This is a genomic window from Ruegeria sp. D4, from assembly GCF_056534475.1.
Genome location: NZ_JBQFPJ010000012.1, coordinates 1 through 55,071, shown reverse-complemented (window position 1 = coordinate 55,071; position 55,071 = coordinate 1). Strand labels below are relative to the sequence as shown.

Here is a 55,071-nt window from a genome sequence, read left to right as displayed (position 1 = left end):
GCACCACTCTGCGTGTCCGTGTCACCGCCGCACCTGAAGACGGAAGGGCAAACAAGGCGGTTCGTAATCTTTTGGCACGCTCCATGGGGATTTCGGCGTCTGCCTTGATCCTGAAGCACGGTCAGACCGCTCGTGACAAAACCTTTGTCTATGATCCCTGAGGTGGCGTTTCGCGTATCTGATAGACCCCCTCAGGCAGGTCTAGCGCCGCCGCCAAGTCGCGCACCTGTTCGGGTGACAGGGTAATTTTCTGAACCTGGTCAGTGCGCGGATCCAATTGTTCAAGCGTCACACATTCTGCGAAACTGTTGATGACGACATCTTCGTTCAAAGGCTTTTCGCCTTCGTCCACCAGGGTAATGACCGTCGAGTCGAATTCATGCTCAATCGAAAACATAAAGGCAAAGTGCAGGGCCGACGCAGGTAATGCAACCCATTGACTGCCAATCAGACGTGGCCGTTCCCGGCATGGCACGCTATGGTTGCGATACGGTATGACCGGTCCAAAGGATTACTGATGCGCCGCCTGATATTTTTGCTGGTTTCTGTTCTGCTGGCGGCCTGCGAAGGCGGTACTTTGCGCGTTTTGCCTGCCGAGGATTGGGACAGCGAAAGCCCGGGTTCTCAGGTCTCGTCCGCAGAGTTCCGCGAAATCAGCCGAGCAGTCGGCAAAGCGGCGCGCACTGAATGCTTGCGACAGTCGGGCAACCGGAACTGCGACTTTACGATCATGGTTGATCTGAACCCACGGGCCCCAGAAAACGCGTTTCAGACATTGGATGATGACGGGCAACCGGTGATCATTTTCACACAGACCATGATCAATTCAGCAAAGAACGCCGACGAACTGGCGTTTGTCATGGGGCACGAGGCCGCGCATCACGTTTTGGGTCACCTTGCCAGGCAGTCGAACAATTCGCAGGAGAGCGCGGTGATTTTCGGTGACCTCGCGCGCCTCGACGGAGGAGATGACGCTGATGTTGAAGCTTGGCAGAAACTGGGGGCACAGGTCGGTGTGCAGGCCTATGTTAAGGATTTCGAGCTTGAGGCCGATCAACTGGGCACCGTCATTACCTATAGGGCGGGATACAACCCCTTGGTGGGGGCAGTGTATTTCAATCGCATTCCTGATCCGGGTGACAAGTTTCTTGGCACCCATCCACCTAACGCGCAGCGTGTGCAGATAGTTCAGGAAACCGCCCGGCAACTGGGGCTGACCCCATGACATCGCTTGTCCGGATGGGCGTTATCCTGACAGATCGCGGTTCGAAATATGCGGTATCCGGTGCGCCAGTTAAGACCCGGGATGAAATCGATGCGGTTTTGAGTGAGCTGAAATCTGACAAGAGCTATGCAAAAGCCACGCACAATACCTGGGCTGCGGTACTGCCGACCGGTGCGCTCAAAGCGGATGACGGCGAAAGCGGGGCCGGAATGGTGATACTGCGAATGATGGAGCGGGCAGGTCTGGACAGCCATCTGATCGTAGTAACGCGCTGGTACGGCGGGAAAAAACTGGGGGGCGACCGCTTCCGGCGCGTGCAGGATGCGACGCGCGCCTATCTGGATCATCAGGCGCCAGCACCTTGACCTGGGTCAAAGGCTGACGCGAACGGGTGCGATATCCTTTCTTGTAACGCGAACGGGAAAGGATGCGTAATGCTCAGCCGTAACACATTGCGACGCCATGCCGGTCTTCTGGACCAGATGGCCACAACTGTCGGAGTTGATCTGGAAGAAGCCGCCATCGCTGGCCAGGTTTCGATCGACGCGATTTCCGATGCCGTTCTGCGCTGCACCGATTGCCCCAATCCCGGCCATTGCGAGAACTTCCTGACCAAAGCGGTAGCCACAAGCCAGACGCCGGAATACTGCCGAAATCAGGAATTGCTGAACAAACTGAAACCCTGAGCGGCCGGATGTACCATGTCACCACTGGGACACATCATGACCCATCTTCGACTGGTCCTGCGCATGGGACAGGCGACCGGCGTAGACATCGCCGCAGCGCATAAGGGCGGGCACCTGACCCAGCGGGACTGGAGCAACATGGTGCAGCGATGCCGGGGCTGTAGCTGGGCCAGTGCCTGTCCTGAATGGCTGGACCGTTGCGAAGACGCGTCCAACGCCCCTGAAATCTGTATGAACAAGGCTCAGTTTGCGGTGCTGAAAGCCCGGCAAAAAGGATGCAAGTGATGGCTTCGGACAGACTTGGAGATATCGACAAGCACTTCTGGCTTACCCGATCGACCGCACGGATCATCGGGGTTTCGTTCTCGGATGCGATGGCCGAAGGGAAACTGTCGCCCCACGGATTTGCCGAAATCGTTACTCGGTGCCGGGCAGCGGATTGCAGCAGCAAATGTGAGTTATGGCTGGCAACGCAGCAGTCCACACCGGAAAAGGCGCCTGATTTCTGCGCAAACGCCTCTGCTCTTGAGGCGCTTAGAAAGTCTTCACAGACGCGAATGTGAGCCGTCGCACAATGGCGGTTTCGATGTCTGCTTGCAGCCGCAGAAGAAAACCTTCTTTGTTGCTTCGGCAGTGTATTTCACCGGCTCCAGCCCGGTTCCTTTGTGAGATCCGTCGCATAAAGGTTGTTTCTTGGACGTACCGCAGGCGCACCAGAAATAGCTTTTACCTTCGGTCACTTCGACCGGATAAGGGCCTTTCTGGGCAATGATCGGGCTGTCGGACATTTGGCTGCTCCGTTGTTGGCTGATGTCATTTCAATAGTTTAGAACATAGGCCTGAAAAGGGTAGCGGTTGTGGAATTTTCAGCGCTCGTGGTCGTCTTTACCAGCGTAACTCTGCCCGAAATAACGAATTTGTGATCTGTTTAGTTGCCAGAACGCCCGCCAACTCTTATTCTGAGATTGGCCCGAAAAACCGGGCAATATCAGAAAAGTAATAGAGGATTGACGGACATGAAACTGAAACTCGCAGCCGTAGGTGCGTTTGCCCTTATTCTGACCGCCTGCTCTCAGCAGGAAGAGCCGGCCCCGGTCTATATCCAGCCTGACTATGACAAATACGGTTCTCCGAGCTGTCCGGCAGGTTATGAACTGGCCACAACCGAAGCGGGTCAGACTGTCTGTAATCCAGTTTCCCAATAAGCCTTTCGCAGGCGGTCCTTTTCAGGGCCGCCTGCAAATCCGTGCCCTGATCTGAATGTACCATTTGCCGGTCGTCACGGCGATTGACGTCTTTTGGTCAGGCCAGTTTTCCCCACAAATCATACTCTCCGGCCTCGTCGACCTCGACAGAAACGATGTCGCCCGGTTTCAGGGTTTCGAAGTTTTCGTCAATGAACAGGTTGCCGTCGATCTCGGGCGCGTCTGCCTTCGTGCGGCATGTGGCGGCGTCTTCGTCGATTTCGTCGACGATGACCTCAATCGTCTGACCAACCTTGGCCGCCAGCTTGGCCTCTGAAATTGCCTGTGCCTTTTCCATGAATCGCTCCCAACGGTCCTGTTTGACGTCAGCAGGAACGTGATCCGGCAGGTCGTTGGACCGGGCACCGTCTACGTTTTCGTATTGAAAGCAGCCAACGCGATCCAGTTGGGCTTCGTCCATCCAGTCCAGCAGGGTCTGGAATTCGGCATCTGTCTCGCCCGGATAACCCACGATAAAGGTCGAACGCAGGGTGATGTCGGGGCAGGTCGCGCGCCATGCGGCGATTTCTTCCAGTGTTTTGGCCGCGGCGGCCGGGCGGGCCATGCGTTTCAGAACATCCGGATGGGCGTGCTGAAAGGGGATGTCCAGATAGGGCAATACATTGCAACCAGCATCCGCCATCAACGGGATCAGTTCGCGCACATGCGGGTAGGGATAGACGTAATGCAGCCGCACCCAGGCTTCCAGCTGTCCCAGCTCGCGCGCCAGATCGGTGATGTGGCTGCGTACCTCGCGGTCTTTCCACGGGTTGACGTCGTATTTGCGATCCAGCCCATAGGCCGAGGTGTCCTGCGAGATTACCAGCAACTCGCGCACACCGCTTTCAACCAGCTTTTCCGCCTCGCGCAGCACCGCATGGGCGGGGCGGCTGGCCAGTTTCCCGCGCATGTCAGGGATGATGCAGAATTTGCATTTGTGGTTACAGCCTTCCGAAATCTTCAGATAGCTGTAGTGGCGTGGTGTCAGTTTGACGCCCGAGGCGGGCATCAGGTCGACGAACGGGTCCGGATCGGGCGGAACAGCGGAATGCACGGCATCCAGCACCTGTTCGTATTGATGTGGGCCGGTGACGGCCATGATCCGCGGGTGATGCTCGCGGATGTAGTCCGGTTCCGCGCCTAGACAGCCCGTCACGATGACCTTGCCGTTTTCCACCAACGCTTCGCCGATTGCATCCAGCGATTCTGCCTTGGCGCTGTCCAGGAACCCGCATGTGTTCACGATGACGGCATCGGCCCCTGAATAGTCGGGCGAAATGCCGTACCCTTCGGCACGCAGACGGGTCAGGATACGCTCGCTATCGACCAAAGCCTTGGGGCAGCCCAAGGACACCATACCGATGGTCGGCTGGTTCGGACGGGGCGTATCGGTGATCCGGGCGGCAGGCGCCAGGTCGGGGCGGAGGTTTGGCGGGTTCGTGCTCATGGCGCGGCATATAGTGGGGAACGCTTCCCCTTGCAAATCCCGCTTTTGATTTGAATGATCCCAAGCAAAGAAAAGCCAAAAAGGCGGAGAGCAGAAAGATGAAGTGGTTGTTGCGGATCCTGTTCGTATTCGTTGCCGTAATCGGGCTGGTGATTGGCGCGTTGCTGCTGATGCCGGGCGAAAAACTGGGATCAATTCTGGCCGAGCAGGTTCGGGCGCAGACAGGTCGCGACCTGAACCTGTCCGGAGACGTGAACCTGTCCTTCTGGCCGGTTCTGGGAATGGAAACCGGGCCCGTCACGTTTGGTAACGCTGCATGGGCCGGGCCAGAACCAATGCTGAGCGCGGAACGTCTGATGGTCGGTGTCGACGCAGCGGCGTTGTTGTCCGGTGACATCAGGATCAAACGGGTCGTGGCAGAAAACCCGGTTCTTCGACTGGAAGTGTCGGATGGGCGCGCAAACTGGGAACTTGGCACTGAGACGGCTGCCACTTCGGGTGGCGATCCCGGGGGATCTGCGCCGGATGCCGAAGCTGGCGCGGTCACGCTGGAGTTTCTGGAACTGACCCGTGTGCGGCTGATTTTCGTCGAAAACGGTGTCACAACGATGGATTTCGCGAATGTCGATTTGTCGGCCAGTTGGCCCGAAATCACCGCCCCAATGGTGATGGAGGCCAGCATGGCGGTGCCCGGCGGCACCGTGAAGGTCGATCTGAAAATACCCGACCTACCCGCATTTTCGTCCGGAGACGTGACCGCGTTGGAATTGCTGCTTGCGGCGCCGGGTGGTCAGTTCGGGTTTGACGGACGGGTCAACCTGGCCGGGGAAATGGACGGCCAGCTTGAGGTCCAATCGTCAAGCACCGAGAAAATGCTGGCGGCCTTCGGGCAGGCCGGAACTTATGTGCCGCAGGGGCTGGGGCGCGTGGCGAATGTATCCGGTCAGATGACCTATACCAGCGACGGCCGGGTCGCCTTGCGGGATATGACCGCAATTCTGGACAACAACCGCCTGACTGGCGAGGCGGACATTGTCATTTCCGATCCGCCTCAGATCACGGCGCGGCTGAGCGCGGGTGATCTGGATCTGTCTCAGATTGCTGGCACCGATGCCTCCACCGGTGGTGGAGCAACCAGTGCATCTGCGCCTGACACGGGTTGGTCCAAAGACCCGATTGATGCATCAGCCCTGGCTTTGGCCAACGGCAATATCCGCCTGACGGCCACCTCGATTGCGGTTCCTGGAATGACATTCGGCCAAAGCGATCTGACCATGAGCCTTGATCGCGCGCGGGCTGTGTTTCAAATGCACCCGGCAACCTTGTTCTCAGGACAGTTGAACGGGCAGATGGTGGTCAACAACCGGAACGGGCTGTCGGTGGGCGGCAACCTTAGGGCTGACGGGATTGACCTGAAGCAGATGCTCTCAACGCTGGCCGGGATCGAACGGCTTTCGGGCACCGGATCGGGAACGCTCGAGTTTCTGGGCGTCGGGCAAACCGAAGACCAGATCATGCGATCCCTCAGCGGGAAAGGGGGCGTCAATGTTGGCAAAGGGGTAATCGCAGGTATCGATCTCGACCGTCTGATGGGGCGGGGGCAGGGTACGGGCGGCACAACGGTGTTCAACAGCCTGTCGGCCACGTTCACCATGGATCAAGGCACGCTAACCAATAACGATCTGCTGATGCTGTTGGATAACTACCGGGCGGATGGAAAAGGTCGCGTCGGGCTGGGTGCCCGGAACATCGATTACCTGTTCACCCCGGTCGCATTGCGGGCAAATTCGGGTCAGGGCATTGCCGTGCCGGTGCGGATACAGGGGCCATGGAGCAACCCCTCGATCCGGCCGGACCTGAGCAAGGTGATTGAGGCCGCGGCTGATGCAGAACTCAAAAAGCTTGAAGATGACGCCAAGCAGAAGGTCTTTGAAAAAGTCGGCGGCGAACTGGACACTACGATTACGGACAGTGACCAAATCGAAGATGCCATCAGGAACAAGCTTGAGGAAGAGGCCAAAAAAGGTCTGCTGAAACTGCTGGGCGCGGACTGAAATGACGGCCAGGTCAGAATAACCCGGGGCGCGATCCGCGCCCCGGTTGTTACATCAGATGGTCTGATCGTAATCGCCGACGCCCGGTTCAGTACGGATGACCGCGTCGATATCCGAAAATATGGCGCGCATCTCGCCTTCGCTCTCGCTGCTTTCGCAAACCACAACAAGGTTGGGCGTGTTCGAAGAGGCGCGTACCAGACCCCAGCTGCCGTTGTCCAGAATGACACGGGCACCGTTGACGGTAACCACCTCTTTGATCGCACGTCCGGCAAAACTTTCGCCAGCGTCGGCCTTGGCGACCAGTTTGTCGACCAGGCGGTTCAGGATATCGTACTTCTCGGTGTCTGCTGCATAGGGTGACATGGTCGGCGTCGACCACGTTTTTGGCAGCGCCTTGCGCAGGTCAGACATGCTCTGATCAGGATTGCGGTCCATTAGTTTACAGATCTCGACCGCCACGCGCATGCCGCAGTCGTAGCCGCGACCAATTGGTTCAGCCAGAAAGTAATGGCCCGATTTCTCGAACCCGGCCAGGGCGTTGATCTCTTTCACGCGGCGCTTCATGTGGCTGTGGCCGGTCTTCCAGTAATCCGCCTTTACGCCATGCGCTCGAAGCTCTGGATCACTGGCGAACAGGCCCGTGGACTTCACGTCGGCCACGAAGGTCGAATTGGGATATAGCTTGGCCAGATCGCGTGCCATGATGACGCCGACCTTATCGGCGAAAATCTCCTCACCCTCGTCATCGACCACACCGCATCGATCGCCATCCCCGTCAAACCCAAGCGCCAGATCGGCGCCGCTGGATTTCACAGTGTCGGACATGTCGTGCAACATCTCCATGGCTTCGGGATTGGGGTTGTAGTTCGGGAAGGTGTAATCCAGCCGGTTGTGGCTAGGTACGACCTCGACGCCCATCCGCTCGAATATTTCAGGGGCAAAGGCCGATGCCGTCCCGTTTCCTGTGGCGCACACAACTTTCAGCTGGCGGGACATTCTGAAATCGCCAACCAGATCGTCGATATACGCCTCTTTCACGCCATCGACGAATTCGTAGGATCCACCTTCATGCGGGACACCTTCGCCATTCAGGACGATATCGCGCAGCTCGGACATCTCATCCGGACCATGGGTCAGGGGGCGGTCAAAGCCCATCTTGACGCCGGTCCAGCCGTTCGGGTTGTGGCTGGCCGTGACCATCGCCACGGCAGGCACGTCAAGATGAAACTGCGCGAAATAGGCCATCGGGCTGAGAGCCGGGCCGATATCCTTGACCTGAATACCCGCCTGCATCAGCCCCAGGATCAGCGCGTTCTTGATCGCCAGAGAATAGTCGCGGTAATCGTTGCCCACTGCAATCACCGGTTCAATCCCGCGTCTGCGCATCTGCGTGCCTAGCCCCAGACCAAGCGCGGTCATGCCGGGCAGGTTGATTTCCTCGGGGTATTTCCAGCGGGCGTCATATTCGCGAAACCCGGTGGGTTTGATCATCGCATCGCGCAGAAAGCTCCAGGTGTTAGGGGTCACCTCAGGCGTGGGTTTGGTCATAACTCTTCTCAATCGTTAAATCTGAATCGGGTTTTCTTTGGCCAGCGCATCAAAACGCATCAATGTGGCAATCAGCTGTCCCATCTGGTCCAGCGGAATCATGTTGGGGCCGTCGGACGGCGCGGTATCCGGGTCCTGGTGGGTTTCGATGAACACGGCGCCGACGCCCAGCGAAACCGCCGCACGGGCCATCACCGGCGCGAATTCCCTTTGCCCGCCGGACGAGCCGCCCTTGCCGCCGGGTTGTTGAACCGAATGTGTGGCATCCATCACGACCGGATAGCCGGTTTTGGCCATTTGCGGCAGTGATCGCATGTCGGCCACCAATGTATTGTAGCCAAAGGATGTGCCGCGCTCGGTCAGCAGAATGTTCTGGTTGCCGGTGCTTTCGATCTTGTCGACTATATTACCCATCTCCCACGGCGCCAGGAACTGACCCTTTTTGACATTGACGGCCTTGCCGGTTTCACCAGCGGCCAGCAACATGTCGGTCTGTCGGCACAAGAAGGCGGGGATTTGCAGAATATCCACCGCCTCGGCCGCGACTGCGCACTGGGCCTCGGTGTGGACATCCGTCAGTACCGGTATGCCCATCGAGCTGCGGATGTCGTCCAGCACCTTCAGCCCGGCATCGATGCCCATGCCGCGCTTGCCAGACAATGAGGTGCGGTTCGCCTTGTCATAGGAGGCCTTGAAAATGTACTGCGCGCCTGCGGCATCGCAGGCTTCTTTCATGGTGCGTGCGATCATCTGGGCATGATCGGCGGTTTCAAGCTGGCAGGGGCCGGCGATGACGGTCAGCGGAAGATCGTTGCCAACCGTTAGGTCGGAGATTTTTACATGTTTCATATGTCTTACGAGGATACCTGTTCACGAAGGACCGACGCGGTAAGCGAGATCAACAGGTAGATACCAGCAAACAACAGGAAAGCCAAAATCGTATTTTCGAACTTGCGCGGATAGCTGGGTTCCTGGCTGGGGACGGGGTTGACCGAGACTGTCAGGTACCGAACTTTACGGTTGGCTTCGGTGCGCGTTGTTTCCACTTGCTGCATGGCTGTTTGAAGCATCATGTCCCGCGCCGCCAGATCGGCCTGCGCCATCTGAATTCTGACACTCAGCCGCGCCAGCGAGTTTTCGCCTGCCGAGGCGTCCAGCATCTCGGCATTCAGTTCCTCCAGCACGACCTCAAGCCGTTCGATATCGGCGGTAACGCCATCGACCTTAGCCTTGTTGGGCCGCAGGTTGTCCAGAAGGGCGGCCAACTGCAGCTCCTTGTCCTGCAACAAAATCTCGATCTCGTTGATCCGGCCGCGTAGTCCCGCCAGAACGTTTTCGGGATCAAGTACCGCGCCTTCCAGCTGCAGTTCGATCAGCTTTTCTTGCGCCTTGCGCCGCTCTTCCTGAGCGGTTTCAAACCCCTTCATGGCGTCCCGCATCTGGTCTTCGCGTTTCAGTTCGGTCAAGCCGTTGATTGTATCTTCGGCATAGGAAATCAGCCGGTTCGACAGATCAACGGCGATATCCGGATCCGGGGCCGCAACCTCCATCCGGACGATTCCATCCGTGGGGTCGTAGCCGATTGTCACCATGCGCTTGTACAGTTTGTACGTCTCTTCCAGGCTGGCGTCGGGGGAAAGCCGCTGCACCGGGTCGATCCAGTCCTGCTTAAAGATTTCAGCAAAGCCTGTATCGCGTTCAAGACGTTGCAGGGCATCCTTGGATTCCAGAAACTCCTGCGTCGCGACCGAGTCCTGTGCCGTTGCAAACTGCGTTCCTGAAAGCAGGCCGCCAATCGAACCGCCGCCGCCGTCGGCCTGCAGGATCGAAAACGCCGAGTCGCTGGCATACATCGGCGTCGCAACGCGGTAGAAGTAATACCCCACAACAAATGTGGGCAGCAGCACAAACGCGGCCAGACGGGCAAACAGGGTAAACAATTTCCGTTTGCGACGCCGGGCGACCTCTTTCTGGATCTGGCTGATCTCATAGTTGCGCCGTTCAGTCGGGCTCCACTCCGGGCCGGGCAGGGGATGGGATTTATCTCCGACAGTTTGCGGCAGGTGGACCGTTACCTTGTCCTCGACCTGAGCCGTGCCCTGTTCGTCCTTGTTACCCGCAGCCGCCAGATCCAGCAGGTTGTTGCCTTGAAAAGGGTCGATCCCCTTTTTGCGCAACAGGCGAACCGCGTCATAATCCGACGTGGCCGCCAGCCCGTTCTTCTGTGCCAGCCGTCGTGCCATACGCAACTGGCGCCCGGTCAGCCCCTCGCGCTTGATTTCGTCCAGTTCAGTTCCGGGCTGTTTACTGTTGGCCGCTTCGGGTGGTTGAGTCGCACTTCGAATACGCGAAATCGCATCTGCGCGCGCATCCGGTGTACCTTCGCCTTGGCGTTTTCGGCGCCAGTTGTATTTTCTAGCCTTGGGTTTGGTAGTCATATAACTGTTTTGCCTCTTCCAAGGTTTCGAACATGTAAAGCTGCCCGTCCACTAGAACCGCTGCCTGACGCGCAAATTTTTCCAGAGTGGTTGGAGAATGCGACACAATCACAAGCGTTGTGGTGCGCAATCTCTCTTTCAGGATCGAGCCCGCTTTCTTGTTGAATTCGACATCGGTTGTGGCGGGCATGCCCTCATCAATCAGGTACATGTCGAAATCAAGTGCCAGCATCAGCGCAAACGTGAACCGGGCCCGCATGCCTGATGAATAGGTCGCAAGCGGTTGGTTGAAGTATTCGCCCAGACCGCACAGCCATTGGCAATATGCCTCGATATAGTCGGGGTCCATGCCGTAGATCTTTGCGATATAGCGCGAGTTTTCCAGCGCCGACATCTTGCCGGAAACCCCTCCGGTAAACCCCATTGGGAAGGACACCTTACATTCGCGGCGGATCACCCCCTCGTCAGGTTTTTCCAGACCGGCCATCATGTTGATCAGCGTGGTTTTTCCGGTTCCGTTGGGTGCAAGTATCCCAACCGAGCGGCCAAGTTCGATCCGAAAGGAAACACGATCAAGGATCACCTTGCGCCGGGTGCCGGTCCAGAAGGACTTGCTGACATTTTCGAATTCAAGCATTGCTGGCCTGTTTCGCTTCGGAGTTGCGGTCTTTCCTCGATGAAAGAACGCATCGTTTACGAGTTCTTGTTGGCTACATTATGTCGAATTGTGAAACAAATGATCAATGCGCCCCACAAGGTGCTGTGGCTTTTGTGATATAACGGCAGTTGGCGCAGGCGCGCGCGGTCTCTATCTTTCAGCGAAGCCCGTTTGGAAACCTGTCTCAGGAAGTGCTGCCACCAGATGACCACTCTTGCCCAGGAAATCCGGTCCTGCCGGATCTGCGAAGCGCGTTTTGCCGCGACGCAGACCGCGCATGAGCCACGCCCGATAGTCTGGTTCCGTCCCGGAACGCCGATCCTTGTTGCAGGACAGGCACCGGGCGCGCGGGTGCATGACTCAGGTCGTCCCTTCACAGACCCTTCGGGCGACCGATTGCGCGACTGGTTGGGGATTGATGAGAGCGTGTTTTATGACCGATCCCGTGTTTCAATCGTTCCGATGGCTTTCTGTTTCCCCGGCTATGATGCGCGCAAGGCCGATCTGCCGCCGCCAGCAATCTGTGGCGAGACATGGCATGACAGAGTCATGCAGGCATTGGGAGCGGTTCCGCTGACTGTTCTGGTCGGTGCCCATGCCCATACCTACCATCTGGGTGCGCGTACGTCCGTGACAGAGACGGTCCGGAACTGGCGAGACCACGCGCCGCAGGTCTTTGCCTTGCCTCATCCGTCCTGGCGCAATACGGCATGGCTGAAAAAGAACCCCTGGTTCGAGGCAGACCTGCTGCCGGTTCTGCGCGCCAGGGTGCAAGAGGTTCTGAATGACTGAGACAACGGCCTTGGATGCCGCCCATTCCGCGATGGAGGCTGACCCGCAGGATGACGCAGCCCGGCTGAAGTTCTTTGAACGACTGGCAGACGCTGAACTGTTCCTGCTGCTGACGGAAGAAGCGCGGGACGATAACGTCTCGCCCGAGGTTTTCGATGTGGCGGACGGACGTTTTGTGCTGGCGTTTGATCGCGAAGACCGGCTTGCCCGGTTTGCAGATCGTCCCGTTCCTTATGTGGCCCTGTCCGGGCGGGTTCTGTCATCGCTGCTGGCAGGGCAGCGAATTGGTCTGGGGCTCAACCTTGAGGTCGCCCCGTCCTCGATGCTGATCCCGCCAGAGGCTTTGGGATGGCTGACGGAGACCCTTCAGCATTCCCCGCAAGAGGTTCAGGAACAACTCGCCGAGTTCCTTCCCCCGGCGGGTCTTCCGGATGAACTGCTGACTGCCCTTGATACCAAACTGGCGACGGCGGTGGGGTTGGCGCAGGCTGCTTTCCTGGCCGGAACCAGATCGGTCAGCGGAGCATCTGGTCATTTGCTGGGTTTTGTCGGGGCGGTCGAAGGCGCAGAACCGGCCCTTGCCAAAGCCGCGTCCGAAGCGCTGACATTTTCCGGAATCGAAGCTGGCGCGATGGATGTCGGCTTTTTCGCGCCCGGGGACCAAGTCACGTTAAGGTTGGAAAAAGTCGGGCTGCGGTTTGACCTGCCGCAGCCCGAAAAGCGTGATGTCGGGCGCTCTGCGCCCGGTAGTGATCCCGAACGGCCGCCAATTCTGAAGTAATTCGCTAGCCGGATGCTCCCTACCGTGACGGGCAGGGCGGCAAGACTATTCGGCGGCAGGTTCCAGTTTGTCCTGCGTCCGGGTTTCGAAATCGCTGGCGTCGTGACGCTCGTGCAACTGCGTGTGCGGCTCGCCAAAGGCCCGGTTGACCATACGGCCTCGCTGTACCGCGGGCCGCGCATCGACCGCCTTGGCCCAACGCATCAGGTTCTTGTAGGACTCAACGTCCAGGAACTCGGCTGCGCTGTAAAGGCGGCCCAGAACCAGTTGCCCGTACCACGGCCAGATTGCCATATCGGCAATGGTATAGTCTTCGCCCGCGATAAAGGTCTTGTTGGCCAGTTCCCGGTCCAACACGTCCAATTGCCGCTTGGTTTCCATTGCAAACCGATTGATCGGATATTCCCATTTCTCTGGCGCGTATGCATAGAAATGGCCGAACCCGCCGCCTAGATAGGGCGCGCTTCCCATCTGCCAGAACACCCAGCTCATGACTTCCGTGCGTTCAGGCCCTTCCTTGGGCAGAAACGCATCGAATTTCTCGGCCAGATGGAACAGGATCGAGGCACTTTCGAACACGCGCACCGGCTTGTCACCCGACCGGTCCCACAGGGCCGGGATCTTCGAGTTCGGGTTGGCCTCGACAAATCCTGAACTGAACTGATCCCCTTCACCGATATTGATCAGCCACGCATTGTATTCGGCACCCTTGTGCCCCAGCGCCAGCAGTTCTTCCAGCATGACAGTGACCTTGACCCCGTTGGGCGTGGCCAGCGAATAAAGCTGCAGGGGATGCTGTCCGACCGGAAGGTCCTTGTCATGGGTCGCGCCTGCGATCGGGCGATTGATATTGGCGAATTGTCCGCCGCTTTGGCTGTCCCATGTCCAGACCTTCGGGGGTTCATAGGTGGGTTGCTCGCTCATCTCTATCTTGCCTTTCTCAGCAAAGTGGGAGGAATTGTCCGACATCCCAACAGCTAATATTGCAGTCGGCAGAGTCCAACCCCGGTCAACAGGTCTGTTTTGTAACAATGGCTGCAAAACCCGTCACGAAATCTCATTCAACCTCACAGCGGCGCGAGCGGGGCTATGTTTTGACCGTGTATTGCCTATTCTCTGACCAGACCCGCAAAACGGGCGATCCTGCTAACCCCGGACCCAATAGGATTTATGACATGAAACGCTTTGCCTTGTCCCTTGCCACCGCGCTGACCCTGGCCGTGCCCGCCTTTGCCGGCGATCAGTATATTGACGGAACCGGATTTGCCGTCTCTGGCTATGACGTTGTCGCTTATCGCGGCCTGGATCAGGTTCCGGTCGGGCAGTCTCAGCCCGAAGCCGTTCGCGGCAATGCAAACTTCACGGCAGGTTACAATGGTGCCACGTGGGCCTTTTCAACCGCAGAAAACCGCGACAAGTTCCTTGAAAATCCTGCCTATTACGCTCCGCAATATGACGGACATTGCGCCTATGGCGTTTCCAAAGGCGGCAAGGTTCCGGGCAATCCGAACCTGTGGCGCATCGTGGATGACAAGCTGTACCTCAACATCACCGATGTTGTGGTCGGGTTCTGGGAAGAGGACGTGCCTGGCAACATCAATCTGGCCGAAGGCAATTGGCCGGGTATCGAACCCGACGCCGCCTCGACCAGTGTAATCCCAAAGTTCACTTCGGAAGGCCCTGTAACAAACTGAGCCTTACCTGTTTAAAACACCAAAGCCCGGCTCCCCATCGATGCCGGGCTTTGGCTTTGAGGCAAGGGCTCAACTTGCCATGCAATAGTCGTCGCGTGTGCGCTGATCGGATTCGAACCGGATCCTGACACTTTTGGCGCCGGGGAACTTGCGGGCCATGATTGCGTCAGGAACCACAACCTCTCCTGCGCCTGACTCTTTCGACTGAAAACTCAAAACCTCGGTTTCGGCGTGCCGGCAACCGGCCAGGACCGTTGTTGGCAGGGCCACGCGGTTTGCCCCTTCGCAAACTGAGGAGGTCACAAAATAAGTCAGATGCCGACCATTGCACCCGACAGCCTCGGGGATGTGGTCGGACAATGCAGATTGGGCACCTTTCCCGGAGGAAACCGGATCAGCATCTGATTCCTTCGATTGCGACAGGACGTTGCGCAGCATATCCCGGCAGGCGTCGATTGCGGTTGCATCCAGTTCGATGACCCGTTTGCGAATTTTCGGGCGGCGCGGCTTTCGGGCGGCTGACCCGGCAGTCCCTTTTGCAACCATGCCCTCTCGGCGCAGCAGATCATAGGCCGCCTTGGCATTGGCAAAGCCGGAACTGTCACCTTCGGTGTGGTCCGGATGGGCATGAAACGCGATATGTCTCCATGCCTCGCGGATGTCATCGGAATTAGCAGACGGGTCCAGGCCGAGATGTGCCAAAGCATCCTGGCGCGCCCTGATCTTGTCAGCAGGCTCCATACTCAAATCACTCATTAAACACTACACTGAAACCACATTGAGCAGCTTCATGGCTTTGTCAAATTTTCAGGTAAATTTAAGGCGTTGCGGGAACAATGCGGCAATTCCATCTTGGATTGTCCGTCAGGCGCACCCGGAAGGGGCATCCCGTCTGAAATAAAGGAGCCTTCGAAAAAAGCCCCTGTCTGGCGGTGGCCAAACAGGGGCAGAATGGAACGTGCCAACCGGGTCAGGCGACGTTCTGCAATTCAGTTTTCGGCGTAATTCCCAGCGCAAAGCAGACATCACGGGTCAGCTCGGGGCGGTTCAGCGTGTAGAAATGCAGTTTGTCCACGCCGCCCTCCAGCAAGTCCGAGCACAATTCTGTGCACATTGCCGTCGCCAGCAGGTCTTCGCGATCATCACGCACGGCCTTTTCGAAAGCGTTTTCGACCCAGGCCGGAATGCGCGTTCCGCAGCGGCGGGCAAAATTCCGTGCGCCCTTCCAGTTCTCGATGGGCAGGATGCCGGGCACGATGGGTTTGTCGATGCCGGCCTTTTCGCACGCGTCGCGGAACCGGAAATAGGTTTCGGCCTCAAAGAAGAATTGTGTCAGGGCCTCTTCCGCGCCTGCGTCCAGTTTGGCCTTGAGCCAATCGATATCCGCCTGCGCGTTGGAGGCTTCTGGGTGGATATCTGGATAGGCGCCGACACGGATCGAGAACATCTCGGTTTCGGCCAGCGCGGAAATCAGCTCGACCGAGCTTGCGAACCCGTCCGGGTGCGGAACGAACTGATCCTGACCCTTGGGCGGATCACCGCGCAGGGCAACGATGTCCTGAACGCCCGCGCGGGCAAACGTGTCGGCGATCTCCAGGGTTTCCTGACGCGAGGCATCGACGCAGGTCAGGTGCGCGGCCACCGGAAGATCCAGCGACTTGTGCAGGGTCGCCACGGCATCGCGTGTCAGTTCGCGTGTGGTGCCGCCTGCACCATAGGTGACAGAGACAAATCGTGGTGCCAGCGGTGCTAGAATGTGAACCGTGTCCCACAACCGAAAGGAAGCTTCGAGCGTCTGCGGCGGAAAGAACTCGAATGAGATATCTGGCTTGGTCATCGTGGCCTCGTCTTAACAACCTGGATCCCTTGTGCCACGTCCCGCTATGTGAGACAAACTCATATAATTCAAGAACAACATGAGTCGAACAGCAATGCACATTGAATTCCGACACCTTCGTACGATCAAGGCGATCCATGATTGCGGTGGACTGGCGCGGGCTGCAGATCAATTGAACATTACCCAGTCTGCGTTAAGCCATCAGATCAAGGGGTTAGAGGATCAGGCCGGTGTTGAACTGTTCCTGCGCCGCTCGAAACCGATGAAGCTTTCGGCGGCGGGTGTGCGCCTGTTGCGTCTGGCCGAACAGATCCTGCCGCAGGTTGAGGCAGCCCAGCACGAGTTTTCATCGCTTCGGGACGGGCGAACCGGGCGCATGCATATCGCAATCGAATGCCACGCCTGTTTCGAATGGCTGTTTCCGGTGCTGGAATCATTCCGGAAATCCTGGGCAGATGTCGACGTGGACATTCGCCCGGGCCTGGCCTTTGACGCGCTTCCGGCTTTGCAGAAAGAAGAGGTCGACCTGGTTGTTTCTTCCGACCCCGAGGACCTGCCGGGTGTCGAGTTCGTGGAACTGTTCGACTACAACGCAGTTTTCGTCGCTGCCTCGGCCCATCCGTTGGCGCAAAAGGAATTTATCGAGGCCGAGGATTTTCGCGGTCAGACCCTGATCACATATCCGGTCGAACGCACGCGGCTGGACGTGTTCAGCCAGTTGCTGATACCCGCCCGTGTGGAGCCTGCATCGATCCGGCAGGTGGAACTGACAGCCGTCATCCTGCTGCTGGTGGCCTCAAACCGCGGTATTTCGGTTCTGCCGGACTGGGTTGTGCGCGAGGTCAAGTACAACTCGGACTACGTCACCCGGCCCCTGACCAGCGAAGGGATCACGCGCAGATTGTACGCGGCGGTCCGGTCAGAAGATCTGGAAAAACCGTTTGTGCAGGAACTGGTCAATCTGGCCCGGACCGAGGCACGCAGGCTTCAGGCGCAATAGGTCCAAGCCACGGCGCAAGCTGTGGGGCTGCTATGCGCATCAACCCTCTTGGCAACGGCGCAATGCATCAGTATACGCGCGGTTTGACCGGACAGGAGCCCATACACAATGGTTGGCAGTGCAAATCTCAACATCATGATCAAGGCCGCGCGTAAGGCGGGGCGTTCTTTGGTCAAGGATTTTCGTGAAGTCGAAAACCTGCAGGTGTCGATGAAGGGTGCCGGAGATTTTGTTTCCAAGGCCGATATTGCAGCCGAGGCGATCCTGAAAGAGGAACTGCTCGGCGCGCGTCCGACCTATGGCTGGCTGGCCGAAGAGGGCGGTTCGATCGACGGCGAAGATCCGACCCGTCGTTGGATTGTGGACCCACTGGACGGCACAACCAACTTTCTCCACGGCCTTCCGCACTGGGCGATTTCCATCGCGCTGGAACACAAGGGCAAGATCGTCGCCGGTGTGATCTACGATGCGGCCAAGGACGAGATGTTCTTTGCCGAAAAGGGCGAAGGCGCATGGATGAATGACCACCGTATCCGGGTTTCGGGCCGGCACCGCATGATCGAATCCGTGTTTTCTACGGGTCTGCCGTTTGGCGGGCGGTCGGATTTGCCCGCGACGTTGCAGGATTTGGCCCGGCTGATGCCGGTGTGCGCCGGCGTACGCCGCTGGGGTGCCGCTGCGCTGGACATGGCCTATGTCGCGGCTGGCCGGTACGAAGGGTTTTGGGAACGCCGCCTGAACGCCTGGGATTTGGCCGCAGGCATCATCATCGTGAAAGAAGCGGGTGGGCTGGTTCAGGCGCTGGACCCTGAGGGCGAAATTCTGTCCGACGGCGAAGTCATCTGCGCCAACGAGCCGATCTTTGACAGTTTCGCCAAGGTGATCCGGGGATAACGGAACATTCCCGCCACAGCGAAATTTTCGATGACGCGCCCCAATCAGGGCGCGTTTCTCGTTTCAGAAGTCGACTTCGATGGCGACGCCGTTTTCGATCGCAAGATCGACCACCGCGCTGGCGACGGCCAAATCCTGCAGTCCCACACCTGTACCATCGAATAACGTGACCTCCTCTGCCGAGGTGCGGCCCGGATGCGTGCCGTTGATGACCTCGCCGATCTGACGAATGTCTTTTTCGGATTTTGCCCCAGCCGCGACCGCGTGCTGGCACTCACCCAGCGTCACCGCCTGCGCGACTTCGTCCGTGAAGACACTGGCGCGAATGATCAGATCCGTTTCCACTTCCTGTTTCCCAACCGTGTCGGTGCCCATGCACGCGACATGCGTGCCATCCGACACATGTTGCGACAGTAGTGAAGGCGCGAAGGACGACGTGATGGTGATGATCACATCCGCTTCGGCCAGACCCGGCAGGTCCACGGCCTCGAACGGCAATCCCGCGTCTTCGGCAACCTTGGCGAGATTGGGCAGCATTTCCGGATGCAGGTTCCAGCCGATGACCTTTTCAAACTTGCGCTGTTCCAGCGCCGCCCGCAGTTGAAAGGCAGCCTGATGCCCTGCGCCAACCATGCCAATCACCTTGGCATCCTTCCGGGCCAGATGGTTGATCGACACGGACGAGGCCGCTGCGGTTCTGAGGGCGGTCAGCAGATTGCCACCAACCATTGCCTTTGCCCGTCCGGTATCCGGGTCAAACAGGAAAACGGTGGACTGATGGTTGATCACACCGTGCGTTTCCAGATTGTTGGGCCAGTATCCCCCGGCCTTCAGGCCCAATGTCATACTTGCCCGGTCAAATCCGCCTTTGAACCCGTATAGCGCATCCGCATGGCCAATGGCTTCGCGCACAACCGGAAAGTTGTATGCATCCCCTGACGCCATCGCGGCAAATACCTGTTCGACAGCCGCATAGCTTTCCTTTCGGCCCATCAGGGCTCCGATTTCCTTTTCGGGAACGATGTACATCGTTTGCGCCTTTCCTGAGTGTTGGCGAAGAACGTAGCAAACGGGGCAGATTGTAAACTGCCCCGTCCGTCAGATTGGATACCGGTCAGTAGGCTTTGCCACGGGCAGAAACCGGCCACAGCGTTTCAACCTTGCCGTCGCGCACACCAACATACCAGTCATGGACGTTGGCCGTCGGGTCGCAATGGCCAGGCACCAGCCGCAGTTTGTCATTCACCTTCAGCGCTCCGTCGGGATCGGAAATCACCCCGTGTTCATCCGAGCATTTGATGTATTCCACATCGTCGCGCCCATAGATAAAGGGCAGCCCGCTATCGACTGACTGGGCCTTGAGACCTGCATCGCAGATCGCCTTGTCGGCTTTGGCATGGCTCATCACGCTGGTCAGGATGAAGAATGCGTTCTCCCATTCCCCCTGATCGATCCGATTGCCGTCCTTGTCGAGGATCCGGCCATAGTCGGCATCCATGAAGGCGTAGGACCCACACTGAAGTTCATTGTAAACGCCAGAATTGGATTCGAAGTAGTAAGACCCCGTGCCACCGCCCGAAACCAGTTCAGGTTCCAGTCCGACGGCCTTCAGCCCCTGCACCGCATCCGCCACCATGGCGATTGCAACATCGAGCTTGGCTTTGCGATCGTCAAAACTGTCCATGTGCTGCATTGCGCCCTGATAGGCCTGAATGCCCAGAAACTTAAGGTTGTCAGCGGCATCAACGGCTTGCGCAATCGCAACCACATCCGCTGTTGTCGTCACACCGCAGCGCCCCGCACCGCAGTCGATTTCGACAAAAACACTCAGTTCCGTTCCGTGCCGCACTGCCGCGGCGGACAGATCGGCGACGTTGTCGATGTCATCCACACAGACGATGACGTGGGCGTCATATTTTGGCAGTCGCGCCAGCCTGTCGATCTTGGCCGGGTCGCGCACCTGATTTGACACCAGAATGTCCTTGATGCCGCCGCGGGCAAACACCTCGGCCTCGGACACTTTCTGGCAGCACACGCCAACCGCGCCGCCGAGCTCTTCCTGCAGTTTGGCAACGTCCACCGATTTGTGCATCTTGCCATGCACCCGGTGGCGCATCCCGTGTGCCTTGGCATAGTCGCCCATCTTGCGGATGTTCCGCTCCAGCGCGTCAAGGTCCAGGATCAGGCAGGGGGTCTGGATTTCGCTTTCATCCATGCCAATGGCGGCGGGGACGTCAAAGCCGACTTCCAGTTCGTCCATGTTCAAAGGTTTGTTCATTGTCATCCTCCTTACCCTGCCAGCCAGGGAAGCTTGTCCAGATCCACATTTCCGCCGGTAATGATCACCCCGACGCGTTTGCCCCGGAACATTTCGGGGTTTTTGAGAATGGTCGCCAGCGGCACCGCCGACGAAGGTTCCATCACCACGCGCAGGTACTTCCATGTCAGTTTCATCGCATCGATGATCTCATCCTCGGTCGCGGTGAAAATGTCGGTCACGTGGTTTGAAACGAAATGCCATGTGTTTTCTTTGAGGGGCACCAGCAGGCCGTCGGCCACCGTCTTGGGCGCGTCATCTGCAATGATCCGACCGGCTTTGAACGAGCGATATGCGTCATCAGCCTGTTCCGGTTCAGCCGCGTAAATCGCGGTTTCCGGGGCCAGGTTGGAGACGGTCAGGCAAGTCCCCGACACCATGCCGCCGCCGCCGATCGGGGCAATGACGGCATCCACGCCATCCGTCTGTTCCAGCAATTCCGCCGAACATGTCGCTTGACCCGCGATGACGCGAGGGTCGTTATAGGGATGCACGAACTCGCCACCGGTTCGGGCCTGTACTTCGGCAAACGTTGCTTCGCGGGACGAAGTCGACGGCTCGCATTCGGTGATCGTACCGCCATAGCGGCGCACCGCGTCCTTTTTGGCCTGCGGTGCAGTGCGGGGCATGACCACGTTGCACGGAATGCCTCGCCGGCCCGCCGCATAGGACAGGGACAGGGCGTGGTTGCCACTGGAATGCGTGCAGACGCCCTTGGCGGACTTCTCTTCGCTCAGCCCGAATACGGCGTTGCACGCACCGCGTACCTTGAAGGCGCCGGCTTCCTGAAAGTTCTCGCATTTGAAGTACAACTGCGCACCGGTGAGGTCATCCAGATATTCCGAACGCATGACCGGAGTGCGGCGGATATGGGGTTTGATCCGCTCATGCGCCGCGCGCATGTCGGCGATGGTCAGATCGGCTGCGGTGACTTGATCCAGCATCTTCGCCTCCTACGCTGCAGCCTGAGCATGGCCGGACGGACCACTGCGATAGTAATCCTGTGCCTCGGCAACACCGCTGCCCAGTTTGATGGGGTAGTTCAGATCGGCCATGGCCATCTCGATCGTGGCAAGGCCAGACAGAACCATAACGTCGGTCAGCGATCCCAGATGCCCGATACGGAACGCCTTGCCGTTTAGTTGCCCCAGACCAACTCCGAACGAGACACCATAGGCGTTGAAGGCGTGGTCGGTCAGGGCGTTACTGTCGAACCCATCGGGAACATAAACCGCGCTGACGGTATCCGAAAACAGATCCGGGCTTTGCGCCACCAGCTTCAGCCCCCACGCATCCACGGCCCGGCGAACGCCCTCGGCCAGACGGAAATGGCGGGCGTAGACATTTTCGAGCCCTTCTTCGAACAACATTTTCAGGCTTTCCCGCATACCGTAGATCAGTTGCAGGGGCGGGGTATATGGAAAGCCGCCGGATGCGTTGGCCGCAAGCATGTCGCGGAAGTCAAAAAAGGTGCGCGGGAGTTTCGCGGATTGCATCGCTTCCAACGCCTTGGGGCTGGCGCACAGGATCGCCATTCCGGTTGCCAGCATGAACCCCTTTTGCGAGCCCGACACGGCGATATCGACTCCCCATTGATCAAATTCGAACGGCATCGAGGCAAGCGAGCTGACGCAATCGACCATCAAAAGCGCCGGATGGCCGGCCGCCTCCATGGCATTGCGAACCGCTGCGATGTCCGAGCGCACACCGGTCGCCGTTTCGTTGTGAGTGACCAGTACAGCGCGGATTTGGTGGTTCGTGTCTGCAGCCAGGGCGGCTTGGAACTGATCCGCCGGCGCGCCGCTGCCCCAGGCGCATTCAATGACCTGTACGTCCAGCCCGTGCCGCTCGCACATGTCGATCCAGCGGTGGCTGAAAACGCCATAGCGCGCGACCAGAACCTTGTCGCCGGGGCTGAGCGTGTTGGTTATCGACGCTTCCCACCCTCCGGTTCCGCTGGCCGGGAATGTGATGATCTTGCCATCGGTGGTGCCGAACACCTTCTTTGTGTCCTCCAGCACGGGGGCAAAGGTTTCGACGAAATCCGGCGCACGGTGATCCTGTGTCTGAACATGCATGGCCAGACGCAGACGATCGGGGATGTTGGTCGGGCCGGGTATGAAGACCGGATTCTGGTTTGACATGACTGAGTCCTCCGCTTTGTCAGAATTGTGACTGCGCAGGCGTTAGCTTGCAATTTTCTTGAAAAATATTTTCATTTTTGCAATTAAATATGTAATGCCCTGAAATTATGAGTTTTTCAGTTTCTCAAATTTGCAAGCCGGAATATGGCCTGAAAATTTCCAATCTATGGCCAGGCGAAACTGCGAACAGGAAACAGAAATGAACAGTCAAAAACGGCCACGCGGCAGACCAAAATCCCTGTTCAAGGAAAGTTCTGCCGGGACCATGCAATCGCTGGACCGCGCGCTGGGCGTTCTGAGCGCGGTTGCCCGTTTCGAACGCGCGGCCCTCAGCGATCTGGCCCGTGAAATCGATGTGCCCACGGCCACGACACACAGGATTCTGACGACCCTGCAAAAGCACGGCTATGTGACTTTTGACGATGAACGGCAGGAATGGATGATCGGGATCGAAGCCTACCGGACCGGCGCATCCTTTTTGCGGCGCAACAGTGTTTTGGAGATCGGCCGCCCGATTTTGCGCCGTCTCATGCAGGACAGTGGGGAAACGGCCAATCTGGCGGTACCGGATGGCGCCGAGGTGGTCTTTGTCGGGCAGGTTGAAACATCGAACCCGATCCGCGCGTTCTTTCCGCCAGGGGCGCGAACACCTATGTATGCGTCAGGAACTGGCAAAGCCATACTGGCAGCCATGAAGGAAGCTTCCCTGCAAAAAGTCCTGCGCGGCACGGAACTGACCGCCTTCACCCAGCATACGCAGGTGCCCGAACCGCAGTTGTTGCTGGATTTGGCCAAAACGCGCAGGCGTGGCTGGTCGCTGGACAGGGAAGAACGGTATGAGGGCATGTCCTGCATCGGTGCCGCGATCTACAATGACCGGGGTGAACCCTGCGCGGGAATATCTGTCTCTGGCCCGTCGGTGCGGTTTGACGAAACACGTGCGCCGGAACTTGCAGACCTTGTGAAAAAGGCCGCTGCTGAAATCACGTTCCTGAGCGGGGGGCGCACACCGGATCACTCCGATCTGTCAGACGGGTGATTGACGCCGTCGTTCCAAGGTATTGGCCCATGCGCGCGGGGATTGCCGCCTTCGATACAACCCAGATTGACGCCGCATTCGGCGGGGTCGGACCGGCGCTGGTGATACACGTAGATGCCGCAGGTCTTGCAGAAGTGATGCTTGGCCGTGTGCGTGCCCCAGGTGTACAGGCTGAGGTTCCCAGCACCCTTTAATACGCGCAGACTTTCGGTGGTCGCAGTGACCGCCGCTGCACCGCGCCGCAGGCAGAATGAGCAATCACAACGGGCGGCCGAGGACAGGCCTTCAGGAAACTCGGCCTCGATTTCGACTGCGCCGCAATGGCAGGTGGCTGTCATTCTGGTCATCTGCGAGGCACTTTCGGAATGCGGGATTGGGTCAGCTTGTACTTGTGTTCGGGGTGGGGCGGGTGGCCATGGGTCCGGTTCCAGAAACCGGGTCCGCCCCGGCGCAGCCAAACCGGAATGCACAGCACCAATCCGACCACAAAGCCGCCGGTATGCGCCCAGTAGGCGACACCACCCTCATCAGGATTGCTGGCCAGGCTACCCAAAAACTGCATCCCAAGCCAGATGCCCAGCATGATAAAGGCAGGAATGGTGAAGACACGGAAATAGATGATCAGGATCAGAAGAACATCGACCCGCGCTTTGGGGAACAGCAAGAGGTAACCGCCCATGACACCGGCAATGGCGCCAGAGGCTCCGATGGTCGGCACGATGGAGTCTGGCGCGGTCAGGACATGAATCAGGCCTGCTCCGATGCCCGACAGTACATAGAATAGCAGAAAGGGCAGGTGGCCCATCTCGTCTTCCAGATTGTCGCCGAAGATCCACAGAAACAGCATGTTCCCCGCCAGATGCATCCAGCCGCCGTGCAAGAACATCGAGGTCACCAGGGTTTCGAAGCTGAACCCGTCCGTGATGCGCGCGGGGATGACTGCATAGTCGTAGTAAAGCTGGTTGATCAGTCGCGCGTTGTCCATAACGCCGACATAGCTGAGGAAAATCAGGATATTGGCCGCCATCAGAATATAGACGACATACGGCGTGCGCCCCGAAGGGTTATGATCTCGGATCGGAAACATGGGGCGACGCTGGGCTTTTCCCGGCCCAGCGTCAAGACATGCTTACGCCGCACCCCCCAAAAGGGCCGCGTTTCCTCCGGCGGCGGTTGTATCGACGCAGACGTGGCGCTCTCCCAACACGCGGGCGCGGTCGGGCAAGCCCGGGATCAGGGGCAGGATCGGACCGTCCCGTCGCGCCAGAAGGCGTTCGATTTGCCGGGCGGTTTCTTCGTCACCCCACCACAACACGCCCGAAATCCCGGTCAGGTTTTCGATCCGGTGCAGGTCCAGGTTGCCGGTTGCGCAGATGGCGGTGCCGCCAAGGGCCTTTACAGCCTCCGCCTGTGCCCGAGTGGCGTCTTCATCGGGTCCCATGCACAGCAGGGGCGCGCGGGGTGTTTCGCTCAGGCGGTTGGATTCGCCGGTCGGGCCGGGCAGGGAGCGCGTCCGAGTTGGCGCGGCTTGTCCTTCGGGTTTGGGCAGCGTTGTCATGATTGAGTCCCATTGACCCGGGCTTTTCTGTCTGTCCGGCGCGCAGAATCGCGCCATGTAGTTTGGCCCGCCCGCCTTTGGGCCGGTGCCGGATAGCCCTTCTCCTCCAAATGGTTGCGAGCCGACAATCGCGCCGATCTGGTTGCGATTGACGTAGATGTTTCCGGCATGCACCGCCTCGGTCACGTGTTGAACACGGTCGTCAATCCGGGTGTGCAGGCCAAATGTCAGGCCATAGCCGGTCGCGTTGATATCCGCGATCACCTGATCGATTTCGGCGGCCTTAAAGCGGGCGACGTGCAGAACGGGTCCAAAGATCTCGCGCTCCAGTGCGGCTATGCCTGACACTTCGATCAGGGTCGGAGCAACAAATGTGCCTTCGGGCGGAAGGGGCATTTCTTTCAATACGCGGCCGTCGGCGCGGGCGCGGGCCACATGGTCGGCAATGCCCTGCCGCGCGGTTTCATCGATCACCGGGCCGCTGTCAGTCGAAATCAGCCACGGATCGTCCAATTGCAGGGCATTCATGGCACCCTTGAGCATTTTCAGAAGGTCGTCGGCGATATCTTCCTGCACATAGAGACAGCGCAAGGCCGAGCACCTCTGGCCAGCGGACTGAAACGCGCTTTCAATGATGGATTGTACGGCCTGTTCCGGAAGCGCGGTGCTGTCGACGATCATCGCATTCAAACCGCCGGTTTCCGCAATCAGCGGCGTGCCCGGGCGCAGGTTTTCTGCCATGGCGGCGCGGATTTTCAGTGCCGTCGCAGTCGAGCCAGTAAAGGCCACTCCGGATACCCGCGGGTCAGAGGTGAGAGCTGTGCCAACCGACGGCCCACCCGGCAGCAATTGCAGGGCATCGCGGGGCACACCGGCCTCGTGCAGCAATTGCACGGCCCGATGGGCGATCAGCGGCGTTTGCGGAGCGGGTTTGGCCAGAACGGCGTTGCCGGTCGCCAGCGCCGCCGAAATCTGACCCGAGAAAATCGCCAGCGGAAAATTCCACGGACTGATGCAGGTAAAGGTTCCTGCCGGTTTGGCATCGGGAATGTTGGCCGCATAATAGCGCAGGAAATCGACAGCTTCGCGCAGCTCGGCTACCGCGTCGGTCAGGGTCTTACCGGCTTCCCGTGCCAGCAGGGCAAACAGTTCCCCGAAGTTTTGTTCATAAAGATCTGCAGCCCTGTTCAGGGTTTCCTGGCGCTCGGAAGCAGGGGCCTGCCACGGCGCCGCTGAGGCAAGGGCCAGTTCGACATCGTCTGCGCTGGCGGGGGCAACCGCTCCGGGCCGGTCCATCGGTTGCGCCGGGTTAATGACCGGCTCATCCACTTCGGGCGCAGCGTTGTCGGACAGCAGGGGTCGTGCGTACCAGTGATGGGCCCGGAACTTGTCCCTTGCGGCGTCGATCCTGTCCAGCGTGGGCGTGTGATGCAGGTCGAACCCAACCGAGTTTTTTCGCTCGGGCTGGAACAGATCGGGACCGGTGGTCAGCGGCGTGACAGCGTGTTCAATGGATACGAACGGGTCGGCCGCAACTTCTTCCGGGGGGACGTCCTCATCCACAATCTGGTTCACGAAGGACGAGTTCGCACCGTTCTCCAGCAACCGCCGCACCAGATAGGCCAACAGATCGCGATGCGCGCCAACCGGGGCGTAGATACGGCAGCGCGTGTTGCTTTTGTCCTTGACGATCCGGTGCAGGGTTTCGCCCATGCCGTGCAGGCGCTGGAACTCGTACGGCTGGTCGTCGGCCATATGCAGAATCGCGCTGACGGTGTGGGCATTATGCGTGGCAAACTGCGGATAAATCCTGTCCGTCATGCCGAGAAGCTTCCGGGCGTTGGCAATGTACGAGACGTCGGTTGCGGCTTTGCGAGTAAAGACGGGGAACCCGTTCATGCCCTCGACCTGAGCCCGCTTGATCTCGGTATCCCAATAGGCGCCTTTTACCAGCCGCACCATCAGTTTGCGGTCGTGACGTTCGGCCATTTCATAAAGCGTATCCAGAACCAGCCCGGCGCGGGGGCCGTAGGCCTGAACAACGATGCCGAAGCCGTCCCAACCCGCCAATGCGGGTTCAGACATGACAGCCTCAATCACTTGCAGCGACAAGGACAGGCGGTCTGCTTCTTCCGCGTCCACGTTCAGACCCATCCCCGCGGCTTTAGCCAGCAATGCCAGCGCGCGCAAGCGGGGAACGAGTTCATCCATCACCCGCTGTTCCTGCGCCAGCTCATAGCGCGGATGCAGAGCGGACAGTTTCACTGAAATGCCGGGGTTGGCACGGATGTCGTCATGGGTGCAGGCATCGGAAATCGCGGTGATGGCGCGGGAATAGGACAGGTGATAACGCGCCGCATCCGCCTCGGTCCGGGCGGCTTCGCCAAGCATGTCATAGGAATATGTGTAGCCCTTCGTCTCCATCCCTTTGGCGCGCGACATGGCCGACTGAATGGTTTCGCCCAGAACGAACTGGCGCCCCATTTCTTTCATCGCCCGTCCGACTGCTGTTCGGATCACCGGTTCACCCAGCCGCTTGATTGCACTGCGCAGCACACCCACGGGCGAGGCCTTGTCTTCATCCAGCACTTTGCCCGTCAGCATCAGCGCCCAGGTCGACGCATTGACCAGCGAGGACGAGGAGTGGCCCAGATGCTTGCCCCAGTCCGACGGTGCGATCTTGTCTTCGATCAGCGCATCGATCGTGTCGGCATCCGGGACGCGTAACAGGGCTTCGGCCAGACACATAAGCGCGATGCCCTCATCAGTGGACAGGCCGTATTCGGCCAGAAACACCTCCATCATGCCCGGCGATGTGCTGGATCGGATATCACGCACCAGTTGCGCCGCCGCCGCGCATATGGCGTTTCGGTCGGCAACCGTCAGGTTTGCCTGTTCGGTCAGGCGTTCCAGTACGGTGTTCTGATCGGCATAAGTTTGGCTGTCGATGACAGAGCGCAGGTTGTGTGACATCTTTCCTCCGGGCTTTTGATGAGTATACCGTCGAAATTTCGGGACAATCGCCTGATTTTTGGCAATACTTGGGTAAATGGACCGTATTTTCGGGTAAGTGCGATGCAAAAAGACTTTTTGGATATTGATCGGTTCGATCAGTCAATTCTGACGATTCTGGCAGAGGACGGACGGGTATCCGTCGCGGATCTGGCTCGGCGGATCGGATTGTCGAAATCGCCGACACAGGCGCGGCTGAAACGGCTTGAGGCTGAAGGCATCATCACGGGCTATCGCGCCTTGCTTGATCCTATCCGCCTTGGACTGGATCATGTCGCGTTCGTCGAGGTACGCATGTCCGACACGCGAGAAAAGGCATTGGCCGAGTTCAACGCGGCGGTGCGCCGGGTGGCCGAGATCGAGCAGGCGCATATGATCGCCTCGAACTTCGACTACCTTCTCAAAGTCCGCACAGGGTCCATGTCTGAATACCGGGCGGTCCTTGCGGAAAAGATCTCGTCCCTGCCACATGTGGCGAATACATCGACTTTTGTCGCGATGGAGGCCGTGAAGGAAACCGGATTGTCCGGGGCCATCGAAAGGATCGGTTGACGAAACCGCGGGATGCACCATCATTGGCGGATGAAACTTCATGCCCTGCCTCTGATTGCCGTACTGGCCGCTTCGGTTGCCAACGCTGAAGAATGTCCGCCAGCGCCCGACCATGTCGAAGACGTCGACCTGCTGATCTCGCAGGTTCAACAGGCACCAAGCGAACAGGCCGCGCGTGAGATTTCTGGCCTGATGTGGGAGTTGTGGCGGGATGCGCCCGATGAAGATGCACAAGCCATGCTGGACAGCGGCATGGCGCGCATCCAACGTCGCGATCTGTCAGGCGCGATACAGGAATTTGATCGGTTGATTGATTATTGCCCATCCTACGCCGAAGGCTACAATCAACGGGCTTTCGCAAATTATCTGCGTTCCAATTTCAAGGCGGCCCTGGTTGACCTTGACCGGGCAATCGAGCTTTCGCCCAACCATGTCGCGGCGATCAGCGGCCGGGCGCTGACACTGCTTGGGTTACACAGAATAGATCAGGCGCGTGAAGCGCTTGATGAAGCGCTGGTTCTAAATCCGTGGCTGGCCGAGCGTCATCTGGCCGGGCCGGGCGGACCGCTGGAACCTCCGGGCGAGGATATCTGATATTTGGTCATCCAGTGAAAATATCCGGGGCGGCTTGAAAAACTGAATGCCCTGGAAACCTTCTTCGATGCGTTTGGCAGAAGGCTTTTTCGAATGGTACCGATTGCTATCTTCGGCAGTTATACGAACACGTTGTTGGCACCGCGTCACCGAAGGCGCATTCCGTCGCTGTCAAACCGATAGGCTTTTTCCGGAGAGAACGACAGGTGCAGTTCTTCGCCTTCCGAAATAGCATGTTGGCCGAACAACCGGGCTGTCACCGAATGCTCATGCACTTTTGCAATGACATTCGTATCGCCGCCCAACTTTTCCACGTGGCTCACGCGTGCGGCCAAGGGGCCGCCATCGGACAGGAACAGGTCTTCGGGACGGATGCCGATGGTGTTCTGCCCTTCGCCATGGACCAGATCTTCCGGCAGGAAATTCATCGAGGGTGAGCCCAGAAAGCCAGCAACGAACTGGTTGGCCGGGTTATTGTACAATTCCATCGGGCTGCCGATCTGTTCGACCCGACCGTCGCGCAGAACGACGATCTTGTCGGCCAGCGTCATGGCCTCGGTCTGATCATGGGTCACGTAGATCATCGATGCATCCAGAGCGCGATGCAGGTTGGCGATCTCGATCCTTGTGTTCATGCGAAGCGCGGCGTCCAGGTTCGAAAGCGGTTCGTCAAACAGAAACAGCTTGGGTTCGCGGACGATCGCCCGGCCGATGGCGACACGCTGCCGTTGGCCACCTGACAGTTCAGACGGAAAACGATCCAGATACGGCTCAAGGTTCAGCATCCGGCTGGCATTGGCGACGCGTTCTTCGATCACCGCTTTGGGCTGTTTTTCCTGTTTCAGCGCCAGCGTCATGTTTCCGCGCACGCTGAGGTGAGGGTAGAGCGCATAGCTCTGGAACACCATAGCGATCCCGCGTTTGGAGGGCGGAACAAGGTTGACCTCCTGGCCGCCGATGCTGATCTGGCCCGAGGATGCATCCTCGAGCCCAGCGATCACACGCAGCAAGGTTGATTTGCCACAACCTGATGGGCCGACGAAGACGACAAATTCACCTTCTTCAACTTCAAGCGTGATGTCTTTCAGGACATGCACATTGCCAAATGATTTGTTTACATTGGTCAGGGTCAGAGCGGTCATTGTGCGGGCTCCTCAAGGGAAACGGGTTGGCCGGTCCGGATGCTTTCATCCGCGGCCAGACAGATGGCGAGCGACTGTACGGCGTCGGTCATATGGCGGGTCAGGTCGATGTCTTCGGCAATAGCGCGCAGCATATAGGCCTGTTCAGCGTCACAAAGCTCCTGATGGCCGGGTTCATCGGGCATTTCGATTGTGCGGTCTCCCTCCGGCGTGTGGACCAGCAGCCCGCCGACTTTCGTATGGCCATCGATATCGGCGGAAGCGCCCTTGTTGCCGTCCGTGATCGAAACGGACCCTTTGGGGGAAACGATATCTTTCACAAAGAACGCGGTTTCGGACATCATCGGGCCCCAGCCCGCTTCGTACCAGCCGACCGATCCATCGTCGAAGATCACCTGAAACTGACCGTAATTGTACATGTCAGGCGCGATCTCATCGGACAGGCGCAAGCCCATGCCATGCACGCGGACAGGGCGCGCGTCAGTGATCTGGCACATCACGTCGACATAGTGCACGCCGCAGTCAACGATGGGCGAGGTGGTCTGCATCAACGCCTTGTGAGTCTCCCATTCTGCGCCCGAAGATTGCTGGTTCAGGTTCAGGCGGAACACATAAGGCCCGCCCAGATCACGCGCCTCGGCAATCAGCCGCATCCATGAAGGGTGGTGGCGCAGGATATACCCGACGACCAGTTTGCGGTTCAGTCGAGTGGCGGTTTCAACCACGCGCTGTGCGTCAGCGACGTTGGTGGCAAGAGGCTTTTCAACGAACACATGCGCACCGGCTTCCATCGCCGCGCAGGCGTAGTCGGCATGACTGTCCGAGTAGGTGGCGACCACCACCAGATCCGGTTTTGTTTCGGCCAGCGCCGCTGCGAAGTCCGAATAAGCCGGATAACCGGCAAGCTCGGGGTGATCTACACGGCCGGACCGGTTCACCACCCCGACGATTTGGGCGTCGGGGTGGTGGTGGTGAGCCAGCGCGTGGCTCAGCCCCATATTGCCAAGGCCTGCAATCAGAACTCGGGTCATTTGACAGCTCCTGAAGTGATGCCGCGGATCAACTGGCGCGAGAAGATGACGTACAGGATCAGCACCGGCAGGATCGCCATGGACAGCGCTGACAGAACCGCGTTCCAATCGGTCACAAACTGACCGATGAAGACCTGGCTGCCCAGCGTCAGCGTTTTTGTTTCTTCAGCCGGGGCAAGGATCAGCGGGAACCAGAGGTCGTTCCAGATCGGGATCATGTTGAACACGGCCACGGTTGCCATGGCAGGGCGGACGAGGGGCAGCACCAGCCGGAAGAAGATCGTGTATTCCGACAGCCCGTCGATGCGGCCGGCATTCTTCAGGTCATCGCTGACCTGTCGCATGAACTCGGACAGGATAAACACCGCCAACGGCAAACCTTGCGCTGTATAGACCAGTATTAGCGCCCAGAGGCTGTTCACCAGCCCTGTTGCCACCATCATCTCAAGGATTGCGACAGTGCCGATGCGGATCGGGATCATGATCCCAAGCGCCAGGTACAGGCCCATCACCAGGTTGCCCTTGAACTGGTATTCGGACAGCGCATAGGCCGCCATGGCGCCGAACAGCAGGATGAAGAACAGCGATGCCACGGTGACGATCATCGAATTCTGGAAATAAAGGAAGAAATCCCCCTGCTTCATCACCGTCTCATAGCCGATCATCGAAAAGCTTTCCGAATTCGGCAAAGCCAGCGGTTCGCGAAAGATGGCGCGGCGGGATTTGAAGCTGTTGATCAGGATCACGAAGACCGGGAACAGTGCAATCAACGTGTAGAGGATCAGCGCGCCGTGCATCGCGAACATATTGAGGGGGTTATGACGTGCCTTGTTCATCGCTTGCCCCTCACAGTTGATACCGGCGCATCCGGGTCTGGATGCCGAACAGGTAGATGCAGACACCGACGAGGATGATGGCGAACATCGCACCGGCTATTGCGGACCCCATATGCGGATCGCCCAATTGCAATTGGAAGCCGAAGAAGGTGCGGTACATGAAAGTGCCCAGAATGTCGGTCGAGAAATCAGGCCCCGCCAGTGCGCCTTGGGCCGCATAGATCAGGTCGAACGCGTTGAAATTACCAACGAATGTCAGGATCGAGATGATGCCGATAGACGGCAGAATCAGCGGCAGTTTGATTTTCCAGAATGCGGCGGCACCGGTGATGCCATCGATCTCTCCGGCCTCGAGAATTTCTTCCGGAATGGTCAGTAGGGCGGCGTAGATCAGCATCATCGGGATGCCCACGAATTGCCAGACCGAGATCAGCGCCAGCGTGGTCAACGCGTATTCCTCTTTCCCCAGCCACGGTGCGTAAAGAGACTTGAGGCCGATGGCGTCCAACATGGACGGCGCGATGCCCCAGATCGGTGACAGGATAAGCTTCCAAGCGAACCCGACGATCACGAAGCTCAGGATCGTGGGGATGAAGATGGCCGACCGGTACAATGCTGCAAATCTCAGGCGCGGGTGGCTGAGCAGGGCGGCCAGCGCGATCCCGATGGGGTTCTGCACCAGCATGTGGATCAGGAAGAACCAGAAATTGTTGCCCAATGCGTTCCAGAACTGTTCAGACCATATGGGGTCGAAAAACAGCGTTTGGAAATTCTGCAATCCAACGAAGACGCGGCTCTGATCGATTTCGGTGTAAAGCGCCAGACGCAGCGTGTTGAACAGCGGAAAGATCATCACTGCGGTGTAAACCAGCACTGCGGGTGCCAGAAAAACAACGATATGCCAGCGGAAGCGGGGGCGGTTCATCGGACTGCTTTCAATGGAGTGTCGGGTATACCCGGGCGATCATCGCCGCCCGGGTAAGGTTGAGGCCAGACTTACTGGTGCGGCGCGTACCAGGAGGACAGACCCTCCTGCAGTTCTGCGCCCAGTTCCTCGGGGGTGCTGGCGCCTTTGATGGCGGCGACCGATGCGCCCCAGGTTTCGTTTTCAAGGTTCGGCGTGCCGCGCGACAGGATTTGATAGGTCGAGCGGATGGTCGATTCACACTCGTCGCGCCAGCCGACGAATTCCTTGGCCAGCGGGTCCTGCAGTTCTACCGGAGTGTTTGACAGCGGGAAGAAGCCGGGCACGGCGTTGCCGAAAATCTCGGCGAACTCGGGGCTTGCGACCCAGGCCAGGAAGGTTTCTGCCGCTTCGGGATGCTCGGTGGCAGCATTCATGCCAATGCCGATATCGGTGTGGTCCGAGATGTAGCAGGTATCGCCCGCATTTTGGACCGGGGGCTTGAACGCGCCCATTTCGAAATCCGCCTGCGAGTTGAAACCGGCAATCTCCCATGAACCGGCAGGGTAGATCGCAGCGCGGCCCAGCGTGAAGATATTCTGGCTGTCAGGATAGGTCTGCGCCTCGTACCCGTCGCCCAGATATTGGCTCCAACGTGCCAGAGTGGCGTAGGGGGCTGTCCACGGCTCATCGGTCAGTTTCTGCTCGCCCGCGATCAGGGCCTGCCGACCTTCTTCGCCTTTCCAATAGTTCGGACCGATGTTGTTATAGCCCATCGTGGCGGCTTCCCACTGGTCGTTGGTGCCCATCGCCATCGGGATGTAGCTGCCGTCTTCCTTGATCTTGTCGAGCGCGGCAAAGAATTCATCTTCTGTGGTTGGGACTTCAATACCCAGTTCGGCAAACGCATCCTTGTTGTAGATGAAACCATGGATCACCGACGCCATCGGAACGCAGAAGCTGGCCGAGCCGTCATCCGTCTGCCACGCGGACTTGGCCACGTCCGAGAAGTTGCTCATCGCCTCGACCGAGGACAGATCGGTCAGGTGACCAGCTTCGTACAGGGCCAGAGAAGCGTCAAAAGGACGGCAGGTGATCAGATCTCCGGCCGAACCTGCATCGAGCTTCGAGTTCAGAACCGCGTTGTATTCTGCCGGGGCCGACGGGGTGAATTGCAGTTTGATGCCCGGGTTTGCGGCCTCGAACGCCGGAATGATCTGCTCTTGCCACAAAGTCAGGTCGTCATTGCGCCAGCTTTCGATGGTCAGCGTCACATCCTCGGCCATGGCGCCGGTCGCGGCCAGCGTCGAGCCGAGCAAGGCCAGTTTCAGACTTCTATATGTCATTTCTCTCTCCCAGTTGGTTAGCAGTCATGTGTCCTGCGCCAGTGCGGCGCTCAGGTTTCCATTTGCATTGCGCAGTCGCGCGGTTGCTTCGAGTAATGTCAGGTCAAGCGCCGCGATCAGAATGGCGGGTTTTACCTCGCCTTTTGCAATCGCCAGCGCCCGGTTGGCCGTTTCGCTGTGGACGCGGGCGATGCGGCAAACGATGCCGGTGGCCCGGGCGCGCAGCTTGTCATTGTCGGCGTGCAAGTTGACCATCATGCCGTCGTGAACATGACCCAGTTCCAGCGCCATCAGCGTGGACAGCATGTTCAGGGCGATCTTCTGCGCGGTTCCGGCCCCCATGCGGGTCGAACCCGAAACCAGTTCGGGCGGTGTTGCCAGCAGGATCGGAATGTCGGCCTTCTGCAAAAGTGGGCTGCCGGCATTGTTGGCAATACCGATCACGCAGGCGCCGCGCGCACGGGCAATCTCGATGGCTGCCACCGTATAGGCGGTTGAGCCGCTGGCTGAGACCGCGATGACCGTGTCACGCTTGCCTAACGCGCTGAAAGCCTGGTCAAGCCCGTCCTGCAGATCCTCGGCGTCACCGGGCATTTCCACCCCGGTTGGAAGGCCACCGGCCATATGAATGCGCAGTTGGTTGGACGGTATCGAAAAGGTTCCGCCCAGTTCCTGCGCGTCTGCTGCGGCCATCAGGCCGGAAGATCCGGCGGCAGTGTAATGCAGAACTCCGCCTGCCTGAATCGTCCGTGCCATTGCGTGCGCACCCTTTGCGATCGCATCGGCCGCGTCACGTACGGATTGCGCCGCCGCTATCTGGCCCTCGGCCAGCAGCAATGCCGAGGCGGAAAGGTCGCCCGAATCCAGGTTGGCGGCAGCGCTATGCACTTGTTCTGTTGATGGCAGCGTCAAAGGATTCCCTCTGTTGATCGGTTTACAATACCTATTTAATACCAATTGTCCAAGACTTTATTTTTTTCATGATTTCCCGGCGCTTGGCGCGATAATTGGCAGTTTCTTGTTGATTTCGGTCTAATTCAGTCTTTCAAAAAGCTTAAAGGTATTATAATGGTATTGTCATGACTGAGTCCCTTGCAGATGCTGTTTTGGCCGTGGATGGTGGTGGAACGCGATGCCGCGTTGCCTGCGCCATTGCGGGAAGTGTCTGTCAGGTTGAAGCTGGCTCTGCGAATGTTTCGACGGATTTTAATGGTGCCGTGGGTCAGATTCGGGCCGGGCTTGACGCGTTGGCGGGAAAGCTTGGCGTTGATCCCCGTTCGTTGATCGGCCTGCCTGCGTTTGTCGGTCTCGCCGGTGTGACAGATGCCGCTTTGGCACAAAGACTTAGAGATGCGGTGGGGTTTGCCTGCGCGCGTGTCGAAGACGACAGGCCTGCTGCGGTTCGGGGCGCGCTGGGCGCGCAGGATGGCGTCGTGGTCCATTGCGGAACCGGTTCGTTCCTGGCGTCGCAGCGGAACCGCGTCATGCGGTTCGCGGGTGGCTGGGGCCCCGTTCTTGGTGACGAGGCATCGGCGCAATGGGTTGGCCGGCAAGCATTGTCCCGAACGCTGAGCGCACTTGATGGCGTTCATACCCGGTCCGACCTGACGCGAAGCCTGTTGTCCGATCTTGGGGGCGCGCCCGGTATCGTGCAGTTTGCCGGCAGGGCCACACCATTTCAGTTCGGCGAACTCGCGCCCCAAGTCACGAAAGCTGCCGGAAACGGCGACGTCGCCGCCGTGCGGATCATGCGGGCAGGGGCGGATTATGTCGTGGAAACCGCTGGTCAATTGGGCTGGCAAAGCGGCGTCACGATTTGCCTGACCGGCGGTATTGCAAAGCACTATGCCGATTATCTGCCGCCGGACATGCAATCCTGCATTCGCCCGCCATTGGGAGAGCCTATGGCAGGGGCACTGGAACTGGCGAGGGAGGTTCAGCATGAGTATCACTGATTTCCTGCGCCCCGATGCGTGGCTGGGCCGCGACAACGGTCCCCGTTATGTGCAACTGCGACGCAGATTGCAGGAAGGTGTCGATACGGGCGTGCTGCCGCCGGGCTCTTCGCTGCCTTCCGAGCGGGAACTGGTTGAAATAACAGATCTTTCGCGCGTGACCATCCGAAAGGCCATTCAGGAGCTGGTGCAGGAAGGCGTCATCGAGCAAAGGCAGGGCTCGGGTTCGTTCATTCGCCAGCGATTGCCCCGTGTCGAGCAGTCGCTGACGCACCTGACATCTTTCACTGAGGATATGGCCAGCCGGGGCATGCAAACCACCTCGAAATGGCTGGAGCGCGGAGTGTTCGAGCCGTCTGCCGAGGAAGTGAACGCCCTGAACCTGTCCGAGGGCGAGCAGATTTCCCGTATCTATCGCCTGCGCGAGGCCGATGGCCGACCGCTGGCGTTGGAACGGGCAGCCTTGCCGCTGGACATCCTGCCCAACCCGATCGAAGTGACCACATCCCTGTATGAAGTGCTCGACGATCTGGGGCATCGCCCGGTTCGTGCGGTGCAGAAGATTTCAGCCCTTAACCTGGCGGCGCGCGAAGCGGATTTGCTGGCTGTTCCCGAAGGCGCAGCAGGGCTGAACATAGAACGCATATCATTTCTGAAAAACGGACGGGTCGCGGAACTGACCCGATCCCTCTATCGCGGTGACGCCTACGATTTCGTAGCCGAATTGCGGTTGTAACACGGAAAGGCCGGTACTCTTATGTCCGCAGAAACCACAAAAATGCGCCGGGAGATTCTGGAAATTCCCGACGCGGTCGAACGGCTGCTGTCTCAGGGCGCGGCCCAGATCCAGACGGCGGCCCAACAGGCGCGCGATGCCGATCCGCGTTTTCTGGTGTCAGTGGCGCGCGGTTCGTCCGATCATGTCTGCACTTATCTGAAATACGCCAGCGAGCTACTGCTGGGTTTGCCGGTGGCCTCGGTCGGGCCTTCCGTCAGCTCAATTTATGGCGTTGATCTGAAAGCAGACGGAACACTGTGCCTGTCGGTTTCCCAGTCAGGTCAAAGCCCGGATATCGTCGGAATGACCCGATCGCTCAAGGCGTCAGGCGCGCTTACAATGGCGATCACCAACAACACAGAATCGCGCCTGGCCGAGGTGGCGGACGCGGTGTTGCCGATCCACGCGGGCCCCGAGCTGAGCGTGGCGGCCACCAAGACATTTGTAACATCGCTTGTTGCCGGGCTGTGGCTGCTGGCCGAGATCAAGGGCGATGGTGCGCTGTTGCGCGCCATTCACGCGCTGCCAGATCATCTGGCCGCCGCCGCGCGATGTGACTGGTCTGCCGCAGCCGCGGCCATCGACGGGCGGTCGCTGTTTACTCTTGGCCGCGGACCCTCGCTGGCGATCTCCAACGAAGCCGCCCTCAAGATCAAGGAAACTTGCCAAATCCACGCCGAAAGCTACTCGGCCGCCGAAGTGCTGCATGGGCCTGTCTCCATTGTCGACGAGGGGTTTCCAACGATTGTGTTTGCCGCCCGCGACGCCGCCGAGCAAAATGCGGCTGAAGCGGCCGATGCGCTGGCAGAAAAAGGTGCGACCGTGTTTGCAGCGACGGACAAGGTCAAACGGGCCGAACCTTTGCCGGTTGTGCGCACCGATCACTGGCTGACAGATCCGATAACGGCGATCACGGCCTTTTATGGCATGGTCGAAGCCGTAGCTGACAATCGCGGAATTGATCCCGATACCCCGCGACACCTGAAGAAAGTGACCGAGACGGTATGAGCGCCAGCGCGATAACATTCAGAAACGGAAAAATATTTGACGGTGCGCAGTTGCTGAGTGATCGGCCGGTGCGGCTCGTCGGTGGGAACCTGACTATTCTTGGACGCGAACCGGATGCATCGGGCGAAGGGGTCATCGTTAATCTGGGCGGAGATATCCTGAGCCCCGGATATGTCGACCTTCAGGTCAACGGCGGGGACGGGGTGATGTTCAATGACGACCCCTCCGTCGAAACTCTTGGCCGGATAGCTGCGGCACACAAGCGGCTTGGTGTGTCGCATCTGTTGCCGACGCTGATCACCGACACGGCAGAGAAGACGGCGGCTGCCATCGAGGCCGCTGTTCAGGCGATCCGGGCAGGGGTTCCCGGCATTGCCGGCCTTCATCTGGAAGGGCCGCACCTGTCGGTTGCCCGAAAAGGGGCGCATGACGCTTCTTTGATCCGGTCCATGGGGGATGCGGACCTTGATGCGCTGATCAGGGCGGCCGAGTTGCTGCCATGCCTGAAAGTGACGCTCGCCCCCGAGGCAGTGACACTGGAACAGGTCATGGAACTTAAGCAGGTCGGCGCATTGGTGTCGCTGGGCCATAGCGATGCGGATTTCGAAACCTGCCAGCGCTATGCCAAAGCTGGGGCATCTTGCGTCACTCATCTGTTCAACGCGATGAGCCAGATGGGCAATCGCGAGCCTGGCCTTGTTGGCACAGCTTTGGCCAATGGGGGTTTGTCTGCAGGTCTGATCGCCGACGGTATCCACGTGCATCCCGAAGTGATGCGGACCGCCTGGGCTGCCAAAACCGGACCCGGCCGGATCTTTCTTGTCAGTGATGCAATGGCTGTGGCTGGAACGGATCAAACCGAGTTCAAACTGGAGGGGCGTCGCATTACGCGCACAGATGGGCGGCTGACCCTTGGCGATGGAACTTTGGCTGGCGCCGATCTGGATTTGACGACCGCTGTCAGAACCCTGGTTGAACGGGTCGGTGTGCCCTTGCAGGACGCTCTTGTGGCCGCGACTACAACACCTGCACGGAAAATCGGGTTGCCGCCTGCGCCCTTGCAGGCGGACACAATGATCCGGATATCTTCTGACCTGAAATCCTGTACGTGGTTGTCCAAAAGCCTACCCTCTGCCTGAGGCAGGTTTTTTGATTTCCACCCGGCGAACTGCGCTTGACGCGGTCAGATGCATCGCTTAAACCGCCACCTGCTGAGCGGGCGTCGTATACTGGCTATTACCTCAGCCTTCCAAGCAAGCGTTATGAGTTTCCCAGGCATTCCTGCAGTTGCCAAGCCATTCATATTATGTATTTATTTGATTGATACTCGTTCCTCGAGTTTCCTTGAGTTTCAATTCACTTCCGACAAAAAACTGACAAAACGCCAAAGCTCACAGAGACCTTCGCCCGCAAGGTTCCACAGACAAAAAAGGGCACTGCCAAGCACTGGGATAGCGAGGTCAAAGGGCTCGTTCTATTCGTCGGCAAGCAGTCCAAAACCTGGTACTTCCAGAAAGATGTCGGAGGGCAAACCCGGCGGGTTTTAATCGGCCGGCACCCTCTGATCTCTGCGGACGTCGCACGACAAACTGCATTGGGTTTTGCGTTGGACTGGGGCAGGGGAGCAGGCAGGCAGCTGCAGATTGGAGCACCCACTCTTGAGACAGCTATGGAAACTTATCTGGCACGTCCAAAGCTTCGGTCTGAGGCCCACCGGTCCGGGTTGCGGCAGCAGTTCGAGCTTCATTTGAAAGATTGGCTACGCCTGCCGCTGAATGAGATCACAAAATCCATGGTGGTTGAGCGCCATAGGTCGATGGCCGCGACACCGTCCTCCGCAAATCACACTTTGAAGTACTTTCGGACAGTCTGGAATCACGCGCGGCGGGTGCATGATCTGCCGGAAAGCCCAACGATGGCCATAGAGTGGTATGAGGAACAACCAAATGGCTCGATAATTGAGGATTTGAACGCGTGGCGCGAGGCCGTTGATGAGCTCTACAACCCGATCCACAGGGTATTCTACGAATTGCTCTTGTTCACAGGGCTTCGCAAAACCGAGGCACTGACGCTCGAATGGAAGAACGTGCAGAAAGATCACATACATTTGCCGATGACCAAGAACGGGCGCAGTTTTGATCTCCCCATATCGCAAGTGCATCACGAGATACTTGCTCCTTTACGGGGCCTTCATCACCAATGGGTCTTTCCCTCTCCGAAGTCACCGAGTGGCCATTTGAAAGGGCCCCAGCGTATGCAATGGTCCATTCATTCCCATCGTCGGACATTCGCGACGGTCGCCATGGAGGCTGGAATATTGGAAGAGATTGTAGGACGCCTTCTCAATCACACGCCGCTATCAATCACCGGTCAGCGCTACGTGAAGCCGTCGCTAGACGCCCTCACACCAGCGATGGATTCTGTGTGTCGGGAATTGACCCGCAGGACAAGGAGGAACGCGGTGGATTGTAATGTCTAAGCGGGATTGGATTTGGCCTGTCGATTCCGACTTACCTGAATTGGATATGCCATATCCAGCGGAGTTTAGTAGTGAGCCCAGCGAATTCAATACGGAGTTAATTCGCCTCCTGAGAAAGCACTTTGATAAGTACGAACGCTTTGATAACGAAAGCTATGGCTGGATGGCCCATTACCTAAATTTCGACCAAGCTCATGAACTAGACGAGTTCTGGTCATCTAAAGAGGCTCTGGAAGACCTCGCTAGGCTCAGAACACGCCTAAACGAAGCAGGAGAAATCTTGGATCGGCTTCCTACGCCCGTCAGTGATGCGTTTCGCATCGGCGCATTGAATCGGAGTGGTTTGCGAAATCAAAACAAAGTGGCTGATGTTCGTAACGTCTGGTTAAACGATGCAATTGAAGAAACACCACATTGGAAGGCGATGATGGCCGAAGTAGAGTTCTTCAAGAGACTTCGCTACTATATTGAATTGATTAAAGATGCTGAAACTGCTGCTGCTCAGGGCAAGCCGGTCGGGAAGAAGGCAATTGAAGCTTGGCGCTTAGTCTCGGCTTGTGTCAGGCTTTGTGAGCGCCACCCAGACACAATCCGAGTTCCTAAAGCGATGAATGAAGGTGGTCCATTCTATCGATTCCTGTGCGATATGTTCGAGGTGTTTGGTATTGAAGAGCTTCCAACGTCGGCATTTAGAGGCTGGAAAAAACATGTGGGTCGTTAGAAGGATTCTTTCTTTCTGACGACCCATGACGAAAATGCCACCTACGCCTTTTTTGTTCCTAGACATACTCAAAGGAGCAAGGCCATGCAGGCGCACTATCTGACAACACAAGAAGCTGCTCAATACACCGGAATAAGCCAAAGCTATCTCGCAAAACTGCGCATGGGTATCGGTAGCGTTACGGGACCGAGGTTTATTCGGATCGGTTTACGATCCATCCGCTACAAGCGCTCTGATCTCGATGCGTGGATGATTTCGCGAAGCGAAGGTGTCGGGGGAGAGGGCTAATGGCTCGAACGGCTCCATTTACGAAACTTCGCTACCATTGGAAGAGGCGAATTCAAAGTTCAGCTCATCTGGCACCACGAACCAAGCACTTTGCAATGTTCGTCTGCGATCAGTTTGTGTCAAAAGCGAATGGTTGCTTCTGGGCCAGAAATACAACGCTCGCCAGCGCGTTTGGCGTTCATGAGCGCAGCATCCAGCGTTATCTTCGGGAACTCGAAGTGTGCGGTTGGATCACGCGTGTTCGTCGACGCGGCGTTCGTCGCACATTTCAGATCAGCGTGCCGCGAGATGCCGAACGCGACACTGAACATGACATTGAAATACGCAAAAGGGCGACAGACCTGTACCGGAAAGGCGACAACGTTGTCGCGCAAAATAAGAACATAGGAAAGAACATAGAAATCAAGCTCGGTGCGACATGTGGTGGTGCGTATCATTGGTTCGACGAAAGAGACGCATCTGCTCTTCGTGAATGGGAAGCGTTCGTAACTGCCAAGACCGCCTTCAATTTTGAGGCGTTGGTGCAATTGCTGAGAAAGGATGGTTCTATTGCTTTGCCGGCACGTTTCCCAAAATCTGAAGAAGCAGATCGGTATGTTCGGTTCTTTGGCGAAGTCATTCTCAGCAAAGGACAGAGCATTGGTACTGCACCGTCGCCAACTCGATGAAGGTCTCCTTGGGGGGGCATCAAAAGTCTTAGGGCTAAAAGCTAGGGACCGGTGGGGGTAGTCAGATTTTTTCGCGTGAAACTTTTAAGGGGGGGGGTCCCACGAATTGTGCACTTAGGGCTGTAAACAGACTTTTTCTACACCGTTCATGGAACTCCGAAAAGAGGAGCAGAACAGACATCAAACTATCGCTGAACATCCGCACCGCGGACAAGGCAGACATTTCGGATAACCGCGTGTACCCTAACTGCATCGATTAGAGAGGCTGTGTAATGACTAATCCGAATGAAGTCGCGCACCATTACCATTCCGGACACCTGCTCCAGCAGATTTCTGATGGTTGCGCTGCGCTGAACCTAACCCCACCATTTTCTCAAGACGCCTTGGCTCCAGTTGACGAGTTTCACGTTGGTGGGCGCCTCGCAACCGAACCGTTTGTGAAGGCTCTTGGCCTTACGCCCGAAAGCCGGGTTATCGATTTTGGATGCGGTCTCGGCGGTCCGGCACGCTATGTCGCGGCAGTTACCGGAGCGCACGTAACCGGCGTTGATTTGACCGCTGAGTTTGTGGAAACCGGACGGACACTCACAGAATGGACAGGGTTATCGGATCGGGTTCAACTTATCGAAGGCAGCGTGCTCGATTTGCCGATAGAAGCTGGTTCCATGGACGCCGCTTATATGATCCACGTTGGCATGAACATCGCGGACAAACTAGGCATAGCGCGCGAGGCGAAACGGGTCCTCAAGCCAGGAGGAATCTTTGCAATTTACGATGTGATGCTAGTCGGAGAGGGACAAATGGACTATCCGGCGCCTTGGGCTTTTTCTTCAGATCAAAGCTCACTTGCATCACCAGAGACGTATGAGGCTGCTTTGAAGTCCGTTGGTTTCGAGGTGAGTGACCGGATCGACCGCACTGAATTTGCCAAACAGTTCTTCGCCGATCTGGCTGCCGCGCAAAGCCGTGCAGATGGCCCTCCACCACTGGGTCTTCATCTTATCATGGGCGATGATACCGCGCTTAAGGTTCAACACATGGTTCGGAACATCGCCGGTGGATTGATTGCTCCGATTGAAATCCACTCTCGCCTCCCAGAGTAATAAACCACTCTATACTATCGGCGAATGCCAGAAAGGTAGGTTGATGGCAGCAGACAATTTCCGACTGACCAAAGAAGCTACTCTCAAATGTGACAGCCATATTGTGCCGGCTATGTTTGGACCACTGGCGCAAGCGACAATGGAGAAGGCGCCGATTTCGTTCCGCGATGGAGACTTAATTTCGAACCTTCTGACGGACGCAGGCTTCCAAATCAGCCGTCATGACGCCTTTGTGCTTGAACGCCGTTTTTGAAGACCTGCGGGAGGTGGACCTCAGAAAGGCGAGTGACGATATTGCTGAAGCGGTTGTGGCAGAAGTGGCCGCTGAGCTGGCCCAGTACGACAAGTCCGGAGTATTGCGCGTTCCACAAGAAGCGCATCTTTTCGTCGCCGAAACGAGAGAGGAGATTCGTCGAGGGCTGAACCAAAGACGGCAGTGCAGACGCAGAGGCCGTTTGCTGCGGCGCAGAGCTCCGGATTCAATTGAATGATTGCTCAGCAGACGGAGTGAACGAACAGAGCTATCTTTCGCTGTTTGGTCTAAAAGCGCGGATTCTCATTGTCTATCTCAGGGCAAAAGCCTTCTTCTACTACAGGATCGATACATAGCTTGCGACGGACGCTCTATTTAGAAAAAAGGCCAGTAGAAGAAAAAACAACAATATTGGGGCCGCAAATATAGCTTTTCTTATCATAAGTTTTAGGGAGCTATTCTTGTTCGGCCCAAACGTTTCGACCTCGTCGTCGTTTAAAGGTGGGAATAGCTCCCTTTTGCTTTGCTTAACCATAGTCAACTCGTAAAAACTATTTATTCTTTTTCAGACCTCACATTAACCGAGTGTTAACGCCCCTATTATTTCCGTTTTAGCGATTTTTTTTTGATCTCTTTTGGAGACAAAAACTTTAAAATTACCGCCATTGTCAACAGTCTTATGTTCCCAGGTGATTCTTTTGGGAGTAACGGCTAAGCTGTTAATGTTAAATTAAAAATATCCACTCCGAAATGTCGGATCGTTGCCACATTCTGGCCCCGTTTTGACAACACTCTTAAGTGTGGCATTTGCACGTCGCCGCTAATCTGTATTTCGCTAAGTAAAAAGGATTTCTTACGTGTTGAACTTCCTTAAAGTGAGTGTCTCCGCACTCGTGCTGTCTGCATTTGTAGTCGCGCCAATCGTGACCGTTTTCGCCACCGATTACGCATATGCAAAAAATGGTAACGGAAAAGGTGGGGGCAACGGCGGCGGAAAAGGGGATAATGGAGGTGGCAACGGTGGCGGAAAGGGCGGCAACAGCGGTGAAAAAGGTGCCAAAAAGGGATGGGGTTCCGACAAAACGCTAAACGGGACAAGAACGAAGTCTGCCAGCAAAAGTCATAAATCAAAGAGCGGCAGTCGTTTGGGTCGGGCTGTGAAGGAAGACTTTCAGGCCTTGGGCCGTAACCTGAAGCAAAACGGTGTCAAAGGTCTATTCAAAGGGAACAAGGCACGGACCACCACAACACGAACAAGTAATGCGAGTGTCGCGCAATCCCCGAGACCACCAAGCAGAAAAGCAAAACTCCTTGATGATGGCACGCTTGCCCCGCGTAACCTCGGCAAATTGAATGGTGCCATTAACTCCAGTGTAAATGCAAAACTCGCGCATATCGCGAACGGACAGTATGCGAAAGGTACAGGGCCGGTGAGCCTGGCCGCTGGCCTCGCCGTAGCCGACGCAAATTTCAATCATGTCATGGGTGAAGATTACGACTTGAGCCCTGAAGAAGTGAAGGAAATTGCTGCGGCGTATGACTATTTGGACACGGCTCCGATGACGCTGGAGGAAGCTGAACAGGTTCTTGCCGATGAGGCGGCCACCCCCGGTACGATTGCGCCCGAAGACTTGGAAACCGCACAAGCGGTGAAAAATGCGCACGACGTAACAACAGATGAAGACGGAAATAAGATAGGGCAGCCGACCGACGATCAGTTGGCGGCCGCGGAGGCGGTGCATGACGCGGAAGCCAGCCTGTTGGGGCACTACAAAGGCGACTTTTCTGACGACACAATCATCGCGGAGGAACAGCAAGACCGCGTCCTTGGCGCCGTCCGCGCCTCCAATCCCGATGAAGAATCGGTAAAAGCCACACTTGGCACTTCGGACGACGGAAGCATTTATGCCGACGGCCAGGAGGACGATGATGCTGATGGAGAACCGGAGGGAATAGTTCAAACCCCGGATGGAGAGGCGGAAGAGGAACTTGCAAGTAACGGCTGACCGTAAAGTTAGAGGCGCTAGAGTAAGGATTTAGACGCAATTTTCGAAAGTACCGGCCTCCCGTTGGATTGAAACTGGCCCATTAGTTAGATGGCACTTTCACCAATTTGGGGCCACCTAAAACAAAACTTAGGCGAAACTATTTGGTCCGCTCTGGGCTCAAAGCAGCTATTCTCAGCCGGCCGCTAGGATGACGTTCTGGGCGATCCAGGTCTTTTACTCCACGACGCGAAAAACCTCCCAATATGTTGAGCCGGAAACTATCACTTCCCCCATCTTTTTCCCCCATTCGGCATGCATCTTGATCGAAGCGATTTTATTGAAAAACGCATCCAGTTCGGCGAGATTTTCGATCTCGAATTCGTCTTGAATGATTGCTTCCTTAGCGCCAACCGAACCGGTAAAGATCCGGCTTTTCGACATATCGATATCTGTCTGCGAGCCGATCTGCTCGGCCCATTCTTTGTGAAGCGCCAACGTCTCTGATTTCATTCCGAACTTGGCCTCGCAGGTCCATCGCGCGATCATCATGAGGTGTTCCCTTCTATAAGTGTAAAATGTTCTGACCTGCCCCGTCAGCAACAACCAAGATGACAAGGCAGGCCATATCTAATTCAGTACCTTCGATCTAAGGAGCAATGTTCTGGTTGATGCGAAACAGGTTGTCCGGATCGTACTGACGCTTCAGTTTGAGAAGCCGCTCATAGTTGCCGCCAAAATTCTCCTGCGCGCGCCCAGCATCATCATCATCCATGAAATTGATATACCCGCCAGGCTCGGAGTAAGGCGCTATCGCATCTGAGTAATCACGCACCCACTTGGTATGCGCTGCATCGTCGGCCGGATCGTCAGATGCGGCCAGAACAACCATCGAAAAATTGGCATCCCGATGCCCGAACGCCGTTGCGTCCGCGTCCACGTCGTGACAGGCGCCGTCGATCGGGTAAAGATGCATGGTGGAGCTGACCGTCGGCGCGTTGGGCCCGTGCTTGACGTGGGCGGCGATTGCCTCATCGGTAAGTTCCTTGACGAAATTGCCCTTCCAGTACTGCCGGATGCCCTTTGGAAATAGGCCATCGAAGGCCGCGTTGATAGCTGGATAAGGCACAGGACCGACATGTTCAGCCTTGACCTCGGCGACTTCGTGGAATGCCTTGAACTGCTTTTCTCCTTCTGCCGGATCGCCTGACCAGCAGGCGACGATGGCGCAAAACATGTCGCCGTGGCGATCTTCTGGGATAAAAGGCAGCGGCGGAGCTATCTGGAAGGCTGGAAAGGCTCCCATCTCGCGCGGTGCCGTCTTTATGTAATCTCGGTAGAACTTGAAGATCGTCTCAGTCTCTTCGATCTCAAAGAACATCGGACCCCAGTAAACTGTGTCCACCGGCTGAAGCTTGTACTGGAGTGAGGTGCAGACACCGAAATTGCCGCCGCCACCACGGATCGCCCAAAAAAGATCGGCGTTTTCGTCTTCGCTGGCGATCAGCATCTTGCCATCCGCTGTCACTACGTCCGCCGAAATCAGGTTATCGAGAGAGAGACCATGCCCGCGCGACAGGTAACCGATCCCGCCACCAAGCGTGAGCCCGGCGATGCCCGTCGTCGATATTACGCCGCCCGTCGTGGCAAGGCCAAACGCACTGGTAGCAGAGTTAAAATCGCCCCACGTTGCGCCACCCTCGGCGCGAACTGTCTTTGCGCCAGGATCAACACGGATGCTGCGCATGTGCGACAGGTCGATGACGACCCCTCCGTCATTTGTGCCAAAGCCTGGGCCACTATGCCCGCCGCCACGAACCGACAGGTCGTGCCCATTGTCGCGCGCGTAGTTGACGACCGTCATCACGTCTCCAGCATTGGCGGCCCGCACGATCACAGCGGGCTTTTTGTCGATCATCCCGTTGTGGACCTTACGCGCGTCTTCATAGTTGGCGTCATCCTCAGTTATGACTTCCCCGCGTAAAAAGTCACGGAGTTCACTTAATGTCTTGGCTGTCATAATCTTCCCCCGTCGTTTCAAGTTCACCCGCCTAATAGACGGTTTCCCTAAGAGCCGATCAGTGGACCTGGGTGCACAAAATAAAGGCCGATCGCAAAGAAAGCACTGGTCGGCTTATGAACTGCGATCTTTCGGCAGGCTAACATAGCATAAGAAATAAGCCTAATCTGTCATGCATTGGGCTCGGAAAACTGCTCACTCAATGGACAACCGCAACGGGCTCGATACATTCAATCGCGATTATTGGCAGGCAATTGCCAATCTTGATAGCTTCAACGGGTGATCACCGACAGGAATTGCATATGACCCGCCGACTTGCCGCTATACTTGTCGCCGACATGGTCGGTTACTCCCGGCTCATGGCGGCCGATGAGGAGGGTACGCTTTCTCGGCTCAAAGACCTGCGTCGGGATATTATCGACCCAAGCATCCAAGGGGCCAATGGCCAGATCGTTAAACTTACCGGAGATGGCCTGCTCGCACTATTTAGTTCTGTCGTTGCTGCCGTTGAGGCCGCGGCCGCCCTCCAGAAAGCACTCTCCGCAGCAGAAGCTGCGAACCCAGCAAATCGCCGGATCAGCTTCCGCATCGGATTACATCTTGGCGACGTGATTTTGGACGAGGGCGATATCTACGGCGAAGGGGTCAACCTTGCGGCCCGACTGGAAAGCATGGCCAAGCCGGGCGGCGTTCTAATATCTGACGACGCCTACCGGCAAGTTCGGGGCAAAACTAAGATTTCCTTCGTCGACCTCGGCGACCTCGCACTAAAAAACATTCCTGTGCCCATGCGCGCTTACAAAATGGAAATGGAAGACAAACCTGACGATACGATTATGTCGTTGCAACCTGCCCACAAACCCTCCGTCGCTGTCCTTCCATTCCAGAACATGTCTAATGACCTGGAGCAGGAATATTTCTGCGATGGCGTCTCGGAAGACATCATCACGGAATTATCGCGCTTCCCAGAGCTTTTCGTTATCGCCCGCAACTCTTCGTTCTCGTTCAAAGGCCGCCCGGTCACTCATCACCAGGTCTCTCGTGAACTAGGTGTACGCTACATGCTCGAGGGCAGCATTCGGCGCTCCGCCAACCGTGTTCGTATTACAGCTCAGCTAATTGACTGCACAAATGGAGCACATGTCTGGGCCGAACGCTACGACCGCACACTTGAAGACATTTTCGCGCTGCAGGACGAAATTACACGCAACGTCGTCGGTGCCATCGCCCCTCAGATCTCTATGGCTGAAATCGGCCGAGTTTCCAATGCACATAGCATCGACTTCAACTCGTATGACCTCTCACTTCAGGCAATGGCAATATTTTACGCGGGTGGCTTCCACTCCCAGGAGAAATTCGACGAAGTCATTTTAACCTCCAATCGCGCTATCGATCTCGATCCGCGCAACGTCCAGGCCCATTGGATCAAGGCATATGCCTACCTAATGCGATACTTATATCAGTTCGATGAGGACCCAACTGAAACACTGAATATGGCGGAGAAGAGCGTTGAGCCCCTATTCCGGGGCGGTCAGCTTGACCCACGCGCCCTTTCCGTCCGCGGCATGGTTCGTCACTTCCGCGGCGATTTCGATGGTGCCGAGGCCGACTTTAACTTGGGTTTCCAACTAAACCCGAACTTCGCCCGCAACATCTTCTTTCTGGCATGGCACGAGTCTTTGGTGGGTCGAACCATTGAAGCGCGTGAGCACGCCCAACTCGCACTCCAACTCTCACCACGTGACACGGATCTGTGGGTCGGCGACGCTTACTTGTCGCTTGCTCAGGCAGCCTTCGCTGACGCGGATTTCGAGGACGCCATGCTATGGAGCGAGCGAGCCATCCAGATGACGCCCCGCGCTCCGATCCGCCGCGCAGTGATGATCGCCAGTGCCGCGCATCTCGGTCGACCTGAAATCGGTCGACAACACGAACAGGCGCTCGCAGATTTCGCTCCAGCCTTTCTCGGGAGTATCCTGTCCGGCGACTTGGTCCTCTATCGCCTTCCCCAACACAATGCATTGTTAATCGATGGTCTGCGGAAAGCCGACCGGAAGCGCTAGAAAAACGGCGCATAAACCCAAAAAATCAAGCAAATGAGTGTCTGCTCCGGACTTGAAGCAGTCGTTTGCCCAGCTGGTGTTTCGGCACTCAAAATCTTCCTTCAATTGATGCCTGCTTTGGGCTCGATTCGATCGTTCGCTGCGCGATACATACCCTCGTACAACGCTGGCCGTACTTGATTGCGCAGGCCACAGTTTAGCTTGGGAACAACCAGACCTGTTCAAGTCGCTAACCGCAAAGAATTTCTGCCTTGCGGACAAAGCAACCATTAGTAACATTTGCGCAGCTAAACGGATAAGGGGTTGTATACTAACCAGCTTTGGCTATCACAATGTGCTGCGAACTTTGCTTCCAAGAAAACAGAAGCGCCAGAACTAACTGGCACCGCTGTGAATTAACTTGATGCAGTTCAAGCTGTAAGAAAACCGTCGTACCAGGCCATCAGATCGATTCCGTCGCCCGTAGCGTTTGAGCCATTCAGAGCATCCAGTTCGCCTTCCCATCCGACAGCGAGTTCATAGATCCCAAGGTCTTCTAGAGACGCGAGCGAAAAGTCTGCCAGGTACATGGTGTCGGTCTGTTCAACGATCCCGGTCATTAGCTCGGCATCCAGGGCTGCCTCGTCCCAATGACCTCCGGAAGTGCCGCGCCCGCCACCGCCTTCCGCCGGAATATTATCTCCATACAAAGTCGTAGCTTCTGTCCCAGTGTATACAAGATTGCCCTTCGACTTAGTTGTCAAATCGTTGCCCGCAACATCCCAAAGGGTACCAAATCCCAGCGCGTGGATCATCTCGTGAAGTATCGTGTCATCAAGCACGCCGAGTGCATCGAGAGAGGCCGCATCGGCAAGGTCGATGGTAAGGGTGGCGCCAGCCGGTGTTTCAGCCGTGCCGTTGCCGTCCCAGTCGTTTGCTGCGTAAATATTTGCCGATGCAACCTCTCCACCCAGCGCACCGGTTTCAAGTTTGACTTCGACATAGAGGTCATCAAGCACAAACTCCGTACCATCTGATTTCAAGCCGTTGTCATCGTCCGTAAAGCCATATGCAATGACCGAAGAAAGAAATTCCGCTGCCGCTTCGACATAGCCTTGTATGGTTGTCGCGATCGAAGTGTTCCAGTCTGACCCGTTTCCTACAAATTCGATCTGAAAATTAAACGGATCACTAGTGCCGCGATTGGTATCTACGTTGATAGTATCGTCGAACCCGGTATCGAGAGTGCCCGAAGTGTAGGTAGCTTCCACAGTGCTGCCACCGCCGCCTCCATCACCACCGCCATCATCGCCACCGCCGCCGCCCGGTCGACCACCACCGCCACCGCCGCTGCCACCACCGCCGAAGGGATTGCCCATGTTGAACTCTTGGTAGTCAACGAAGGTTGCGTCGGAGCCTACACTGGTTTGGTTTTCGAAGGCAGAGGGCTGAAGGAGTGCGCGCAACGCCTGGCCATCTGCCGGCGTAACCGGTTCAAGCCCAGTGGGAGCGTGAGCCTGCTCAAAGATACCCAGGCCATCTCTGCCTTCAACATCAGAGCTGCCGAATGGATTGCCCGTGTCGAACACTTGGTTGTCATCGATGGAGCTCTCACTAGCATGATTTTCAGCGGTGGTGGGCTGAAGGAGTGCGCGCAACATCTGGCCGTCTGCCGGCGTAACCGGCTCGGGTCCGTCGGGAGCGTGAGCCTGCTCCAAGATAAATTGATCAATGGCATTAAAGAAGTCGTCAAACAGAATTCGATCAAAACGTTTTGCGTGCATATTGGCTATCTCCGAATTGAAGCCCCCACCAATACATCTGACTATTAGAATAAAATAACGTGCTTTAATGTGCGTGGAATATGCCGTTAACGTCTAGTTTATGTATTGAGCGGTAGTTCTTTAACCAAGCCGTCGCACAATCCTACCCCTGTAAAGGTATAAAATGGGCTCGGTGCGGACATTCGAAGTTCACGACAAGGAGCGAATACCGGCTGTGCGGACAAAGCTGCTATCCATCATGCGCCTTACGTGCAGCGTCAAGACGGCCCAAGCCGCGACAACTCGCTTTCCCAAATTTAAGTATTTCTCACGTGGCATACGAAGACGAGCATCGAAACAGGCTTTTGTGATAGTCTGATGACACCAGCTGGTAAACTTAGGGGGAAAAGATGTCAGATGTTGAAAGTGTAAAGGCGCTCGACGCGTCCATCATTGAAGGGATCAATGCTAAGGATGCGGGTATGGCAACAGCCGCTTATGCCGAAGATGGAGCCCTCATGCCACCTGGTGCTCCTACAATGTCTGGCCACGCTGCCATCCGAGAGTATTGGCAGGCGGCAATTGATGGTGGCCTGGAGAACGTTTTGGCCAATCCGACCGCAGCTCATGTCAGTGGAGACATTGCAGTTACGATGGGGACGCTGACAGGCTCAATGGGTGGGCAAGAACTTGCTGGAAAGTACGTTCTTTACTTTCGAAAAGGCAACGACGGCTGGAAGGTTCAGCGCGACATTTGGAACTTCGACGCATGATGCTGAGAGTGTGCGGAACAGCCTAAGGGTCGATCTAACTGCTTTGCTTTAACAGGTTTCGCTACTAAAAAGTGACTTACGTAGCGCGGTGACGTGACCATTATCTATGAGGGCACAGCTGCTGGATTATGACGCCATCGCCCACCTTAAGGATAAGACAGGTCTAGTATCCACCGGTAATTCGACCTTAGGCTGGGCATTACACCATATGCCATTAATTGGATTGGTCGAGTTTTTTGTCCATTTTCGCAAAGGACGCAGCCCAAAATTCCGCCAGAAATGCCGCCGCCTCTTGTTCCGAGATTTCTGAACGGTTTCCAGCTACATCAGTTGCTTCGCCGAATGTGTAGCGCAAATCAGTGCCACCATTGATTTCCGTCAGATGATAGGTTTCCGGCAGACTGATGTGCGGACGGGCGGGATCTTGGATCCGCGTCGAAAAGTACTCAAACGGCTCCCAATCAGTGACGCGATAATAAAAGTCTGCCAGCTCATGAGCGCAATGATAGTTAGATCCGGGGGCAAGACGTCCTTGCGGATTTTCCACCGTGACCGTCTTGATGCGGTCCATCCAGTTCTGTTTGAGCTCAGGAGCTACCAGAAATTCCCAAACCACGCCGATAGGCGCGTTGAAATGGTGTCGGAAAGTCCAAACGCCATCCTCTTCGGCGAGATAATGGCGTTGGCGGTTGGCGCGCAGGCGCTCCCACGATTTAGCCAGATCATAGACCTTCATGCGGACTTCACCAAAGTGTTCAATATCCTGCGAAAATGGCTCCATTATTTCACTGATATCCATGGCCTCTGCGGCTGCTTCGCTGAAGAGGGCATAGCTGCGAATGCCCGTACGTTCTGCAACATCTGTCTTGGTCAATCTGTGGACTAGAATGACATCGGCACCGGATATGTCCTTGGTAGGACCCATTTGCATTTCGTCGAATTGGCCATGGTGGGCGATGATTTTGAGGTCCAATGTGCTGACATTTGCGCAAGCATTACAGTTGCACGTTGTGTTCGCGATTATATCCTGGCGTCGTAGCGCAAACGCGTTATAGAGATTTTCGCAAATGGTCAGAAACGTCTCACCCGCTGGAAAATCCTGCCTTGTCGAATACGCCAAAACGGCATCGCCTTCGGTTTTCCAGAAATGCAGCGGGTCTCCAACTTGCTCGAGCAAAACTCCCAGAAGAGATTGTAGGATCGGATTGGCATGATCCATTTCTGAAGAAGTCAGAAATTGTGTGTAGCCGGTAATATCAGCAATAAGCAGATAACCTGTGTGTGTTGTCGTCATATACTCTCTCCCCAAAGAGTACTCGGCACGGATATGTGCGCTCGCTCAAAAAAATACACGCACACATCAATCATGGCCAGACTGTCCAGGCGTTTTCAAAGTCAGACCGACAAGCGCAATGGTTTGGAACACCATCGATCATTGCTGCATAATTTGATGCTTCCAAAGCAATTGTGGCTTGTGCATTGTTAGTAAGAGCTCTGTGAAATTGAAGGGACATCGCGTGAAGATCTATTCCGTATTCGTTTGGTTGCTTGCTCTTAGCTTGACATTTGGAGGCGTTGATTTGGCATCCGCCAAAGAGAAAGGCGGAAACTCAAAAGACAAGAAAGTTCAGCTGGACCGCAAACCAGGCAAGGGCCAGAAAGCTGTGCCTCCAGGACAAGTAAAGAGATATACACGGGGCGCCAAGCTTCCCAGCGACTTGGACTACACGGACATTGGAGACCTTGCAGACTGGAAATTAAAGCCTCCGGGAAAAGGCAATCGTTACATACGCGTCAACGATGAGATTTTGGAAGTTACTGATGACCTGTCAACGGTCGTCGACGCAGTTGGCATCGTCGGAGACCTCGCCAAATAAGAGGGCCTAAAAAACTAAGGATACTTTCAGCACTAGAGCCTAACGTTAAACTTGCGGACAAAGCAGACTGTCAGAGACCTGCCCGTTGGTCCTTAGTTTTGCCAGTTCTTCCGTATTGTCGTGCACGCCTCATTGATCGAAGGCGACAGGCTTCGCAAATTGCTTCAGGCCAACGGACGACTCGATCGAGCAACTTTGCAAGAAGTCTATAGATACCTGATCACAGGTCGCCACATCGACGAACAAATAGTATTTTAGCGTCAGTCAAACACTCTAATGGGTGAGTTCGCCATAATCCGTTCGATTGGAGGCGCTGAACTGGTTCCAAATCTGCTCGCTGAATTTAGACCCAACCCAATCAACTGCACGACCTCCGGCGACCCAGTGAACTTGCTGTGGCTTCCAGAATCGGAGTTCTCAATGTCGGATAGGTCTATGACAAGAACTCCGAATTCTTTTTCAAGTTCCTCCGCATCAGATGCTCCAACCCTATGTCTTAGCCCCGTAAAACTGTGCCACTATTTTGGTGTCACGGAAGGGATGATGGATGGCTCGGAAGCGGTATTCGGATGAAGATGCGTT

57 protein-coding genes (1 of these 57 only partly in view) are annotated in these 55,071 nt (G+C 56.9%); 30 read left to right on the top strand and 27 right to left on the bottom strand.

Annotated features, from left to right (window positions below; translation table 11 throughout):
• Positions 1-161, top strand: the 3' portion of a protein-coding gene (locus ACR0MI_RS15870; protein ID WP_170609673.1) for a DUF167 domain-containing protein. 115 nt of this gene lie to the left of the window's left edge; 161 of the gene's 276 nt are visible here — the last part of the coding sequence; the start codon falls outside the window, past its left edge; its stop codon occupies positions 159-161.
• Here the strand turns inward: ACR0MI_RS15870 and ACR0MI_RS15865 are convergent.
• Positions 149-397: a hypothetical protein gene (locus tag ACR0MI_RS15865; RefSeq protein ID WP_170609675.1), complete on the bottom strand. Its 249-nt coding sequence runs from the start codon at positions 395-397 to the stop codon at positions 149-151. The two genes, ACR0MI_RS15870 and ACR0MI_RS15865, sit on opposite strands and share 13 nt — an antisense overlap.
• Before the next feature lie 120 nt (positions 398-517).
• On the opposite strand from ACR0MI_RS15865, the gene ACR0MI_RS15860 reads away from it, so the two are divergent.
• The 5 genes from ACR0MI_RS15860 to ACR0MI_RS15840 all read left to right on the top strand — a co-directional run bounded on the left by ACR0MI_RS15860 (position 518) and on the right by ACR0MI_RS15840 (position 2,474).
• Complete coding sequence (locus ACR0MI_RS15860; protein WP_170805241.1) at positions 518-1,225, top strand: M48 family metalloprotease; 708 nt, start codon at positions 518-520, stop codon at positions 1,223-1,225.
• Positions 1,222-1,590 (top strand): YigZ family protein, encoded by a 369-nt coding sequence (locus ACR0MI_RS15855; protein ID WP_170609679.1) that lies wholly within the window; start codon positions 1,222-1,224, stop codon positions 1,588-1,590. The genes ACR0MI_RS15860 and ACR0MI_RS15855 overlap by 4 nt, the downstream gene beginning before the upstream one ends.
• A 69-nt stretch (positions 1,591-1,659) precedes the next feature.
• Positions 1,660-1,911, top strand: coding sequence for a DUF6455 family protein (locus ACR0MI_RS15850; RefSeq protein ID WP_170609681.1), 252 nt, complete (start codon positions 1,660-1,662; stop codon positions 1,909-1,911).
• Positions 1,912-1,926: 15 nt separating this feature from the next.
• Positions 1,927-2,196 carry a DUF6455 family protein gene (locus ACR0MI_RS15845; protein WP_170609683.1) on the top strand — a complete coding sequence of 90 codons (270 nt, stop codon included), beginning with the start codon at positions 1,927-1,929 and terminating at the stop codon, positions 2,194-2,196.
• The gene (locus ACR0MI_RS15840) at positions 2,196-2,474 is read left to right on the top strand and encodes a DUF6455 family protein (RefSeq protein WP_170609685.1); all 279 of its coding nucleotides are present in this window, start codon (positions 2,196-2,198) and stop codon (positions 2,472-2,474) included. The genes ACR0MI_RS15845 and ACR0MI_RS15840 overlap by 1 nt, the downstream gene beginning before the upstream one ends.
• On the opposite strand, the gene ACR0MI_RS15835 is transcribed toward ACR0MI_RS15840, so the two are convergent.
• Positions 2,457-2,699, bottom strand: a complete 243-nt coding sequence (locus ACR0MI_RS15835) for a CDGSH iron-sulfur domain-containing protein (protein WP_170609687.1) — start codon at positions 2,697-2,699, stop codon at positions 2,457-2,459. The two genes, ACR0MI_RS15840 and ACR0MI_RS15835, sit on opposite strands and share 18 nt — an antisense overlap.
• A gap of 228 nt (positions 2,700-2,927) precedes the next feature.
• Here ACR0MI_RS15835 and ACR0MI_RS15830 point away from each other — a divergent pair, with 228 nt between their 5' ends.
• A complete protein-coding gene (locus ACR0MI_RS15830; protein ID WP_170609689.1) occupies positions 2,928-3,116 on the top strand; it encodes a hypothetical protein in 189 nt (62 codons plus the stop codon).
• A gap of 97 nt (positions 3,117-3,213) precedes the next feature.
• Here ACR0MI_RS15830 and rimO read toward each other — a convergent pair whose 3' ends face one another.
• A complete protein-coding gene (gene rimO, locus ACR0MI_RS15825; protein ID WP_170816735.1) occupies positions 3,214-4,602 on the bottom strand; it encodes a 30S ribosomal protein S12 methylthiotransferase RimO in 1,389 nt (462 codons plus the stop codon).
• Between the two features lie 98 nt (positions 4,603-4,700).
• On the opposite strand from rimO, the gene ACR0MI_RS15820 reads away from it, so the two are divergent.
• Positions 4,701-6,656, top strand: a complete 1,956-nt coding sequence (locus tag ACR0MI_RS15820; protein ID WP_170816736.1) for an AsmA family protein — start codon at positions 4,701-4,703, stop codon at positions 6,654-6,656.
• A 54-nt stretch (positions 6,657-6,710) separates the two neighbouring features.
• Here the strand turns inward: ACR0MI_RS15820 and ACR0MI_RS15815 are convergent, their stop codons facing one another.
• From ACR0MI_RS15815 to ACR0MI_RS15800, 4 genes are read right to left on the bottom strand one after another with little or no spacing between them, the layout of a single operon-like run.
• A complete protein-coding gene (locus ACR0MI_RS15815) occupies positions 6,711-8,207 on the bottom strand; it encodes a phosphomannomutase/phosphoglucomutase (protein WP_170816737.1) in 1,497 nt (498 codons plus the stop codon).
• Between the two features lie 15 nt (positions 8,208-8,222).
• Positions 8,223-9,056: a 3-deoxy-8-phosphooctulonate synthase gene (kdsA, locus tag ACR0MI_RS15810; RefSeq protein WP_170619476.1), complete on the bottom strand. Its 834-nt coding sequence runs from the start codon at positions 9,054-9,056 to the stop codon at positions 8,223-8,225.
• Positions 9,057-9,061: 5 nt separating this feature from the next.
• Complete coding sequence (locus tag ACR0MI_RS15805; RefSeq protein ID WP_170816738.1) at positions 9,062-10,645, bottom strand: KpsE/RkpR family capsule polysaccharide export protein; 1,584 nt, start codon at positions 10,643-10,645, stop codon at positions 9,062-9,064.
• Positions 10,623-11,282, bottom strand: coding sequence for an ABC transporter ATP-binding protein (locus tag ACR0MI_RS15800; RefSeq protein WP_170609701.1), 660 nt, complete (start codon positions 11,280-11,282; stop codon positions 10,623-10,625). Before ACR0MI_RS15800 ends, ACR0MI_RS15805 begins: the two co-directional genes overlap by 23 nt.
• A gap of 225 nt (positions 11,283-11,507) precedes the next feature.
• Here ACR0MI_RS15800 and ACR0MI_RS15795 point away from each other — a divergent pair, with 225 nt between their 5' ends.
• Together ACR0MI_RS15795 and ACR0MI_RS15790 are read left to right on the top strand one after the other, a co-directional pair.
• Positions 11,508-12,095 carry a uracil-DNA glycosylase family protein gene (locus tag ACR0MI_RS15795; RefSeq protein ID WP_170816739.1) on the top strand — a complete coding sequence of 196 codons (588 nt, stop codon included), beginning with the start codon at positions 11,508-11,510 and terminating at the stop codon, positions 12,093-12,095.
• Positions 12,088-12,876 (top strand): SseB family protein, encoded by a 789-nt coding sequence (locus ACR0MI_RS15790; protein ID WP_170816740.1) that lies wholly within the window; start codon positions 12,088-12,090, stop codon positions 12,874-12,876. Before ACR0MI_RS15795 ends, ACR0MI_RS15790 begins: the two co-directional genes overlap by 8 nt.
• Before the next feature lie 45 nt (positions 12,877-12,921).
• On the opposite strand, the gene yghU is transcribed toward ACR0MI_RS15790, so the two are convergent.
• Positions 12,922-13,800, bottom strand: coding sequence for a glutathione-dependent disulfide-bond oxidoreductase (gene yghU, locus ACR0MI_RS15785; protein ID WP_170816741.1), 879 nt, complete (start codon positions 13,798-13,800; stop codon positions 12,922-12,924).
• Positions 13,801-14,051: 251 nt separating this feature from the next.
• Between yghU and ACR0MI_RS15780 the strand changes: the two genes are divergently transcribed.
• A complete protein-coding gene (locus ACR0MI_RS15780) occupies positions 14,052-14,570 on the top strand; it encodes a YHS domain-containing (seleno)protein (protein WP_170609709.1) in 519 nt (172 codons plus the stop codon).
• A 69-nt stretch (positions 14,571-14,639) separates the two neighbouring features.
• On the opposite strand, the gene ACR0MI_RS15775 is transcribed toward ACR0MI_RS15780, so the two are convergent.
• Together ACR0MI_RS15775 and metF are read right to left on the bottom strand one after the other, a co-directional pair.
• The gene (locus ACR0MI_RS15775) at positions 14,640-15,326 is read right to left on the bottom strand and encodes a J domain-containing protein (RefSeq protein WP_480441832.1); all 687 of its coding nucleotides are present in this window, start codon (positions 15,324-15,326) and stop codon (positions 14,640-14,642) included.
• 214 nt (positions 15,327-15,540) lie between these two features.
• Entirely contained in the window at positions 15,541-16,407 is an 867-nt protein-coding gene (gene metF, locus ACR0MI_RS15770) for a methylenetetrahydrofolate reductase [NAD(P)H] (protein WP_170609711.1), read from the bottom strand.
• A gap of 94 nt (positions 16,408-16,501) precedes the next feature.
• Between metF and ACR0MI_RS15765 the strand changes: the two genes are divergently transcribed.
• Positions 16,502-17,407, top strand: coding sequence for a LysR family transcriptional regulator (locus ACR0MI_RS15765; protein WP_170609713.1), 906 nt, complete (start codon positions 16,502-16,504; stop codon positions 17,405-17,407).
• 108 nt (positions 17,408-17,515) lie between these two features.
• Entirely contained in the window at positions 17,516-18,301 is a 786-nt protein-coding gene (locus tag ACR0MI_RS15760; RefSeq protein ID WP_170609715.1) for an inositol monophosphatase family protein, read from the top strand.
• 63 nt (positions 18,302-18,364) lie between these two features.
• Here ACR0MI_RS15760 and bhcD read toward each other — a convergent pair whose 3' ends face one another.
• From bhcD to bhcA, 4 genes are all read right to left on the bottom strand, one after another.
• Positions 18,365-19,330, bottom strand: coding sequence for an iminosuccinate reductase BhcD (bhcD, locus tag ACR0MI_RS15755; RefSeq protein ID WP_170609717.1), 966 nt, complete (start codon positions 19,328-19,330; stop codon positions 18,365-18,367).
• Between the two features lie 85 nt (positions 19,331-19,415).
• Positions 19,416-20,579 carry a 3-hydroxy-D-aspartate aldolase BhcC gene (gene bhcC, locus ACR0MI_RS15750; RefSeq protein ID WP_170609719.1) on the bottom strand — a complete coding sequence of 388 codons (1,164 nt, stop codon included), beginning with the start codon at positions 20,577-20,579 and terminating at the stop codon, positions 19,416-19,418.
• Between the two features lie 11 nt (positions 20,580-20,590).
• Positions 20,591-21,562 (bottom strand): beta-hydroxyaspartate dehydratase BhcB, encoded by a 972-nt coding sequence (gene bhcB / locus ACR0MI_RS15745; RefSeq protein WP_170816742.1) that lies wholly within the window; start codon positions 21,560-21,562, stop codon positions 20,591-20,593.
• Positions 21,563-21,571: 9 nt separating this feature from the next.
• On the bottom strand, positions 21,572-22,762 hold the full coding sequence (gene bhcA, locus ACR0MI_RS15740; RefSeq protein ID WP_170609731.1) for an L-aspartate--glyoxylate aminotransferase BhcA: 1,191 nt from the start codon (positions 22,760-22,762) through the stop codon (positions 21,572-21,574).
• A gap of 199 nt (positions 22,763-22,961) precedes the next feature.
• Between bhcA and ACR0MI_RS15735 the strand changes: the two genes are divergently transcribed.
• Positions 22,962-23,801, top strand: coding sequence for an IclR family transcriptional regulator (locus ACR0MI_RS15735; protein ID WP_170609733.1), 840 nt, complete (start codon positions 22,962-22,964; stop codon positions 23,799-23,801).
• Here ACR0MI_RS15735 and ACR0MI_RS15730 read toward each other — a convergent pair.
• The 3 genes from ACR0MI_RS15730 to putA are packed head-to-tail and all read right to left on the bottom strand — an operon-like array spanning position 23,777 to position 28,332.
• Positions 23,777-24,148, bottom strand: coding sequence for a GFA family protein (locus ACR0MI_RS15730; RefSeq protein WP_170609735.1), 372 nt, complete (start codon positions 24,146-24,148; stop codon positions 23,777-23,779). The two genes, ACR0MI_RS15735 and ACR0MI_RS15730, sit on opposite strands and share 25 nt — an antisense overlap.
• A complete protein-coding gene (locus ACR0MI_RS15725; protein WP_170609737.1) occupies positions 24,145-24,888 on the bottom strand; it encodes a rhomboid family intramembrane serine protease in 744 nt (247 codons plus the stop codon). Before ACR0MI_RS15725 ends, ACR0MI_RS15730 begins: the two co-directional genes overlap by 4 nt.
• A 42-nt stretch (positions 24,889-24,930) precedes the next feature.
• Complete coding sequence (gene putA, locus ACR0MI_RS15720) at positions 24,931-28,332, bottom strand: bifunctional proline dehydrogenase/L-glutamate gamma-semialdehyde dehydrogenase PutA (protein ID WP_170816743.1); 3,402 nt, start codon at positions 28,330-28,332, stop codon at positions 24,931-24,933.
• A 102-nt stretch (positions 28,333-28,434) separates the two neighbouring features.
• On the opposite strand from putA, the gene ACR0MI_RS15715 reads away from it, so the two are divergent.
• A complete protein-coding gene (locus ACR0MI_RS15715; protein ID WP_170609741.1) occupies positions 28,435-28,923 on the top strand; it encodes an Lrp/AsnC family transcriptional regulator in 489 nt (162 codons plus the stop codon).
• 30 nt (positions 28,924-28,953) lie between these two features.
• A complete protein-coding gene (locus ACR0MI_RS15710; protein ID WP_170610890.1) occupies positions 28,954-29,517 on the top strand; it encodes an outer membrane protein assembly factor BamD in 564 nt (187 codons plus the stop codon).
• Positions 29,518-29,663: 146 nt separating this feature from the next.
• On the opposite strand, the gene ACR0MI_RS15705 is transcribed toward ACR0MI_RS15710, so the two are convergent.
• The 6 genes from ACR0MI_RS15705 to ACR0MI_RS15680 form a co-directional block, all read right to left on the bottom strand.
• Positions 29,664-30,659 carry an ABC transporter ATP-binding protein gene (locus ACR0MI_RS15705; RefSeq protein WP_170609743.1) on the bottom strand — a complete coding sequence of 332 codons (996 nt, stop codon included), beginning with the start codon at positions 30,657-30,659 and terminating at the stop codon, positions 29,664-29,666.
• The gene (locus tag ACR0MI_RS15700; RefSeq protein ID WP_170609745.1) at positions 30,656-31,690 is read right to left on the bottom strand and encodes a Gfo/Idh/MocA family protein; all 1,035 of its coding nucleotides are present in this window, start codon (positions 31,688-31,690) and stop codon (positions 30,656-30,658) included. The genes ACR0MI_RS15705 and ACR0MI_RS15700 overlap by 4 nt, the downstream gene beginning before the upstream one ends.
• Positions 31,687-32,526, bottom strand: coding sequence for a carbohydrate ABC transporter permease (locus ACR0MI_RS15695; protein WP_170609747.1), 840 nt, complete (start codon positions 32,524-32,526; stop codon positions 31,687-31,689). Before ACR0MI_RS15695 ends, ACR0MI_RS15700 begins: the two co-directional genes overlap by 4 nt.
• Before the next feature lie 10 nt (positions 32,527-32,536).
• A complete protein-coding gene (locus ACR0MI_RS15690) occupies positions 32,537-33,451 on the bottom strand; it encodes a carbohydrate ABC transporter permease (RefSeq protein ID WP_170609749.1) in 915 nt (304 codons plus the stop codon).
• A 71-nt stretch (positions 33,452-33,522) separates the two neighbouring features.
• Positions 33,523-34,776, bottom strand: a complete 1,254-nt coding sequence (locus tag ACR0MI_RS15685; RefSeq protein ID WP_170609751.1) for an ABC transporter substrate-binding protein — start codon at positions 34,774-34,776, stop codon at positions 33,523-33,525.
• Positions 34,777-34,800: 24 nt separating this feature from the next.
• Entirely contained in the window at positions 34,801-35,688 is an 888-nt protein-coding gene (locus ACR0MI_RS15680; RefSeq protein WP_170609753.1) for an N-acetylmuramic acid 6-phosphate etherase, read from the bottom strand.
• 167 nt (positions 35,689-35,855) lie between these two features.
• On the opposite strand from ACR0MI_RS15680, the gene ACR0MI_RS15675 reads away from it, so the two are divergent.
• From ACR0MI_RS15675 to ACR0MI_RS15625, 11 genes are all read left to right on the top strand, one after another.
• Positions 35,856-36,731, top strand: coding sequence for a BadF/BadG/BcrA/BcrD ATPase family protein (locus ACR0MI_RS15675; RefSeq protein ID WP_170609755.1), 876 nt, complete (start codon positions 35,856-35,858; stop codon positions 36,729-36,731).
• Complete coding sequence (locus ACR0MI_RS15670; protein WP_170609757.1) at positions 36,718-37,467, top strand: GntR family transcriptional regulator; 750 nt, start codon at positions 36,718-36,720, stop codon at positions 37,465-37,467. Before ACR0MI_RS15675 ends, ACR0MI_RS15670 begins: the two co-directional genes overlap by 14 nt.
• Before the next feature lie 21 nt (positions 37,468-37,488).
• Positions 37,489-38,517: an SIS domain-containing protein gene (locus ACR0MI_RS15665; protein ID WP_170816744.1), complete on the top strand. Its 1,029-nt coding sequence runs from the start codon at positions 37,489-37,491 to the stop codon at positions 38,515-38,517.
• Positions 38,514-39,656, top strand: coding sequence for an N-acetylglucosamine-6-phosphate deacetylase (nagA, locus tag ACR0MI_RS15660; protein WP_170816745.1), 1,143 nt, complete (start codon positions 38,514-38,516; stop codon positions 39,654-39,656). Before ACR0MI_RS15665 ends, nagA begins: the two co-directional genes overlap by 4 nt.
• A gap of 215 nt (positions 39,657-39,871) precedes the next feature.
• Positions 39,872-40,996 (top strand): integrase family protein, encoded by a 1,125-nt coding sequence (locus ACR0MI_RS15655; protein ID WP_170610894.1) that lies wholly within the window; start codon positions 39,872-39,874, stop codon positions 40,994-40,996.
• The gene (locus tag ACR0MI_RS15650; RefSeq protein ID WP_170619472.1) at positions 40,989-41,717 is read left to right on the top strand and encodes a hypothetical protein; all 729 of its coding nucleotides are present in this window, start codon (positions 40,989-40,991) and stop codon (positions 41,715-41,717) included. Before ACR0MI_RS15655 ends, ACR0MI_RS15650 begins: the two co-directional genes overlap by 8 nt.
• Positions 41,718-41,801: 84 nt before the next feature.
• Positions 41,802-42,005 (top strand): helix-turn-helix domain-containing protein, encoded by a 204-nt coding sequence (locus ACR0MI_RS15645; RefSeq protein ID WP_170609766.1) that lies wholly within the window; start codon positions 41,802-41,804, stop codon positions 42,003-42,005.
• Positions 42,005-42,673 carry a helix-turn-helix domain-containing protein gene (locus ACR0MI_RS15640; protein ID WP_170619471.1) on the top strand — a complete coding sequence of 223 codons (669 nt, stop codon included), beginning with the start codon at positions 42,005-42,007 and terminating at the stop codon, positions 42,671-42,673. Before ACR0MI_RS15645 ends, ACR0MI_RS15640 begins: the two co-directional genes overlap by 1 nt.
• Positions 42,674-42,945: 272 nt before the next feature.
• Complete coding sequence (locus ACR0MI_RS15635; protein WP_170816746.1) at positions 42,946-43,776, top strand: class I SAM-dependent methyltransferase; 831 nt, start codon at positions 42,946-42,948, stop codon at positions 43,774-43,776.
• 236 nt (positions 43,777-44,012) lie between these two features.
• Positions 44,013-44,267: a hypothetical protein gene (locus ACR0MI_RS15630; RefSeq protein WP_170816747.1), complete on the top strand. Its 255-nt coding sequence runs from the start codon at positions 44,013-44,015 to the stop codon at positions 44,265-44,267.
• A 619-nt stretch (positions 44,268-44,886) separates the two neighbouring features.
• Entirely contained in the window at positions 44,887-46,035 is a 1,149-nt protein-coding gene (locus tag ACR0MI_RS15625; RefSeq protein ID WP_480854832.1) for a hypothetical protein, read from the top strand.
• A gap of 216 nt (positions 46,036-46,251) precedes the next feature.
• On the opposite strand, the gene ACR0MI_RS15620 is transcribed toward ACR0MI_RS15625, so the two are convergent.
• Positions 46,252-46,566, bottom strand: a complete 315-nt coding sequence (locus ACR0MI_RS15620; RefSeq protein ID WP_170609775.1) for a hypothetical protein — start codon at positions 46,564-46,566, stop codon at positions 46,252-46,254.
• 97 nt (positions 46,567-46,663) lie between these two features.
• Positions 46,664-48,034, bottom strand: a complete 1,371-nt coding sequence (locus tag ACR0MI_RS15615) for an FAD-binding oxidoreductase (protein WP_170609777.1) — start codon at positions 48,032-48,034, stop codon at positions 46,664-46,666.
• 302 nt (positions 48,035-48,336) lie between these two features.
• Between ACR0MI_RS15615 and ACR0MI_RS15610 the strand changes: the two genes are divergently transcribed.
• Complete coding sequence (locus ACR0MI_RS15610) at positions 48,337-50,097, top strand: adenylate/guanylate cyclase domain-containing protein (protein ID WP_170619468.1); 1,761 nt, start codon at positions 48,337-48,339, stop codon at positions 50,095-50,097.
• A 410-nt stretch (positions 50,098-50,507) separates the two neighbouring features.
• Here ACR0MI_RS15610 and ACR0MI_RS15605 read toward each other — a convergent pair whose 3' ends face one another.
• Positions 50,508-51,860: a leishmanolysin-related zinc metalloendopeptidase gene (locus ACR0MI_RS15605; RefSeq protein WP_480490282.1), complete on the bottom strand. Its 1,353-nt coding sequence runs from the start codon at positions 51,858-51,860 to the stop codon at positions 50,508-50,510.
• Positions 51,861-52,249: 389 nt separating this feature from the next.
• On the opposite strand from ACR0MI_RS15605, the gene ACR0MI_RS15600 reads away from it, so the two are divergent.
• Complete coding sequence (locus ACR0MI_RS15600) at positions 52,250-52,612, top strand: nuclear transport factor 2 family protein (protein WP_170471409.1); 363 nt, start codon at positions 52,250-52,252, stop codon at positions 52,610-52,612.
• A gap of 214 nt (positions 52,613-52,826) precedes the next feature.
• Here ACR0MI_RS15600 and ACR0MI_RS15595 read toward each other — a convergent pair whose 3' ends face one another.
• Positions 52,827-53,906 carry a DUF2652 domain-containing protein gene (locus ACR0MI_RS15595; RefSeq protein ID WP_170619466.1) on the bottom strand — a complete coding sequence of 360 codons (1,080 nt, stop codon included), beginning with the start codon at positions 53,904-53,906 and terminating at the stop codon, positions 52,827-52,829.
• A 223-nt stretch (positions 53,907-54,129) separates the two neighbouring features.
• On the opposite strand from ACR0MI_RS15595, the gene ACR0MI_RS15590 reads away from it, so the two are divergent.
• On the top strand, positions 54,130-54,489 hold the full coding sequence (locus tag ACR0MI_RS15590) for a hypothetical protein (protein ID WP_170609787.1): 360 nt from the start codon (positions 54,130-54,132) through the stop codon (positions 54,487-54,489).
• Positions 54,490-55,071 lie beyond the last annotated feature (582 nt).

Coding starts and splice junctions, on each gene's coding strand:
- ACR0MI_RS15620 (WP_170609775.1), bottom strand. CDS start 46,566: ATGATGATCGCGCGATGGACCTGCGAGGCCAAGTTCGGAATGAAATCA.
- yghU (WP_170816741.1), bottom strand. CDS start 13,800: ATGAGCGAGCAACCCACCTATGAACCCCCGAAGGTCTGGACATGGGAC.
- ACR0MI_RS15830 (WP_170609689.1), top strand. CDS start 2,928: ATGAAACTGAAACTCGCAGCCGTAGGTGCGTTTGCCCTTATTCTGACC.
- ACR0MI_RS15730 (WP_170609735.1), bottom strand. CDS start 24,148: ATGACCAGAATGACAGCCACCTGCCATTGCGGCGCAGTCGAAATCGAG.
- ACR0MI_RS15865 (WP_170609675.1), bottom strand. CDS start 397: ATGTTTTCGATTGAGCATGAATTCGACTCGACGGTCATTACCCTGGTG.
- ACR0MI_RS15705 (WP_170609743.1), bottom strand. CDS start 30,659: ATGACCGCTCTGACCCTGACCAATGTAAACAAATCATTTGGCAATGTG.
- ACR0MI_RS15650 (WP_170619472.1), top strand. CDS start 40,989: ATGTCTAAGCGGGATTGGATTTGGCCTGTCGATTCCGACTTACCTGAA.
- ACR0MI_RS15595 (WP_170619466.1), bottom strand. CDS start 53,906: ATGACGACAACACACACAGGTTATCTGCTTATTGCTGATATTACCGGC.
- nagA (WP_170816745.1), top strand. CDS start 38,514: ATGAGCGCCAGCGCGATAACATTCAGAAACGGAAAAATATTTGACGGT.
- ACR0MI_RS15725 (WP_170609737.1), bottom strand. CDS start 24,888: ATGTTTCCGATCCGAGATCATAACCCTTCGGGGCGCACGCCGTATGTC.
- bhcD (WP_170609717.1), bottom strand. CDS start 19,330: ATGTACATCGTTCCCGAAAAGGAAATCGGAGCCCTGATGGGCCGAAAG.
- ACR0MI_RS15790 (WP_170816740.1), top strand. CDS start 12,088: ATGACTGAGACAACGGCCTTGGATGCCGCCCATTCCGCGATGGAGGCT.
- ACR0MI_RS15615 (WP_170609777.1), bottom strand. CDS start 48,034: ATGACAGCCAAGACATTAAGTGAACTCCGTGACTTTTTACGCGGGGAA.
- bhcA (WP_170609731.1), bottom strand. CDS start 22,762: ATGTCAAACCAGAATCCGGTCTTCATACCCGGCCCGACCAACATCCCC.
- ACR0MI_RS15760 (WP_170609715.1), top strand. CDS start 17,516: ATGGTTGGCAGTGCAAATCTCAACATCATGATCAAGGCCGCGCGTAAG.
- ACR0MI_RS15695 (WP_170609747.1), bottom strand. CDS start 32,526: ATGAACAAGGCACGTCATAACCCCCTCAATATGTTCGCGATGCACGGC.
- bhcC (WP_170609719.1), bottom strand. CDS start 20,579: ATGAACAAACCTTTGAACATGGACGAACTGGAAGTCGGCTTTGACGTC.
- ACR0MI_RS15795 (WP_170816739.1), top strand. CDS start 11,508: ATGACCACTCTTGCCCAGGAAATCCGGTCCTGCCGGATCTGCGAAGCG.
- ACR0MI_RS15815 (WP_170816737.1), bottom strand. CDS start 8,207: ATGACCAAACCCACGCCTGAGGTGACCCCTAACACCTGGAGCTTTCTG.
- rimO (WP_170816735.1), bottom strand. CDS start 4,602: ATGAGCACGAACCCGCCAAACCTCCGCCCCGACCTGGCGCCTGCCGCC.
- bhcB (WP_170816742.1), bottom strand. CDS start 21,562: ATGCTGGATCAAGTCACCGCAGCCGATCTGACCATCGCCGACATGCGC.
- ACR0MI_RS15670 (WP_170609757.1), top strand. CDS start 36,718: ATGAGTATCACTGATTTCCTGCGCCCCGATGCGTGGCTGGGCCGCGAC.
- ACR0MI_RS15700 (WP_170609745.1), bottom strand. CDS start 31,690: ATGACCCGAGTTCTGATTGCAGGCCTTGGCAATATGGGGCTGAGCCAC.
- ACR0MI_RS15665 (WP_170816744.1), top strand. CDS start 37,489: ATGTCCGCAGAAACCACAAAAATGCGCCGGGAGATTCTGGAAATTCCC.
- kdsA (WP_170619476.1), bottom strand. CDS start 9,056: ATGAAACATGTAAAAATCTCCGACCTAACGGTTGGCAACGATCTTCCG.
- ACR0MI_RS15820 (WP_170816736.1), top strand. CDS start 4,701: ATGAAGTGGTTGTTGCGGATCCTGTTCGTATTCGTTGCCGTAATCGGG.
- ACR0MI_RS15675 (WP_170609755.1), top strand. CDS start 35,856: ATGACTGAGTCCCTTGCAGATGCTGTTTTGGCCGTGGATGGTGGTGGA.
- ACR0MI_RS15860 (WP_170805241.1), top strand. CDS start 518: ATGCGCCGCCTGATATTTTTGCTGGTTTCTGTTCTGCTGGCGGCCTGC.
- ACR0MI_RS15805 (WP_170816738.1), bottom strand. CDS start 10,645: ATGACTACCAAACCCAAGGCTAGAAAATACAACTGGCGCCGAAAACGC.
- ACR0MI_RS15635 (WP_170816746.1), top strand. CDS start 42,946: ATGACTAATCCGAATGAAGTCGCGCACCATTACCATTCCGGACACCTG.
- ACR0MI_RS15600 (WP_170471409.1), top strand. CDS start 52,250: ATGTCAGATGTTGAAAGTGTAAAGGCGCTCGACGCGTCCATCATTGAA.
- ACR0MI_RS15850 (WP_170609681.1), top strand. CDS start 1,660: ATGCTCAGCCGTAACACATTGCGACGCCATGCCGGTCTTCTGGACCAG.
- ACR0MI_RS15855 (WP_170609679.1), top strand. CDS start 1,222: ATGACATCGCTTGTCCGGATGGGCGTTATCCTGACAGATCGCGGTTCG.
- ACR0MI_RS15835 (WP_170609687.1), bottom strand. CDS start 2,699: ATGTCCGACAGCCCGATCATTGCCCAGAAAGGCCCTTATCCGGTCGAA.
- ACR0MI_RS15775 (WP_480441832.1), bottom strand. CDS start 15,326: ATGAGTGATTTGAGTATGGAGCCTGCTGACAAGATCAGGGCGCGCCAG.
- ACR0MI_RS15640 (WP_170619471.1), top strand. CDS start 42,005: ATGGCTCGAACGGCTCCATTTACGAAACTTCGCTACCATTGGAAGAGG.
- ACR0MI_RS15780 (WP_170609709.1), top strand. CDS start 14,052: ATGAAACGCTTTGCCTTGTCCCTTGCCACCGCGCTGACCCTGGCCGTG.
- ACR0MI_RS15845 (WP_170609683.1), top strand. CDS start 1,927: ATGTCACCACTGGGACACATCATGACCCATCTTCGACTGGTCCTGCGC.
- ACR0MI_RS15765 (WP_170609713.1), top strand. CDS start 16,502: ATGCACATTGAATTCCGACACCTTCGTACGATCAAGGCGATCCATGAT.
- ACR0MI_RS15690 (WP_170609749.1), bottom strand. CDS start 33,451: ATGAACCGCCCCCGCTTCCGCTGGCATATCGTTGTTTTTCTGGCACCC.
- ACR0MI_RS15685 (WP_170609751.1), bottom strand. CDS start 34,776: ATGACATATAGAAGTCTGAAACTGGCCTTGCTCGGCTCGACGCTGGCC.
- ACR0MI_RS15610 (WP_170619468.1), top strand. CDS start 48,337: ATGACCCGCCGACTTGCCGCTATACTTGTCGCCGACATGGTCGGTTAC.
- ACR0MI_RS15605 (WP_480490282.1), bottom strand. CDS start 51,860: ATGCACGCAAAACGTTTTGATCGAATTCTGTTTGACGACTTCTTTAAT.
- metF (WP_170609711.1), bottom strand. CDS start 16,407: ATGACCAAGCCAGATATCTCATTCGAGTTCTTTCCGCCGCAGACGCTC.
- ACR0MI_RS15800 (WP_170609701.1), bottom strand. CDS start 11,282: ATGCTTGAATTCGAAAATGTCAGCAAGTCCTTCTGGACCGGCACCCGG.
- ACR0MI_RS15715 (WP_170609741.1), top strand. CDS start 28,435: ATGCAAAAAGACTTTTTGGATATTGATCGGTTCGATCAGTCAATTCTG.
- putA (WP_170816743.1), bottom strand. CDS start 28,332: ATGTCACACAACCTGCGCTCTGTCATCGACAGCCAAACTTATGCCGAT.
- ACR0MI_RS15840 (WP_170609685.1), top strand. CDS start 2,196: ATGGCTTCGGACAGACTTGGAGATATCGACAAGCACTTCTGGCTTACC.
- ACR0MI_RS15735 (WP_170609733.1), top strand. CDS start 22,962: ATGAACAGTCAAAAACGGCCACGCGGCAGACCAAAATCCCTGTTCAAG.
- ACR0MI_RS15710 (WP_170610890.1), top strand. CDS start 28,954: ATGAAACTTCATGCCCTGCCTCTGATTGCCGTACTGGCCGCTTCGGTT.
- ACR0MI_RS15645 (WP_170609766.1), top strand. CDS start 41,802: ATGCAGGCGCACTATCTGACAACACAAGAAGCTGCTCAATACACCGGA.